The organism is Paenibacillus plantarum, from assembly GCF_013141695.1.
GTDB lineage: Bacteria > Bacillota > Bacilli > Paenibacillales > NBRC-103111 > Paenibacillus_E > Paenibacillus_E plantarum.
On the sequence record NZ_WHNY01000018.1, the window covers coordinates 1 to 57671 of the forward strand.

At 46.7% G+C, this 57671-nt stretch carries 49 protein-coding genes, 9 tRNA genes and 1 other RNA gene; 50 read left to right on the forward strand and 9 right to left on the reverse strand.

Translation table 11 applies throughout. From position 1 onward, the window contains the following. Nucleotides 1-29 precede the first annotated feature (29 nt). The 8 genes from GC096_RS05705 to GC096_RS05740 all read left to right on the forward strand — a co-directional run bounded on the left by GC096_RS05705 (nt 30) and on the right by GC096_RS05740 (nt 842). Nucleotides 30-121 (forward strand) — tRNA-Ser (locus GC096_RS05705). A 27-nt stretch (nt 122-148) separates the two neighbouring features. Next, nucleotides 149-225, forward strand: a tRNA-Met gene (locus GC096_RS05710). A 19-nt stretch (nt 226-244) separates the two neighbouring features. Continuing rightward, nucleotides 245-320: transfer RNA gene (locus tag GC096_RS05715), tRNA-Val, on the forward strand. A gap of 10 nt (nt 321-330) precedes the next feature. Then, a tRNA-Thr gene (locus tag GC096_RS05720) sits at nt 331-406 on the forward strand. Between the two features lie 27 nt (nt 407-433). Continuing rightward, a tRNA-Asp gene (locus GC096_RS05725) sits at nt 434-510 on the forward strand. A gap of 43 nt (nt 511-553) precedes the next feature. Then, a tRNA-Phe gene (locus GC096_RS05730) sits at nt 554-626 on the forward strand. A 45-nt stretch (nt 627-671) separates the two neighbouring features. Next, nucleotides 672-753 (forward strand) — tRNA-Tyr (locus tag GC096_RS05735). 16 nt (nt 754-769) lie between these two features. Next, nucleotides 770-842, forward strand: a tRNA-Lys gene (locus tag GC096_RS05740). Nucleotides 843-934: 92 nt separating this feature from the next. Here the strand turns inward: GC096_RS05740 and GC096_RS05745 are convergent. From GC096_RS05745 to GC096_RS05755, 3 genes are read right to left on the reverse strand one after another with little or no spacing between them, the layout of a single operon-like run. Next, the gene (locus GC096_RS05745; RefSeq protein WP_171629312.1) at nt 935-1234 is read right to left on the reverse strand and encodes an MTH1187 family thiamine-binding protein; all 300 of its coding nucleotides are present in this window, start codon (nt 1232-1234) and stop codon (nt 935-937) included. 49 nt (nt 1235-1283) lie between these two features. After that, nucleotides 1284-2846, reverse strand: coding sequence for a GMC family oxidoreductase (locus tag GC096_RS05750; RefSeq protein WP_171629313.1), 1563 nt, complete (start codon nt 2844-2846; stop codon nt 1284-1286). Beyond that, nucleotides 2843-3439, reverse strand: a complete 597-nt coding sequence (locus GC096_RS05755) for a gluconate 2-dehydrogenase subunit 3 family protein (RefSeq protein ID WP_171629314.1) — start codon at nt 3437-3439, stop codon at nt 2843-2845. Before GC096_RS05755 ends, GC096_RS05750 begins: the two co-directional genes overlap by 4 nt. Nucleotides 3440-3706: 267 nt before the next feature. On the opposite strand from GC096_RS05755, the gene GC096_RS05760 reads away from it, so the two are divergent. From GC096_RS05760 to GC096_RS05880, 25 genes are all read left to right on the forward strand, one after another. Beyond that, entirely contained in the window at nt 3707-4558 is an 852-nt protein-coding gene (locus GC096_RS05760) for an NlpC/P60 family protein (protein ID WP_171629315.1), read from the forward strand. 131 nt (nt 4559-4689) lie between these two features. Continuing rightward, on the forward strand, nt 4690-5805 hold the full coding sequence (locus GC096_RS05765) for a PucR family transcriptional regulator (RefSeq protein ID WP_171629316.1): 1116 nt from the start codon (nt 4690-4692) through the stop codon (nt 5803-5805). Nucleotides 5806-5920: 115 nt separating this feature from the next. After that, nucleotides 5921-7051, forward strand: coding sequence for an ABC transporter ATP-binding protein (locus GC096_RS05770; protein ID WP_056611312.1), 1131 nt, complete (start codon nt 5921-5923; stop codon nt 7049-7051). A gap of 169 nt (nt 7052-7220) precedes the next feature. Beyond that, nucleotides 7221-8162 (forward strand): HPr(Ser) kinase/phosphatase, encoded by a 942-nt coding sequence (gene hprK, locus GC096_RS05775; protein ID WP_171629317.1) that lies wholly within the window; start codon nt 7221-7223, stop codon nt 8160-8162. A 37-nt stretch (nt 8163-8199) separates the two neighbouring features. Then, nucleotides 8200-9174, forward strand: a complete 975-nt coding sequence (gene lgt, locus GC096_RS05780) for a prolipoprotein diacylglyceryl transferase (RefSeq protein WP_171629318.1) — start codon at nt 8200-8202, stop codon at nt 9172-9174. Then, on the forward strand, nt 9152-9811 hold the full coding sequence (gene ppaX, locus GC096_RS05785; protein ID WP_171629319.1) for a pyrophosphatase PpaX: 660 nt from the start codon (nt 9152-9154) through the stop codon (nt 9809-9811). Before lgt ends, ppaX begins: the two co-directional genes overlap by 23 nt. Further along, on the forward strand, nt 9808-10296 hold the full coding sequence (locus GC096_RS05790) for an acyltransferase (protein WP_171629320.1): 489 nt from the start codon (nt 9808-9810) through the stop codon (nt 10294-10296). The genes ppaX and GC096_RS05790 overlap by 4 nt, the downstream gene beginning before the upstream one ends. A 186-nt stretch (nt 10297-10482) precedes the next feature. After that, nucleotides 10483-11613, forward strand: coding sequence for a peptidoglycan-binding domain-containing protein (locus tag GC096_RS05795; RefSeq protein ID WP_312886199.1), 1131 nt, complete (start codon nt 10483-10485; stop codon nt 11611-11613). Nucleotides 11614-12356: 743 nt separating this feature from the next. Continuing rightward, nucleotides 12357-13535, forward strand: coding sequence for an ATP phosphoribosyltransferase regulatory subunit (locus GC096_RS05800; RefSeq protein WP_171629321.1), 1179 nt, complete (start codon nt 12357-12359; stop codon nt 13533-13535). A gap of 42 nt (nt 13536-13577) precedes the next feature. Continuing rightward, nucleotides 13578-14213 carry an ATP phosphoribosyltransferase gene (gene hisG, locus GC096_RS05805; RefSeq protein WP_171629322.1) on the forward strand — a complete coding sequence of 212 codons (636 nt, stop codon included), beginning with the start codon at nt 13578-13580 and terminating at the stop codon, nt 14211-14213. A gap of 32 nt (nt 14214-14245) precedes the next feature. Next, nucleotides 14246-15532 (forward strand): histidinol dehydrogenase, encoded by a 1287-nt coding sequence (gene hisD, locus GC096_RS05810; protein WP_171629365.1) that lies wholly within the window; start codon nt 14246-14248, stop codon nt 15530-15532. Further along, entirely contained in the window at nt 15533-16141 is a 609-nt protein-coding gene (gene hisB / locus GC096_RS05815) for an imidazoleglycerol-phosphate dehydratase HisB (RefSeq protein ID WP_171629323.1), read from the forward strand. It abuts the gene before it with no gap. Nucleotides 16142-16143: 2 nt separating this feature from the next. After that, nucleotides 16144-16749: an imidazole glycerol phosphate synthase subunit HisH gene (hisH, locus tag GC096_RS05820; RefSeq protein ID WP_171629324.1), complete on the forward strand. Its 606-nt coding sequence runs from the start codon at nt 16144-16146 to the stop codon at nt 16747-16749. A 30-nt stretch (nt 16750-16779) separates the two neighbouring features. Next, nucleotides 16780-17538 (forward strand): imidazole glycerol phosphate synthase subunit HisF, encoded by a 759-nt coding sequence (gene hisF, locus GC096_RS05825; protein WP_056611288.1) that lies wholly within the window; start codon nt 16780-16782, stop codon nt 17536-17538. Beyond that, a complete protein-coding gene (gene hisIE / locus GC096_RS05830; RefSeq protein WP_171629325.1) occupies nt 17535-18188 on the forward strand; it encodes a bifunctional phosphoribosyl-AMP cyclohydrolase/phosphoribosyl-ATP diphosphatase HisIE in 654 nt (217 codons plus the stop codon). Before hisF ends, hisIE begins: the two co-directional genes overlap by 4 nt. Before the next feature lie 26 nt (nt 18189-18214). Continuing rightward, nucleotides 18215-19021: a histidinol-phosphatase HisJ gene (gene hisJ / locus GC096_RS05835; RefSeq protein ID WP_171629326.1), complete on the forward strand. Its 807-nt coding sequence runs from the start codon at nt 18215-18217 to the stop codon at nt 19019-19021. Nucleotides 19022-19095: 74 nt separating this feature from the next. Beyond that, the gene (locus GC096_RS05840) at nt 19096-20046 is read left to right on the forward strand and encodes a ribose-phosphate diphosphokinase (protein WP_171629327.1); all 951 of its coding nucleotides are present in this window, start codon (nt 19096-19098) and stop codon (nt 20044-20046) included. Between the two features lie 90 nt (nt 20047-20136). Further along, a complete protein-coding gene (locus tag GC096_RS05845) occupies nt 20137-21873 on the forward strand; it encodes a tetratricopeptide repeat protein (RefSeq protein ID WP_171629328.1) in 1737 nt (578 codons plus the stop codon). 149 nt (nt 21874-22022) lie between these two features. Beyond that, nucleotides 22023-22970 (forward strand): thioredoxin-disulfide reductase, encoded by a 948-nt coding sequence (gene trxB, locus GC096_RS05850; protein ID WP_056611271.1) that lies wholly within the window; start codon nt 22023-22025, stop codon nt 22968-22970. A 160-nt stretch (nt 22971-23130) separates the two neighbouring features. Then, a complete protein-coding gene (locus GC096_RS05855; RefSeq protein ID WP_171629329.1) occupies nt 23131-24078 on the forward strand; it encodes an ROK family glucokinase in 948 nt (315 codons plus the stop codon). Between the two features lie 74 nt (nt 24079-24152). After that, entirely contained in the window at nt 24153-25040 is an 888-nt protein-coding gene (rapZ, locus tag GC096_RS05860) for an RNase adapter RapZ (RefSeq protein WP_057310218.1), read from the forward strand. 31 nt (nt 25041-25071) lie between these two features. Next, entirely contained in the window at nt 25072-26055 is a 984-nt protein-coding gene (gene mgfK / locus GC096_RS05865; protein WP_171629330.1) for a gluconeogenesis morphogenetic factor MgfK, read from the forward strand. 5 nt (nt 26056-26060) lie between these two features. After that, nucleotides 26061-26993 (forward strand): DNA-binding protein WhiA, encoded by a 933-nt coding sequence (whiA, locus tag GC096_RS05870; RefSeq protein WP_056611259.1) that lies wholly within the window; start codon nt 26061-26063, stop codon nt 26991-26993. Nucleotides 26994-27141: 148 nt separating this feature from the next. Continuing rightward, complete coding sequence (locus GC096_RS05875) at nt 27142-27411, forward strand: HPr family phosphocarrier protein (protein WP_028555561.1); 270 nt, start codon at nt 27142-27144, stop codon at nt 27409-27411. A gap of 210 nt (nt 27412-27621) precedes the next feature. Next, nucleotides 27622-29385 (forward strand): stalk domain-containing protein, encoded by a 1764-nt coding sequence (locus GC096_RS05880; RefSeq protein ID WP_171629331.1) that lies wholly within the window; start codon nt 27622-27624, stop codon nt 29383-29385. A 79-nt stretch (nt 29386-29464) separates the two neighbouring features. Here the strand turns inward: GC096_RS05880 and clpP are convergent, their stop codons facing one another. Continuing rightward, a complete protein-coding gene (gene clpP, locus GC096_RS05885; protein ID WP_028555559.1) occupies nt 29465-30046 on the reverse strand; it encodes an ATP-dependent Clp endopeptidase proteolytic subunit ClpP in 582 nt (193 codons plus the stop codon). Between the two features lie 178 nt (nt 30047-30224). Beyond that, a tRNA-Arg gene (locus GC096_RS05890) sits at nt 30225-30296 on the reverse strand. A gap of 265 nt (nt 30297-30561) precedes the next feature. Here GC096_RS05890 and GC096_RS05895 point away from each other — a divergent pair. The 14 genes from GC096_RS05895 (at nt 30562) to GC096_RS05960 (ending at nt 49582) form a co-directional block, all read left to right on the forward strand. Further along, on the forward strand, nt 30562-31584 hold the full coding sequence (locus GC096_RS05895) for a sugar-binding transcriptional regulator (RefSeq protein ID WP_171629332.1): 1023 nt from the start codon (nt 30562-30564) through the stop codon (nt 31582-31584). Between the two features lie 82 nt (nt 31585-31666). After that, the gene (gap, locus tag GC096_RS05900; RefSeq protein WP_056611251.1) at nt 31667-32674 is read left to right on the forward strand and encodes a type I glyceraldehyde-3-phosphate dehydrogenase; all 1008 of its coding nucleotides are present in this window, start codon (nt 31667-31669) and stop codon (nt 32672-32674) included. A gap of 167 nt (nt 32675-32841) precedes the next feature. Beyond that, on the forward strand, nt 32842-34023 hold the full coding sequence (locus GC096_RS05905) for a phosphoglycerate kinase (protein ID WP_171629333.1): 1182 nt from the start codon (nt 32842-32844) through the stop codon (nt 34021-34023). Between the two features lie 33 nt (nt 34024-34056). Then, nucleotides 34057-34809: a triose-phosphate isomerase gene (tpiA, locus tag GC096_RS05910; protein ID WP_056611245.1), complete on the forward strand. Its 753-nt coding sequence runs from the start codon at nt 34057-34059 to the stop codon at nt 34807-34809. A 1-nt stretch (nt 34810) separates the two neighbouring features. Continuing rightward, complete coding sequence (gene gpmI, locus GC096_RS05915) at nt 34811-36349, forward strand: 2,3-bisphosphoglycerate-independent phosphoglycerate mutase (protein WP_171629334.1); 1539 nt, start codon at nt 34811-34813, stop codon at nt 36347-36349. A gap of 30 nt (nt 36350-36379) precedes the next feature. Continuing rightward, entirely contained in the window at nt 36380-37672 is a 1293-nt protein-coding gene (gene eno / locus GC096_RS05920) for a phosphopyruvate hydratase (protein WP_056611239.1), read from the forward strand. A gap of 61 nt (nt 37673-37733) precedes the next feature. Further along, entirely contained in the window at nt 37734-38486 is a 753-nt protein-coding gene (locus GC096_RS05925) for a M50 family metallopeptidase (RefSeq protein WP_312886200.1), read from the forward strand. Nucleotides 38487-38591: 105 nt separating this feature from the next. After that, a complete protein-coding gene (gene secG, locus GC096_RS05930; protein WP_056611230.1) occupies nt 38592-38828 on the forward strand; it encodes a preprotein translocase subunit SecG in 237 nt (78 codons plus the stop codon). Nucleotides 38829-38994: 166 nt separating this feature from the next. Next, complete coding sequence (locus tag GC096_RS05935) at nt 38995-39711, forward strand: alpha/beta hydrolase (protein WP_171629367.1); 717 nt, start codon at nt 38995-38997, stop codon at nt 39709-39711. Between the two features lie 28 nt (nt 39712-39739). Continuing rightward, nucleotides 39740-42943 carry a ribonuclease R gene (gene rnr / locus GC096_RS05940; protein WP_171629335.1) on the forward strand — a complete coding sequence of 1068 codons (3204 nt, stop codon included), beginning with the start codon at nt 39740-39742 and terminating at the stop codon, nt 42941-42943. Between the two features lie 97 nt (nt 42944-43040). Next, nucleotides 43041-43523, forward strand: coding sequence for an SsrA-binding protein SmpB (gene smpB / locus GC096_RS05945; protein WP_028555549.1), 483 nt, complete (start codon nt 43041-43043; stop codon nt 43521-43523). A 165-nt stretch (nt 43524-43688) separates the two neighbouring features. Beyond that, nucleotides 43689-44053: a transfer-messenger RNA gene (gene ssrA, locus GC096_RS05950) on the forward strand. A gap of 579 nt (nt 44054-44632) precedes the next feature. Continuing rightward, nucleotides 44633-48664 (forward strand): S-layer homology domain-containing protein, encoded by a 4032-nt coding sequence (locus tag GC096_RS05955; RefSeq protein ID WP_171629336.1) that lies wholly within the window; start codon nt 44633-44635, stop codon nt 48662-48664. Nucleotides 48665-49108: 444 nt separating this feature from the next. Next, a complete protein-coding gene (locus GC096_RS05960; protein WP_171629337.1) occupies nt 49109-49582 on the forward strand; it encodes an ABC transporter substrate-binding protein in 474 nt (157 codons plus the stop codon). 123 nt (nt 49583-49705) lie between these two features. On the opposite strand, the gene GC096_RS05965 is transcribed toward GC096_RS05960, so the two are convergent. The 4 genes from GC096_RS05965 to GC096_RS05980 are packed head-to-tail and all read right to left on the reverse strand — an operon-like array spanning nt 49706 to nt 53651. Next, nucleotides 49706-50764 carry a sulfate/molybdate ABC transporter ATP-binding protein gene (locus GC096_RS05965; RefSeq protein ID WP_171629368.1) on the reverse strand — a complete coding sequence of 353 codons (1059 nt, stop codon included), beginning with the start codon at nt 50762-50764 and terminating at the stop codon, nt 49706-49708. Between the two features lie 14 nt (nt 50765-50778). Continuing rightward, the gene (gene cysW / locus GC096_RS05970) at nt 50779-51648 is read right to left on the reverse strand and encodes a sulfate ABC transporter permease subunit CysW (RefSeq protein ID WP_171629338.1); all 870 of its coding nucleotides are present in this window, start codon (nt 51646-51648) and stop codon (nt 50779-50781) included. A gap of 33 nt (nt 51649-51681) precedes the next feature. Then, on the reverse strand, nt 51682-52518 hold the full coding sequence (gene cysT, locus GC096_RS05975; RefSeq protein ID WP_171629339.1) for a sulfate ABC transporter permease subunit CysT: 837 nt from the start codon (nt 52516-52518) through the stop codon (nt 51682-51684). A 17-nt stretch (nt 52519-52535) separates the two neighbouring features. Further along, nucleotides 52536-53651, reverse strand: a complete 1116-nt coding sequence (locus tag GC096_RS05980; RefSeq protein WP_171629340.1) for a sulfate ABC transporter substrate-binding protein — start codon at nt 53649-53651, stop codon at nt 52536-52538. A gap of 276 nt (nt 53652-53927) precedes the next feature. On the opposite strand from GC096_RS05980, the gene GC096_RS05985 reads away from it, so the two are divergent. From GC096_RS05985 to GC096_RS05995, 3 genes are all read left to right on the forward strand, one after another. Further along, nucleotides 53928-54746 carry a putative bifunctional diguanylate cyclase/phosphodiesterase gene (locus tag GC096_RS05985; RefSeq protein WP_171629341.1) on the forward strand — a complete coding sequence of 273 codons (819 nt, stop codon included), beginning with the start codon at nt 53928-53930 and terminating at the stop codon, nt 54744-54746. Between the two features lie 34 nt (nt 54747-54780). Beyond that, nucleotides 54781-56922, forward strand: coding sequence for a methyl-accepting chemotaxis protein (locus GC096_RS05990; protein WP_171629342.1), 2142 nt, complete (start codon nt 54781-54783; stop codon nt 56920-56922). Nucleotides 56923-57042: 120 nt separating this feature from the next. Then, entirely contained in the window at nt 57043-57414 is a 372-nt protein-coding gene (locus tag GC096_RS05995) for a GNAT family N-acetyltransferase (RefSeq protein WP_171629343.1), read from the forward strand. Nucleotides 57415-57671: the final 257 nt, after the last annotated feature.

The following is a 57671-nucleotide window of genomic DNA, read 5'->3' on the forward strand; positions in this document are numbered from 1 at the left end:
ATACTATTCCTGAATCGTATATATATCTTGGAGAGATACCCAAGTGGCTATAAGGGGATCCTCTGCTAAGGGATTAGACTGCGTAAGCGGTGCGAGGGTTCGAATCCCTCTCTCTCCGCCAGTTCCAAATATATATACACTTTTATGTGGCGGCGTAGCTCAGCTGGCTAGAGCGTACGGTTCATACCCGTAAGGTCGGGGGTTCGAGCCCCTCTGCCGCTACCATAAAAACCAAACACCAGATGGAGGCTTAGCTCAGCTGGGAGAGCATCTGCCTTACAAGCAGAGGGTCGGCGGTTCGATCCCGTCAGCCTCCACCATTATCTTTACGCCGTTGTAGCTCAACTGGTAGAGCAACTGACTTGTAATCAGTAGGTTGGGGGTTCAAGTCCTCTCGACGGCACCATTTTTATGGTAAGACCTTTTGTAGCATGGAGCTGTGGTGTAGTGGCCTAACATGCCTGCCTGTCACGCAGGAGACCGCGGGTTCGAATCCCGTCAGCTCCGCCATTTCTTTTACAATTAATGTAGGACATGCTATAAATAATCATTTGGCTTTGTAGCTCAGTCGGTAGAGCAGAGGACTGAAAATCCTCGTGTCGGCGGTTCGATTCCGTCCAAAGCCATTGAGATGGTTGTATTGCCAAAGCAATACGGTTATCTCGCAATCCGGAGGCTTAGTGAAGTGGCTAAACACGGCAGACTGTAAATCTGCTCTCTTCGAGTTCGGTGGTTCGAATCCATCAGCCTCCATTTTCCTTTCACCTACGAGTCATTAGCTCAGTTGGTAGAGCACCTGACTTTTAATCAGGGTGTCGTAGGTTCGAATCCTACATGACTCACTTTTATAAGTAAACGTACAAGACCGTAGGGTCTTTTTTTGTTTCCATTATATATAGAAAAAGCATCCTGCTATAGGATGCTTTTTTGCTGTTCAGAGCTTGTCAGCGACGGACTGCATTTTTTGTTCCATGGAGGCGTGCTTGTCGCGGCGATCATCGATTTTGATGGACGTGGAAACACGCGCAGCTCCATGCAAGAAGGGAACCTCGTGGACGGCACGGATGACCTCGAGTAGACGATCTAATGGGCCCTCCAGGATGGTGCCCATGGGGGTCATTTGAAAGCGGACATCGGCATGTCGCTCTAATTCTTTATGGAGGTCAGCGACATAGCCGCTCAGGCTGGTTGTGGCTGTTCCGATGGGGATGATGGTGAATTCAACAATAGCCATAGGGATCACAGGCTCCTTCCTTTCGTGTACTTGCTGTTAAGGATAACAATCAGGAGCTTGCGAGGTCAATGATATAATCAGCAGTTCTTGCTGCTAAGGCCATTACGGTAAGCGTAGGATTGCCTCCACTAGATGTGACGAATAGGCTAGCATCGCAAATGAAAAGGTTCGGGATGTCATGACTTTGACCGTACGAGTTCACCACGGATGATGCGGGGTCATTGCCCATCCGGCAACCTCCCATCAGATGTTGTGTATCTGGCACGACATAGGAGATCTTTCCGCCTGCAGCGCGGAGGATCAACTTCATATTGTCAACAGCATGATCTAGGAGCTTGAGATCGTTATCGCAGTAATTAAAGGCTAAGGAAGCCATGGGCATGCCATATTCATCTTTTTCATCAGATAACGCAACGTGATTGTTCCAGTTGGGAAGGACCTCTCCGACCATTTTGAGACGACCATAGAAGTTGTAATCCTGCATAGCTTGTCTGAAGGACGAGCCCCATAAAGGCGCCTCCGTGGCCTTGCGAAAGCCTTCTGCCATCTCTATAGGCCGAGAGCCGTGAGCGTGTATGGTATACCCACGGACAAAGCCTCTACGTGGATCTGTCTCATAGAAATCTTGGGTAGATGCCAACACGGGTGTTCCTTTGTACAATCGGACTTCCTCTTCAAACTTGGCATAAACGTCGTTACTGCTATGCGTCATTATTGCCTTGCCTACCCATCCGCTGGAGTTGGCTAATCCATCAGGGAACAGTGGTGTGGCGGAGTGGAGTAGCAAACGAGGTGTTTCCACCACATGTGCACAGAGGATAACAGTTTTGGCACGTTGCCGATAGGTTATGCCTTCGTGGACGAACAGAACCCCGCAAGCATGTCCGTAGTCATTTACTTCGATTTGAGTGACTCTGCAATCTGCGAGAATTTCGGCGCCTGCCTGAACTGCTTTAGGAATGTGCACGATTAATGTGCTAAATTTCGCATTGGGCATGCAACCTTGCAGGCAGAACCCACGATTGGTGCAAGCAGAGCGGCCGTCTAACGGGTTAGAAAGGATAGCTAATGGTGTAGGTGCGGATTGAATACCAAGGGATTTGCAGCCTTTGTGAAATAAGACAGCATTAGGGCTAAGCGAATCCAGTTCTGGAAAGGGATATGGACCCTGAAAATTTCCCCAAGGGAAATGCTTAGGGCCGGAAACGGAGATTTCTTTTTCGATACGCGAGTAATAGGGTTCCAAATCTTTGTAATGAATAGGCCAATCTTCGCCAACGCCATCAATAGCCTTCGTTTTGAAATCAGACTCATGAAATCGCAGAAATACCCCCGTAAAGTTCTGGGTGCCGCCGCCAATCCCTTTTCCAGATTGATGCTTTCCTGTAACGAATGGCTCGGCTGCGTCAACAACACGCGTATCCTCCCAAGCTAGGTGTTTCATACTCAATTCATCACTTGCAAAATCCTTCTCAGGATCGCGCCACGGCCCCGCATCTAGCACAACTACACCTAGCCCGGCTTCACTGAGTTCTTTGGCTAGAACGCCTCCAGCAGCACCTGCGCCTACAATGAGAATATCCACGATTTCATTTTCATTTCGCCACTTCATGATCGTTTCGCAGCCTCCCAGGATTCGAGTTGATCAGGACTAGCAAGGGTATATCCGCGAGGATAGGCAGGTCCGCCAAACCCAATTTCCGACCAAACTAAAGGATGAGCATAGTAGGCTTCTACGCAGAGTTGAAGAAGTTTTTGAAATAAGATTTTTTGAAGAATGCCTTCCCAATTTTTCGTAGGTGGATAGTTATCGTTGCTAATTTGAATCATAATGCTCCGTTGGTTCGACTCATCTAATTGAAAGAAAGGCTGACTATTTGCGAGCCATCCTGTTTCATCAATTGCTTTGAGACCTTGACGTAAAAGAAGTCGAACGGGAGGTGTGCTCACTTTCCGATGTCCTTCACCTTTATTTTCAGATAATACCTGATCGATATGGTTAATGACGTATTGAATGATTTCTCCGCGATGATCGTCCATAAGCAGTGAACACCAAGCACGAAGCGTTTCTGCCTCAACTACGGTTACATATCCGTATGCGTGTTCACGAATAAGTCGAGCATTCACTATCGATCTCGTATGTACATCCCATTTCGTACTTTCTTCCATAACATCAAAGGTTGGATATTGATTGTGATCTTTCATGCTTGTCACCTCCATAGCTAACGAGAATAAAAACCAAAAAGTGCTACTACAATTATTTCCAAATCCATGAAGAATATGAGGATGACACCTACGAAGTTGTATTTATAAAGAAATGAAACAATTGGCATCATTGCCAATGTCATGGTTGTTAGGAAATATTTTAGGAATGAAAGTCTTTTCATTACCATGGTAATCTTGTACTAGTAAAGAGAGAAGTTTTCCATATTACCCAACTCACCCAAGAGAGCACGTACAGGAGGAAATACAATGTTAAAGAGTCTTGCACACCGCACGCTAGGAATAACTGCTGCGATCACGATCGCATTATCAGCAACAACTGCTGTTTCCGCATATGCCGCAAATGATGATATGGATGCCGTTTCTTTGGCCAAAAAAATGGTTGGCGTAGATTACTCCAAAAGTGATGAAACACCATCCGCAGGGTTTGATTCATCTGGACTGATTTATTATGTCTATGAAACGTTAAATTACACCGTACCTAGAACTTTAGCGGATCAATTCAACATGAAATCGACAAAAATCACAAAAATAGATAAAGCTGAGCCAGGTGACGTCTTGTTCTTTGGTAGTGGTACAAAGCCAACGTTTGCTGGGATCTATGTAGGCCAAGGTAAAATGGTCATGGCATCCCAGAGCAAAGACGAAGTCGTCACTCGCAATGTAAGTGAGCTTAAGGGCAGCTTCATTGGCGGAAGAAGCATTCTTTCAGCGAAGGATCGTTTGAAAGCCGAGTTGATTCTAACCGCTCAGAAATATCTTGGTACTCCCTACGTATTTGGTGCAAAATATGGTCAAACCAAAACAATGGATTGTTCCTCTTTTACAAAAACGGTGTTTGCTGCTTATGGAGTTACACTGCCACGTGTTTCTCGCGACCAAGCTAAGGAAGGCACTTTCGTTAGTAAAAGCAATTTACAAACCGGAGACTTGGTCTTCTTCACAACGGTGGATTCCGGTAAGAATATTGGACATGTTGGTATTTATGTAGGTAACGGCATGATGATTCATACGTATGGTGAGGGTGGCGTGAAATTTACATCTATCAATAAAGAATGGTGGGCTGATCACTACGTAACGGCTCGCCGCGTAATTAAATAATGCTTTTACTTAAGGACCTTCTTGCCAATTCTGGCAGGAGGGTTCCTTTCGATTCACAAGAATAGGCAGACATATGGTACAATAGCGAGATAAATATAGAAGATGCTATAGGCAATAAGGAGTGAGGGCAGATGATTTGGGAGCATGTCAAGGAGCGATTGGAAGCGGTTTTACAGTCGCCAATACAGATAAGCCTGATACCGGATTCCGAATGGCACCAGCTTGTGGAGGATCAGGGAGAGCACCAAGAAGGATTGAGTCGTAGTGTAATCCGGGGAGAGGAAGTTCTTTTCTTCATTTCACAGGATTATAAAGAAGTTCGTGTCCTAAAGATAAATGGGAGTAAGTTGTCTATTTCAGAACGCAAACTCGTCGAACTTACGATCGAATCTAAGCAAACTGTAGAGAAGAAGCAATTCGGCTCCTATCTGTCGGAAGATGAAAGGAAGTCGAACCAATTAAGAGATTGGCTGCTGCAGCAAATGGAACGCGGTACTGGCCACGCAGAGCTTCCTGATGCGCTTGCTTCACAGTCATCGTTGTATTCAACCAAAATTCCTCTCTTGTTGTATGGGGACTATCCTCAGAACCAGCGTGTATCCTATACGGAGCTTAAGAAGTTGTTGGAATCTTTTTTTGAAGCGGAGATTATTCTGATTCCTTTACTGGAAAAAGAGTGGTTAATCCTAGCACCAGAGGTCCTTATTACTAGCGGAAGTGAAGATCGCGATGGGGACGAGGAAGAAAGTGTTGAGCAAACCCTTGACGCACTTGGCTCAGGCTTATATGAGATGTTAGCAAATGAGTGGGTAGGCGAATGCCATCTTGCCATTGATTTCCCTGTGAAACCGGCGAAGTCTATGTTTGCTACCGTGCTTAAGCTGCGCGAGACTATTATGCTGGGCCGATCCTTCCATGTAGGCAGCTTTATTCATTTACGTTGGGAGCTTCGTCTTGAGAAGCTGTTGCACCTTATAGAGGAAGAGGAAAAGACAGATTTCCTAGAGCAGGTGCTCCGCGGCACGGATCATGTGCTGGATAGCGAGACGGTAACGACGCTGGAGCATTTCTTTACACTAGACTGTAATGTTAGTGAAACCGCGAAGAAGCTTTATATTCATCGTAATACCCTGCTTTATCGGTTGGACAAGTTCAAGAACGAGACAGGACTGGATGTTAGAACGTTTAATCATGCGGTTTTGGTACGTCTGGCCTTGCTATTGTACAAAGTAACGAAAAGAAAGTGATTTTTTTGTAGGGATTGTGCATAGTCAGTCCGCCGTTCGTAGGGTAAGATGTGTATATAGAAATGTTGAAGATAAATAAAGCATTTGAACGATAAATTGTAGGGGGAATGAAATCATGGCAGGCGTACGTTTAAATCATATCGTTAAAAGATATTCTGGTGCAGAAGAATCAACAGTTAAAGATTTCCATCTTGAAGTTGCTGACAAAGAGTTCGTAGTTCTTGTTGGTGCATCCGGTTGCGGAAAATCCACAACTCTTCGTATGATCGCAGGTTTAGAGGAAATCACTGAAGGTGAACTTTACATCGGAGACCGCCTTGTAAATGACGTAGCTCCAAAAGATCGCGATATCGCGATGGTATTCCAATCCTACGCTCTTTATCCGCATATGACTGTTTATCAAAACATGGCATTCGGATTGAAACTTCGTAAATTCAAAAAAGCTGATATCGATGCTCGCGTTCGCGAAGCAGCGAAAATTCTAGATATCGTTCACTTACTTGATCGTAAGCCAAAAGCTCTTTCCGGTGGTCAACGTCAACGTGTTGCCTTGGGTCGTGCGATCGTTCGTGAGCCACAAGTATTCTTAATGGATGAGCCGCTTTCCAACTTGGATGCGAAACTTCGTGTACAAATGCGTGCGGAAATCACAAAACTTACAAAACGTCTTGGTGTTACAACGATCTACGTAACGCATGACCAAATCGAAGCAATGACAATGGGCGATCGTATCGTTGTTATGGATAAAGGTATTATTCAACAAGCTGCTACACCAGAAGAAATCTACAACTTCCCAGTGAACATGTTCGTTGCTGGTTTCATTGGATCCCCATCCATGAACTTCATGTCCGGAACATTGGCATCTGAAGGCGGCGGTGTATTCTTCAAAGCAGGTACTGTCAACGTTGAAGTTCCAGCTGGTAAAGCACAAGTTCTTAAAGACAAAGGATTCGTTGGCAAAGAAGTGATTCTGGGAGTTCGTCCAGAAGATATTCACGAAGAGCCAGTATTCTTGGAAGCTTCCCCGAAAACAGTATTCAACGTTAACGTTGAATTGACTGAGAACTTGGGTCACGAAATGTACTTGTACTTGAACGGTATCGGCGCTAACACAGTAATCGCTCGTGTTGACGGTCGTTCCGGAATCAAAGAAGGTACTAACGTTAAATTGGCACTAGACATGAACAAAGTTCATTTCTTCGATAAAGAATCAACACTTTCCATCTTGGTTAACCCAAACCTATAGGATTGTACTGAAAGGCCAGCCGTTATCGGCTGGTTTTTTTGTTTATTTCTAGGTTCATGAACACAGTAGTTGATTTCAATTCGGTATTCCATTACGATGAAACTATTGGAAGCCTGCGTGCAACAAGGGACGCATATGGTACATAAGCAAATTCGGAGGAGTTAGGACAATGGCCAAAAAGGTAAAGGTTTCCGAAATGATGGAACAGCTACATATGGAAGTGTTAGCAGGAGAGGGTGGACTTAAGCGTCCGATTACGACTGGTGACTTGTATCGCCCTGGTCTTGAAATGGCGGGATATTTCAATTACCATCCCAAAGAGCGAATTCAAATGCTTGGTAAAACAGAGATTACGTTTATAGAGATGTTGACGACTGGTGTTCGGAGAAATCGGGTGGAACAGCTCTGTGCCCCTGAGGAAACGCCGTGTATTATTGTAACGCGAGGACTGGACGTTCCCATTGAATTGCTCGAGGAGGCGACTAAGCGTGATCTGCCAGTGCTGAGAACGCAACTGTCAACGACGATTTTTGCAAGCCGATTGACTGGTTTTCTTGAAAATAAGCTTGCGCCCAGCACGACGATCCATGGTGTACTTGTTGATGTCTATGGGGTAGGTATGTTAATTACCGGCAGCAGTGGGATCGGGAAGAGTGAAACAGCGCTTGAGCTTGTGAAACGAGGGCATCGACTAATTGCGGATGATGCGGTTGAAATTAGGCAAAATGGCGATAAAGTATTAACGGGTAATGCCCCAGAGTTGATTCGTCATTTACTTGAGATCCGTGGCGTAGGTATCATTAATGTCATGACACTATTCGGCGCAGGCGCGATTCGTAATGTGAAGAAGATTTCGGTTGTTGTGAAATTGGAGAATTGGCAGCAAGAGAAGCAATATGATCGTTTGGGCTTAGATGAGGAACTAACGCGGATTATCGATACGGATCTGCCGCTAGTTACGATACCTGTAAGACCGGGCCGAAACTTAGCCGTCATCGTTGAGGTTGCTGCGATGAATTATCGCTTAAAGCGTATGGGTTATAACGCGGCGCTGCAGTTTACGAATAAGCTGACGGAATCGTTGAACGAAGATTTTGAGGATTTTGATTGAGAGAGAGCGTAAGCTCACCAAATAAAGGAGTGGAACTATGTTAGAAAGTATTGCGTTCTCCTTAGGGCCGATTCATGTAAGGTGGTATGGCATTATTTTGGGAACAGCCGCATTAATCGGTTTAATGTTGGCAATCAGGGAAGGGAAACGATTCAAAATCGTACCTGACTTCTTCATGGATTTATTGTTAATTGGGGTTCCATCTGCCATTATTGGGGCTAGAATTTATTATGTAGCTTTCCAATGGGCTGATTATAAGGATAATTTATGGGAAGTATTCATGATATGGCACGGCGGGATTGCAATTTATGGCGCTCTGATCGGGGCTATTATCGGTACTTCATTCTATATTCGGGCCAAAGGATACAACTTCTTTCGAATTGCGGATATCCTTGCGCCAGGTCTAATTGTTGGACAAGCAATCGGTCGTTGGGGCAATTTCATGAATCAGGAAGCTCATGGCGGTCCGGTAGAAGAGTCGTTTTTGAGAGATACCTTGCATTTACCGAATTTTATCGTGAATCAAATGAATATCGAGGGAACATTCTACCACCCTGCATTTCTCTATGAATCATTATGGAGCTTTGTAGGTCTGCTGATCTTGTTCTGGCTTCGTCGCAGGCCGTTTTTGCGGGCAGGGGAGCTATTTCTAAGTTATTTCATCTGGTATTCGATCGGTCGTTTCTTTATTGAAGGGATTCGCACTGACAGCCTAGACATCACGGGACCGGGTTGGTTGGCTTCACTAATGAATGCGTTATGGTCACCTATGAAAATCGTGTTTGAACCAGGCGTACTGACATATGGAGGGAATATTCGATTCTCCCAACTGCTTGCCTTACTAATTGTCATTGCGGCCGTGATCATGATCATTATTAGAAGAAAAAAAGGCTATTCCAATGAACATTACTCGGATCCAATTGTATCTAAGCTAGCGATTGATAAAAACAAAGTAGTCAATGAAGAAGAGACAGATAAAGGAGTCAACTATGATTCAAACCGTACTATTTGATTTGGATGGCACGATTGTCGACACGAATGAGTTAATTGTACAATCGTTCTTGCATAGCTTGGAAGGCGAAACAGCAGAACCTATTAGTCGGGAGCTAATTATTCCCAATATGGGGCGCCCGCTAGTGGAGCAAATGGAGTTTTTTACAGGGAAGAAAGAAGTTGAAGCACTGATTACTAAGTATCGTACATTCAACCTTGCTAAACATGACGAGCTTGTGCAGGAGTTCCCGAACGTGCGTACGGTAATGGCTAAGCTTCACGAAAATGGTATCAAAATCGGTATCGTGACGAGCAAAATCAGGCTTACCACGTTGATGGGACTTAAACTCTGTGGGTTAGACGCTTACGTCAGCGCGATTGTGACAGTGGATGATGTAAAAGAACCAAAGCCGAGTCCTGAGGGTATCTTTGCAGCGCTGAAAGAGCTTGGCAGCTCGGCTGAAGAAGCGATGATGGTAGGCGATAGTCATTATGATATTGAGGCTGCTCAAAATGCTGGAGTTACTTCTGTTGGCGTATCTTGGTCCTGGAAGGGGCGCTCTTATTTAGAGCAGTACAACCCGGATCATATCGTCGATGATATGTTTGACCTGTTGCCGCTAGTTGGGATATCGTCGGAAGTGAAGGTTGATTGAGGCAGACAGAGAAGTATCCCGTAGATGGCCCAAATGCGCTATGGCAAATTTACCAAACGGTGAGTAAGTGGAAGGCCATGCGAAATTTCGTTTGGATTCAAATCACCCGTTATTCACCATCGTTGCGGTTGAAAAACTGGATCTATCGTCGTGTTCTTGGCATGACGGTTGGTGAGCACTCGGCATTTGCCTTGATGGTGATGGTGGATGTGTTTTTCCCAGAGAGGATCTACATTGGGAGTAATACAATTATTGGCTATAACACGACAATCTTGGCGCATGAGTATTTAACGAAGGAATATCGCTTAGGTGATGTTCGTATTGGATCTCATGTGATGGTTGGGGCTAATACGACAATTCTGCCAGGTGTGACGATTGGTGATTATGCGATTATTGGCGCTGGTTCTGTCGTTCATAAGGATGTAGCCCCGAATAGCTTCGTGGCAGGTAATCCGATGCAGGTAATTCGGTCGGGCAGTGCTTAGTATAAGAAATATACATAAATGGACTTAACATCGTTGTGATGTTGGGTCCATTTTTTGTTGTGGAGAAGAAAACACAGCATTCAAATTATGCGATTATAGAATCTTTCGAAAACGACTAATAAAAGTGACAGATTGGGAATAGTAAAGACGCAGTAAAATTATAGGTTAAGGGAAGGTGTCGATGAAGTGCAGCATTGGAATCGTAGTAAAGACGCAAAAGTGAAAAAAGGAAACTTTGGATGGTCGATAGGAAAGCATGTAGGAGTAGTAATACTAGCCTTTATGCTGATATTATCTTTGCCAACCACGAGCTTGGCTGTAGGCAAGGAAGCGAACGGACCCGATGTGTTCGTTATCCAAGGGATGCTGAAATCACTGGGGAGCTATTCTGGTGATATTAATGGTTACTACGATAATGCGACTGTGCAAGGTGTAAAGTATTTTCAGAAAAAACACGGGCTGCCGATAACTGGCGCCGTTGATAGCCGCACGCTCGAGTCAATTACTTATAGCTATATGAAGCTTAAGGGTGTTGGACAGGGGCAAGGCGGCGGTAAAGGCGGAGGCAAAGGCCAAGGTGGCGGTGGAGGCACTGGCGGAGGCAAAGGCCAAGGCGGCGGTGAAGGCACTGGCGGAGGCAAAGGTCAAGGCGGCGGTGAAGGCACTGGCGGAGGCAAAGGTCAAGGCGGCGGTGAAGGTACTGGCGGAGGCAAGGGTCAAGGCAGCGGTGAAGGCACCGGCGGAGGCAAAGGTCAAGGCGGCGGTGAAGGCACCGGCGGAGGCAAAGGTCAAGGCGGCGGTGGAGGCACTGGCGGAGGCAAGGGCCAAGGCAGCGGTAACGGCACTGGCGGAGGCGGAGGCCAAGGCGGCGGTGGAGGCACCGGCGGAGGCAAGGGTCAAGGCAGCGGTAACGGCACTGGCGGAGGCACCGGGGGAGGCAAGGGTCAAGGTGGCGGTAACGGAGGAGGCCAAGGTCAAGGGCCGAGTGCGACACAAGCACCAGGACCTAATGGTGGCATGAAGCAAGTACCAAATGGCGGTCAAACACCAGCACCGAACGGTGGAGCAAAACCAGCTCCATATGGCAACGGAAATGGAAATGGTAACGGGCAAAACGGACAAGCACCGAATGGCAACGGCAATGGTAACGGGCAAAACGGACAAGCGCCAAATGGCAACGGTAACGGACAATTGCAGTCCCCGAATGGAAATGGCAATGGCAATGGCTTTAATGGAAATAAAGCGCCAAATGGTGGTCAACCACAGGCACCTAATGGTGGGGGTAAAACTCCGAACGGACCTGTAGAGGAAGACTAATCTAGATGTATCTTGAAGAGGGCATGCTGCCGCGGCAGCATGCCTTTTTCTATTGCCCGGCGCCTCAATGCGCACCAAGAATTCGTATGCATTGTGTAAATAGTGAAGACTCCAACCTAAGCAGTCGTATAACTGGATTTTATACATCTAAATGGGCAGGATTTCGTCGGTAAAAGCAAATAGATGGATTTTCTGCTGTTAATTTCATCCAATTGAGCTCGATGAGCTACTTTCGACGAAAATAGATGTATAAAATCCATCTAGTCGTTGAAAAGCGTAGATTTGCCTCAAATTAACTGGAGGTTTTCCAGTTAGTTAGGGGGTCGTTATCGTCAGCATTACGCTTACGTCTTCAATGGCATTGCATCTGTGATTGTTGAGCGGCTGTGAGTCAGGTTTGACCGCCGACATGCGTCAGAGCCCCAATGCGCATCAAGAATCCGTACAGGTGGTGGAGGTAAGGGGACTACTACTTTACAATATAAAAAGCGGGAATATCCAAAATGTTATAGCAAAAAGCAGTGAATAAAGGCTTCTCCGTATACAGTTGACGGCGTGTGGGTTTATATGCCATTCTTAAAGTTCTGAACAAGGCGTAGACGATTGACGGTCCTAAAGATACGTGTTAAAATAGCCGTACATTCTTTATTTTGGTAGTATGGTAGCACGTTAACGCACTAAAGGAACTGATAAACAATAAAATGAGAATAACTGATTATACTCCTACTTATAGAGGTGAGACGGTGTCGAAGCCAAAAGTATTTGAAAAACCGTTAGGCGCGAAAGATTATTTGCCTGATGCGGTTACGAAACTCAGAAATATAGAATTCCGTGTATTGGCCTGTATGGAACGCTGGGGCTACAACCAGATTATTACACCTACACTTGAATATTACGATACAGTTGGTGTAGCAAGCTCGACAGAGGATAAGAAGCTGTTCAAGCTGCTTGACCGCAAAGGGAAAACACTCGTGCTGCGTTCGGAGTTAACAGCTCCAATCGCTCGAGTAGCTTCCTCGCTTTTAAAGGAACAGGAGTTTCCACTTCGTCTTTCTTATCATTCGAATGTTTTTCGTTCGATTGAAGAAGAAGCGGGTAGAGATTCAGAGTTCTATCAAACTGGCGTTGAGTTGATCGGTGATGCTACATCGGAAGCGGATGCCGAAGTTGTGGCGCTAGCGATTGCATCTTTGCAAGCTGCTGGCGTTGAGAAGTTTAAGATTGCGCTTGGTCACGTTGGTTTTCTGAATGGATTATTCCAAGAAACATTGGACGGACGCACCGATGCGCAGCTTTCCTTGAAAGAGCATTTACTCGGCCGTGATTACGTCGGATACCGGGAAGCGATTAAGACGCTTTCTCTGGCGCCTGATGTTGAGCGTGAGCTGAACGGAGTCCTAAGGCTTCGTGGCGGCGATGAAATCTGCGAGCAAGCTCGTATGGTTTCCCAGCATCCAATCGCACAGGACGCGATCCGACACCTATGCGAAGTATGGGATGTGCTGAAAGCTTACGGTGTTAGCGAGCACGTGGTAATTGATTTAACGATGATTGGGGATTTCTCCTACTATACAGGCATGACGTTTGAAGGCTACGCTGCTGAACTAGGTTTCCCTGTCTGCAGTGGAGGCCGCTACGATAATTTATTGAGTCAGTTTGGGCGTCCAGCTCCAGCTACTGGGTTTGCGTTGAAAACGAATCGCATCCTTGAAGTAACGGGTAAAGAGCAAGGGGAACAACCGGTTCGCGTGCTTATCGCCTACGATGCGGAGCATCGTGAGGAAGCGTTGAAGCAAGCGAAGCAAATGCGGAGCGATGAAATTAATAATGTGAGCATCGTTATCACACAGCTGGTGACGAAGGAACAAAGCAAAGATTTGGACAGAGCGGGATACCAAGTAGTGAAGTTGATAACGGAATAACCTCTCAGCAAAGATGAGGGAAGTTTGGAGGAGGTTGGAACGGTGGATGACATTCTTAAAGTAGCGATGCCGAAAGGCCGTATCTATAAACAAGCAGCGAAGCTGTTTACGAAAGCGGGATTGCCCATTCCGGAGGATCTAGAAGAAGGGCGCCGTTTGATCATTCCTGTACCAGGGGCGAAGATGGAATTTATTTTAGCTAAACCGGTCGATGTTCCTACTTATGTTGAGTATGGCGTTGCGGATATTGGTGTTGTGGGCAAGGATGTTCTGATGGAAGAAAATCGGAATGTTTACGAATTGCTTGATCTAGGGATCGCACGGTGCCGCATGTCGGTGATTGGGCTGCCAGATTGGAAACAGGTAATCAACCCGCGTGTTGCGACCAAGTATCCGAATGTGGCTTCTCAGTATTTTCGGGAAAAAGGACAGCAAGTCGAAGTCATCAAGTTGAACGGATCTATCGAGCTGGCGCCCTTAATCGGACTAGCTGACCGCATCGTAGATATGGTAGAGACCGGCCAAACATTGAAGGAAAACGGTCTTGTCGAGCAAGAGGAAATCTTTCAAATCACGAGCCGCTTAATTGCGAATCGTGTGAGTTATCGGATGAAGAATGAATCCATCCAACGGTTATGTGATATGCTGCAGGACGTACTGCCGATAGTGAAGCTATAGCATTATTTAGTAAAGATGAGAGGAAGATGAAGATGCGGATTATGCCCGCCTCCGAATTTCAATTAAACCGCGAGGTCGAATACGGCTCACCCGAGCAAAATGAGTCCGTCCGCCGCATCATCGATGAGGTGCGGCAGGACGGAGATTCCGCGCTGCGCCGCCTAGCGCAGCAGTTCGACGGCGTACAAGTCGCTGAGCTTCGCGTCAGCGACGAAGAGATCCAAGCGGCGTACGCGCAAGTCGACGCCGCGTTCCTAGCGGCGCTGCGTCAAGCCGCCGCTAACATTCGTGCGTTTCATGAGAAGCAGAAACGCAATTCGTGGATGGACCTGCAGCCAGACGGCAGTCTGCTGGGCCAAATCATCCGACCGCTGAAGCGGGTCGGATTGTACGTGCCCGGCGGGAAGGCGGCGTACCCGTCTTCCGTGCTCATGAACGCCATCCCTGCGATCGTCGCAGGGGTGCCGGAGATCGCGATGGTGACGCCACCGTCCACCGCGGGAGAAGAAGGCATTAACCCGCATATCCTTGTGGCTGCAGCCGAAGCGGGTGTGAAAGAAATCTACCGCGTAGGCGGGGCGCAGGCGATTGCCGCGCTGGCCTACGGGACAGAATCGATCGCGCCGGTCGACAAAATCGTCGGCCCAGGCAACATCTACGTCGCACTGGCGAAGCGCTTCGTGTTCGGCGTCGTCGATATCGACATGATCGCCGGACCAACGGACATTGTCGTGCTCGCCGACGAGCACGCCGATCCTGAATACGTTGCGGCCGATTTGCTAGCGCAGGCCGAGCATGATGAGATGTCACCGTCGATACTGGTGACACCTTCCCCCGAGCTAGCCGAAGAGGTTCGGCTAGAGCTATGGCGGCAGCTGGATGTGCTGCCGAAGAAAGCCATTGCTGCCGTCTCGACAGCGACGAAAGGGGCGATCCTGCTTGTCGACTCACTCGACGAAGGCGTGGACGTCATCAACCGCTTGGCGCCGGAGCACTGTGAGCTGCTGGTGCAGGATCCTTTCACTTGGCTGCCACGTATTGAAAATGCCGGTGCCATTTTCCTAGGCGCGTATAGCACAGAGCCTGTCGGCGATTATTTCGCCGGCCCGAACCACGTGCTGCCGACGAATGGCACAGCCAGATTCTCATCGCCACTGAATGTGGACGATTTCCTCAAAAAATCAAGCGTCATTCACTATAGCAAGGAAGCGTTACTCGCGAACGGCGACATGATCATGACTTTGGCCCGGAATGAAGGCTTGGAAGGTCATGCGCGCGCGGTAGAGATCAGACTTAAAAAGGAAGGGAAGTTGACCTAGATGGCGGAACAGGATCAAGTAAGAGCTCGCTCAGCGAGTGTAGCCCGTAGGACGAATGAAACGGACATTAAACTTTCTTTTGAAGTAGACGGTACAGGAATTTCGGAACTCCAAACAGATGTTCCATTTCTGAATCATATGCTTGATTTGTTCACGAAACACGGTATCTTCAATCTGAAAGTGGACGCCAAAGGTGATATCGAAATCGATGATCATCACACAGTTGAAGATATCGGGATTTGTCTAGGTCAAACACTGCGCGAAGCGCTTGGTGACAAACGTGGAATCAAACGCTATGCGAGCGTATTCGTGCCGATGGACGAAGCTTTGGCTCAAGTTGTGATTGATATCAGCAATCGGCCGCATTTTGAGTACCGTGCCGAATACCCTACGGCAAATGTGGGTAGCTTTGAAACACAACTGGTAAAAGAGTTCCTTTGGAAATTTGCGCTAGAAGCTCGTATCACTTTGCATGTTATTGTACATTACGGTGAAAACACGCATCACATGATCGAAGGTGTGTTTAAAGCGTTGGGACGTGCGCTGGATGAAGCAACATCGATTGATCCTCGTGTGCAGGGGGTTCCTTCGACGAAGGGAGTGCTGTAGGCATGATCGCTATTATTGATTATGGAATGGGTAATTTACATAGTGTGAGCAAAGCTGTTGAGCGGCTCGGCTATGAAGCGGTTGTGACGGGAGATCCGGAACAAATTCTAGCAGCAGAAGGCGCGATCCTTCCTGGTGTAGGTGCGTTCGGGGATGCGATGGAGCATCTGCGTGAATCGGGCTTGGACGAGGTTGTGAAGCAGTATGCAGCGTCTGGCAAGCCATTGATCGGCATCTGCTTAGGCATGCAGTTGTTGTTCACTAGCAGTGAAGAACATGGTCAGCATGAGGGACTAGGGCTTCTGCCAGGGTCAGTCGTGCGTTTCCGCGGGGACTACAAAGTGCCGCACATGGGATGGAATCGACTCAGCTATAAGCAGAGTGAGAGTCCTATTTTCAAAGGCATAGAGGAAGGGTATGTGTATTTCGTACACTCCTACCATGTAAAGCCGGAGCGGGAAAGCGATCTGTTGGCAGTGACCGACTACTATCAACCTGTAACGGCGATTGTAGGTCGTGATAATGTCTACGGCATGCAGTTCCACCCCGAGAAAAGCGGAGATAACGGTATGCAGCTGTTGGGCAATTTTTTAACCCTATGTAAATAAGGTGGGTATAGTCTCAAGGAGGTGCTGAGCATGTTAGCCAAAAGAATTATCCCTTGCCTCGACGTCAAGGATGGCCGAGTGGTGAAAGGCGTAAATTTCGTGAATTTACGTGATGCCGGTGATCCCGTAGAGCTTGCGGCGATTTATGATAAAGAAGGTGCGGATGAGCTCGTGTTTCTCGACATTTCCGCTTCCGTTGAAGGGCGCGCGACGATGGTCGAGGTGGTCCGTCAAACGGCTGGCGAGATTACGATCCCGTTCACGGTTGGCGGAGGCATTTCTAGTGTCGATGATATGAAACGTCTCTTACGTGCAGGTGCGGACAAGATCGGAATCAACACAGCAGCGGTGCTTAATCCGCAGCTCGTATCCGATGGTGCACGGAAGTTCGGTTCCCAGTGTATTGTGGTAGCCATTGATGCGAAGTTCAATCCCGAGTGGGGCGAGTGGGAAGTGTATACCCATGGTGGACGCAAACCGACAGGCATTAAGACACTGGAATGGGCGAAGCGGGTAGAAGAGCTAGGTGCAGGCGAAATTTTGCTGACGAGCATGGATGCAGACGGGACGAAGGACGGCTTCGATTTGAAACTGACACGTGCGGTATCCGAGCTGCTGACGATTCCTGTGATTGCTTCTGGCGGAGCGGGAAAAGCGGAGCATTTCTACGATGTATTCACCGAAGGTAAGGCTGATGCAGGGTTGGCGGCAACGATTTTTCACTATAAAGAATTAACGATAGACGGGGTCAAGGCTGACCTGAAAGGTAAAGGGGTTGAAATTCGATGACATTTTCAGTAGATCAAATTAAATATGACGCGCAGGGGCTTGTACCTGCCATCGTGCAAGATGCGGTAAGTAAAGAAGTTCTTATGCTGGCTTACATGAACAGTGAGTCCTTGCAGCGCACGATTCAAACGGGTGACACTTGGTTCTGGAGCCGTTCACGTGAAGAGCTTTGGAATAAAGGGGCAACTTCCGGTCATACGCAAAAGGTCAAAGCACTTCGCTACGACTGTGATGCGGATACGCTATTGGTTCTAGTTGAACAAGTAGGACCTGCTTGTCACAATGGTTCGTACACATGCTTCACTTCGAACATCGCAGTGGAAGGTTCTATTGAGGAAGCTGCACCTGCTACTGGCGGCGACCGTTTCGCTATTTTAGCTGAACTAGAAGCAGTTATTGCTTCCCGTGACGCGGAGCGTCCGGAGGGCGCGTACACGACTTACCTTTTCGAAAAAGGGGTCGATAAAATCCTCAAAAAAGTGGGCGAAGAAACGGCAGAAGTAATTATTGCAGCTAAAAATAAAGACAATGAAGAGCTTCGCTATGAAGCGAGCGATCTTATTTTTCACTTAATGGTCCTTTTACGTAATAATAAATTGCCATTGGATGATATTATGAAAGAGCTGGCGAATCGTCACGTCAAAAAATAAAGTAAATGACCTGGAGTGAATTCACGATGTTGATTGATTATCATACACATCATGTGCGCTGCGGTCATGCCTCTGGGGAACTGGAGGAATACGTCAAACGCGGCATCGAGATCGGGCTTACCCAATTGGGGCTTTCTGATCATATGCCGCTTTTGCATGTCGACCCGCAAACGTATTGGCCAGAAATGGCGATGCCGATGGAGGAGCTTCCTCGTTATGTGGAAGAATGCCTGCATCTCAAGGAGAAGTATAAGGATCAGATCGATATTCGCGTGGGCCTAGAAGGCGATTATGTGGAAGGCTTTGAAAGTGAAATTGCTGCCATCATTAACGCCTACCCATGGGATTATGTGATCGGTTCGGTTCATTTTCTAGGCGAGTGGGATATTTCTGATTTTAGGCAGCTGGCAGGTTGGGAAGGAAAGGATATTTTTGAAGTTTATACCCAATACTACGAGGCAGTGAAGAAAGCAGTCCGAACCGGACTGTATGACTATATCGGTCATATCGATATGATCAAACGGTTTGGTTATGTGCCAGATCGCGATACATGGGAATTGGAGAAGGCCGCTTTGGATACCGTGAAGGAATGTGGCATGGCTATTGAATTAAATGCTTCCGGCCTGCGGCACCCTTGTAAAGAGATGTTCCCAAGCCGTCGTATGCTGGAATATTGCCATAAGGTGGGAATTCCAGTGACGCTCGGATCAGATGCGCATCAGCCGGAACGGTTGTCTCAGTATTTGGATGAGGCTAGAGAGCTGTTAAAAGCGATTGGATTTAACGAAATAGCCACATTTTCTGCTCGAAAACGACAACTTGTGACTTTTTAATTTCGACACGTATCATGTATAATGAGTAGGACTATATAATCTATTTAATGAACCTTCGGAGGTAACCATTAACCATGCATAGCGACAATGTTAAAATTTTTTCCGGATCTTCGAATCCGAAGCTTGCGGAAAGTATTTGTAAAGAGCTCGGCCAGCCGCTAGGACAAATTAAATTATCACGTTTCAAAAGCGGAGAAATTTATTGCCTTTACGAAGAAACGATTCGTAACTGCGACGTGTTTCTGGTACAAACCTTCTCCCATCCGATTAATGAGCATATGATGGAGCTTTTGGTCATGATGGATGCGGCGAAAAGAGCATCTGCAAAAACGATCAACCTTGTCATCCCTTACTATGGTTACTCTCGTCAAGAACGTAAAGCAGCTCCGCGTGAACCGATCTCAGCTAAATTAGTCGCTGACTTGTTTGCTTCAGCAGGCGCAACGCGTGTTGTTACGATTGATCTCCATGCGCCAGCGATCCAAGGTTTCTTCAATATCCCTGTGGATCACCTGACAGCGCTTGATCTAATTAGTGATTGCATTAAACGAAAAAATTTACCGAACCCTATTATCGTTTCTCCAGATGCGGGTCGTGCGACAACAGCTGAGAAAATGGCTAACATTCTCGATGCGCCTTTCGCTATGATGATTAAGAAGCGCCCAGAGCACAATGAATCTGTGATTACACACGTCATTGGGGATGTTGCGGGACGCACGCCAATCATTATCGAGGATCTTATTGATACAGGTACAACGATCGTTAATGTTGTGGAAAGCCTGAAAGAACGCGGTGCGCTTGATGTCTACATCTGTGCGACACACCCTGTGTTCTCTGGCCCAGCACTGCAACGGTTGGATCACCCAAGCATTAAAGAAGTTATTATTACGGATTCGATCGCGATTCCAGAGGGGCACTCTGAGAAGTTTAATGTGCTTTCTGTAGCGCCTTTATTGTCCGACGCGGTTCGTATTATTACAGATGGTGGATCCCTATCCTCCCTATTCAAATACGGCGGCGTATAGGTCCATATCTTACCTTCGGATAATGTTTTTGGCTTCTAGGAGATCTATGGTATAATTTGATGGTAATCAAATTGCCGGAGGTGTCTTGCTATGGAAAAGAAAAAGCGCAAATCCGAAGCGCCAAAACCAAAAGTTATCTCAATAAACATGGATGCCGCATTCTTTTTCGAGAGAGCGGTTCAATCTTTGGATCGGTTTCATTATGATAAGGCATTGAAATATTTCCGGCGGGCTGCAGAGTATGAACAGGATAATCCTGTGAATCACTGCAACCTCGCAGGAGTTCTCTCCGAAGTGGGCAATTATGACGAGTCGAACCAAATTTTGCAGCATATCCTTGAAACCATTGATCCCGAGATGACAGAATGTCACTTTTATATGGCGAACAACTATGCCAACATGGAAAACTTCGAGCAGGCGGAACAGGCATTGGTTCGGTATTTGGAGAATGACCCGACAGGGCAATTCATGGACGAATCCGAAGAAATGATGGAAATGCTGAGCTACGAGCTTGATCGTCCCGCCCCTCTCACTAGCATCAAGAGTCGAGAAGGGCTGTTCGAGCATGATAAAGCTCGTGCGTTGCTCGAAGAAGGTAAGTTCGCAGAGGCCGTAAGGCAGTTGGAGAAGTTGGTGAAGAAGCAGCCTGACTTCACAGCGGCTCGCAACAATCTGGCACTGGCTTATTATTATATGGGCCAATTCGAGAAGGCGATGGAAACCATCCGCGAAGTGCTGGTTATTGATCCTGGTAATTTGCATGCACTTTGCAATATGGCGATTTTCCATCAGCATTTTGGCAACAAGAAGGAACTGGCTGAGCTAACTGCGCTGTTAGGCAAGACCTTTCCGTTCCAGCAAGAACATGTGTTCAAGCTGGCTACGACGATGGGTATTCTTGCTCAGCATGAGAAAGCCTACCATCTGTTTAAACGTCTATTGAAGGCGGGGGACGGGGGAACAGATCCTTGTTTGTACCATTATGCGGCTGTTGCTGCCTGCCATATCGGTCGTTTCGCCGAAGCGTACCGCTTGTGGAAGCAGGTTCAGAAGCTAGATCCGGGTGCTGAAATTTCGAAGTTCTACTTAGAGCAATTGCGGGTCAGAGAGAAGTCGGCGCTTCCGCTTACTTGGAGCTACCACTATCATCTTCCGTTCGAGGAACAGTTCCGAGCGCTCGAGAAGTCGACGCAAGGAATTCCTGATCAATTGAAGAAAGACCCGCTTGTGCGGTCATCCTTCTTCTGGGCATTGCGACATGGCGACGTAGAAACGAAGCTTCAAGTCATTCAAGCCTTTGGCTTGATTGCGGACAACGAAGTGAGAGACGCACTTCAGGATTTCATTCTGGATCACAAAGAGGATGACTATTTGAAGAAGGTTGCCATATTCGTTCTGCGAAGTATGGGCATCCGCGAGTCAATTCCAGCTTATCTCGAAAATAAAGACATCATGGTAGAGGCTTCACCGTACTCGCCTCATCTTCCCGTGTGGGATGCAACATGGCAGCGAGTGATGGAAACGGCGCTATCGCATATGCACAAGCGTTACGATATGGTTCAACAGTATGACTTAGAAATTCTGTGGGTTGAGTTTCTGACGAAGGTGTACCCGAACGTGCCGAAGATTCACAAATCAGCAGGCTGGGCAGCGGCGTTAGAATATTTGATTGCCAAAATGCATCGCCGTACGATTTCCTATCAGGAAGTAGCTACACGCTATGGCGTCACGGTTTCCACGGTCAGTCGGCATGTGAAGCATATCGACGATACCTGTGGCTTGCGTGAGAAAATGGATGCGATTTTCAATAAGTTTACGAGTCTTTGATAGCCGAGCTTGATGCATCATGAAAGCCTCGGCTTTCATACATATAGATGAACTGATTGTTCTTGCCCTAAACGGCGGTGAGCAATCGCTGAACAACCATGCTAATTAAAGAGAGCTTTCCTTAGGAAAGCACCTAGGAGGGAAATCATATGTATAAATCAGTCGTAGTAGGAACAGGACCATCCGGTCTAACAGCAGCCATTTACTTGGCGCGTGCAAACCTAAGCCCGCTTGTTATTGAAGGACCAGAACCAGGCGGTCAGTTGACGACAACTACCGAAGTAGAGAACTTCCCAGGATTTCCCGAAGGGATTATGGGACCAGAATTAATGGAAAACATGCGCAAGCAGGCTGAACGCTTTGGGGCTGAATTCAAAACAGGTTGGGTTAATTCCGTTGAATTGACGAACCGTCCGTTTAAGCTTCAAGTAGAGGGGCTTGGCGAGATCGAAACAGAAACCCTGATCATCTCAACAGGTGCGTCTGCAAGATTGCTTGGGATCACGAACGAGAAAGAAAACATCGGGCGCGGCGTAAGTACATGTGCAACGTGTGATGGATTCTTCTTTCGCGGCAAAAAGATTATCGTCGTTGGTGGCGGTGACTCTGCTATGGAAGAGGCAAACTTCTTGACTCGTTTTGCTTCCGAAGTGCGTTTGGTTCATCGCCGCGATGAGCTTCGTGCATCCAAAATTATGCAAGACCGCGCTCGTGGAAACGAGAAGGTGAAGTGGTCACTGAATAACACGCCGTTAGAAGTTGTAGCGGGTGATAAAGGTGTTACTGGCCTTAAAGTGAAAAACAACCAAACAGGTGAAGATGAAATCCTTGAAACAGACGGTATCTTCGTAGCGATCGGTCATACACCGAATACGAAGTTCCTCGGTGGACAAATCGACACAGATGAGCATGGCTACATCGTCGTGAAGCCAGGAACAACAGAAACGAACATCCCAGGCGTATTCGCTTGTGGTGACGTGCAAGATACGAAGTATCGTCAGGCTATCACAGCAGCTGGAAGTGGATGTGCCGCAGCGTTGGAAGCTGAGAAGTTTCTTGAAGGCAACAGCGTACACGACTGGAGTATTTCCTTGTAAGTCATTATGGCAATTCAGTTAACGTGGAGGGCTACGCTTTCCACGTTTTCTCATTTAGATAGGGTGTGGATGAATCTTGACCTCCCGGCAGTGTTGTCTTATAGTGGGAACAGGAGCACATGCCCGAAAATTTTATGATTATTCATGAGGTGACCTTGTAATGTCCAATCAAATTTATATCGGTGTAGATCTAGGCGGCACGAATATTAAAGTGGGTATTTGTGATGAGCAAGGCAAGCTTCTTAAAACGTTAGAAGGCCCTACTTCACCTGAACTAGGTGCAGATTCGGTCCTTGAGCGTATTGCGCAATATGTACGTCAAGTTGTCGAAGAATCCGACTATTCGTGGGAGCAAGTAGCTGGAATTGGCGCGGGGTTGGCTGGATTTATGGATATTCCAGAAGGCTTCGTGAAATTCTCACCGAACTTGCAATGGCATAACGTACCAGCGAAGAAGACGCTTGAAGCACTTCTGGGTAAACAAGTTAAGATTGATAACGATGCGAACGTAGCTGCGCTTGGCGAAGCTTGGGCTGGAGCTGGAGCGGGTATCCCGAACGTTGTGTGCTACACACTTGGAACGGGTGTTGGCGGCGGTATCATTATTAACAGTAAAATTTATCAAGGTTCTGCCGGTATGGCTGGCGAACTTGGACATATGTCCATCGTACCTGACATTGAAGCGATTCAGTGCGGCTGTGGTCAAATGGGATGTCTTGAAACCGTTTCTTCCGCAACAGGTATCGTTCGCATGGCGAAGGAAGCGGTGGAACGCGGCGAGCGTACATCACTAGCTCTTCACGAGAAAATTGAAGCTAAGCATGTGTTTGATGATGCAAAAAGCGGAGATGAAGTAGCTTTGCGCATCGTGAATCGCGCTGCTTATTATATCGGACGTTCGATGGCAGCTCTGGCTGTTGTCATTAATCCTAAGCGCTTTATTATCGGCGGTGGTGTTTCGAAGGCAGGGGAAATTCTATTCCAACCAATTCGTGAAACGTTCATCAAATTTACACCAGAAGTTGCAGCTGAAGGTGTTGAGATTGTTGCTGCTACACTTGGTAATGATGCTGGTGTTGTTGGAGCTGCAGGATTGAATTTACGATAGAAGGCTAGACCGGGTTCGCAGATGTAGTTAGGAAAAGCTGATCTGTGAAAGCACCCCAAAGGAAGGTGTCATGCATGGAAGAAAACCACCCTTTAGCGAAACTGGTCATTATTACAGGGATGTCGGGTGCAGGCAAGACAATAGCTGTTCAAAGCATGGAGGATCTTGGATTCTTCTGCGTTGATAACTTGCCTCCCGTCTTGATTCCGAAGTTTGCTGAATTGATTGTGCAATCGATGGGTAAAATCGGCAAAGTCGCCTTGGTTATTGATTTGCGCGGACGTGAATTTTTCACTGCGCTCCAAGAGTCTTTACGCTATATCCAAGAAAATTACACACTTAGCTATGAAATTTTATTCCTAGACGCAACGGATGGGACGCTCGTTCAGCGTTACAAAGAGAGCCGTCGCCGCCATCCATTGGCACCAGACGGGGCGCCGCTTGAGGGAATAGGTCTTGAGCGTAAGTTGCTTGAAGAGCTCAAGGGTCTGGCGACGCAGGTGATTGATACTAGCAGCCTGAAACCGGTGCAGTTGAAAGAAAGAATCATTTCCCGGTTCACCAATTTAGAAGCTAATCGCATATCTATAAATGTAATCTCTTTCGGGTTCAAGTATGGTGTCCCTATTGACGCTGATCTAATCTTTGATGTGCGCTTCTTGCCTAATCCTCACTATGTGGAACAACTGCGTCCGCAGACGGGTCAGGATCCAGATGTTTATGACTATGTGATGAAGTGGTCAGAGACGCAAGAATTCCTGACAAAGCTGCTCGATATGCTGAACTTCTTAATGCCTCAGTATAAGAAGGAAGGCAAGAGCCAGGTTGTTGTTGGTATTGGCTGCACAGGAGGTAAACATAGATCGGTTGCCATTACGGAGTATCTAGGTAAAGTTATGGGGAACAGTGAGACTGAGACCGTGCGTCTGAGTCATCGAGATTCCGAGCGGGACCGTTTATAGACGGCTATGTGAGTAAGAGGGTGAAAGAAGTATGGAGCTTGGTCAATTACAACGTAAGCCCAGAATAGTCGTTATTGGCGGTGGAACAGGGCTCTCGGTTATGCTGAGAGGGTTGAAAGAAAAGCCGGTTGATATTACAGCTATCGTGACGGTTGCAGACGATGGAGGAAGCTCTGGTATCTTGCGAAGTGAATTGCAGATGCCGCCTCCAGGGGATATTCGAAATGTGTTAACATCGTTAGCTGACGTTGAGCCATTGTTGTCATTGATGCTTCAATATCGATTTCAGAACGGTACAGGTTTAGCCGGACATAGTCTGGGAAATCTAATACTAGCGGCATTGACAGATATTACAGGTGATTTTGTTACTGCCGTGCAAGAAATGAATCGCGTATTTGCTGTTCGCGGGAGGGTTCTCCCGGCTTCGAATCAAGCCATTGTGTTGAAAGCCATTATGGAGGACGGGACTTTAGTTGTTGGGGAGTCCAAAATTCCGAAGGCCGATGGACGGATCAAGAGGGTATTCATTGAACCGGCGGGGGTAACACCACTCACAGAAGCCGTTCAAGCGATACGCGAAGCAGATGCCATCTTGTGCGGTCCTGGCAGTTTATATACAAGCTTGCTGCCGAATTTGCTTGTTCCAGGGATTGCTGAGGAGATCGTGGCATCGAACGCAGTGAAATTGTTCATTTGTAATGTCATGACACAGCCAGGCGAAACCGATGATTATTCTGTGAGCGATCATCTGGATGCGATTTATGATCACTTAGGTCAGCATTTGTTTGATTATGTGATCGTGAATAATGGTGAAATTCCACCGCAGGTGCAAGCCAAGTATGCGGAAAAAGGTTCAAAAGCGGTTCATTTAGATTTGGATGAAGTGACGAAAAGAGGATACCGGGTAATTGCAGATCGACTTGTGTTATTCCGTACTTATCTTCGTCATGATGCAGAGAAATTGAGTGACCATATCTATCAGCTCGTCGAAAGCTGGCTGTTAAGGAAGAAGTGAGTCCCTTGTCCTTTGCGGCAACAACCAAAAAAGAATTAACATTAATCAATGATTCGGAGTCATGCTGTGAAAAAGCGGAGCTGTCCGCGCTCATTCGAATGAATGGCGCTGTTCAGTTAACAAGCCAGCGTGTCGTGTTGGATGTATCCACGGAGAACGCAGCGATTGCACGGCGAATTTACTCGCTGATCAAGAAGACGTATAATACACACACGGAGTTGCTCGTGCGTAAGAAGATGCGTCTAAAGAAGAATAATGTGTACATTGTTAGGGTGCCTGGCCAAGTACAGGAACTGCTCAGTGATTTGAAGATCGTCTCGGAAGGTTTTATTTTTACGACGGGGATTAACAAGGACATTATTCGCGGCAATTGCTGCAAGCGTGCTTATCTTCGAGGAGCCTTCATGGCTGGCGGTTCTGTCAATAACCCGGAGGGATCTTCCTATCATTTGGAAATTGCTTCGATTTATGAAGAGCACTGCAAAGCTTTAACACAGCTTGCGAATAAGTTTGACTTAAACGCCCGATTCATTGAACGTAAGAAAGGGTTCGTGCTGTACATCAAGGAAGGCGAGAAAATTATCGAGTTTCTTAATATCATTGGGGCCCACCAGGCGCTGCTGCGCTTCGAGGATGTCCGGATTATGAAGGATATGAGGAATTCCGTTAATCGCATCGTAAACTGTGAAACGGCGAACTTGAACAAAACGATCGGGGCAGCCGTCAGACAAATCGAGAATATTCGATTGTTGCAGCGGGAGATCGGTCTAGACAGCTTACCTGAGAAGTTAAGAGAGGTTGCGGAGATTAGACTTGCGCATCCTGACTTGAATTTGAAGGAAGTTGGCGACATGCTTTCGGGCAGTGTCAGCAAGTCAGGTGTGAATCATCGCCTGCGGAAAATAGACGAATTAGCCGAAAAACACCGAAATTCGTAGGAAAGTCGGGGCTGTACAACGCTTGTATAAGTTTTTCGCATTTTTTCTAGTGTACTTGAAGGAAAAATGCTATAATATTAAAACATAAGGTTAAACGCTGTTATTAATAGTAATCCATATAAGCTCCACACTAGGGGGAATTAGTTCCATGTCCAGACGTCCAGTCGTTGTGAAGTTGAGAACAGGACTTCATGCCAGACCTGCGGCATTGTTTGTTCAAGAGGCGAATAAGTTTTCATCGGAGATCTTTGTTGAGAAAGATGAGAAGAAAGTGAATGCGAAGAGCATCATGGGAATTATGAGTCTTGCGATCAGCACAGGGACCGAAGTCTTCATAAGTGCAGAAGGTTCGGATGCAGAGCAGGCTGTAAACGCTTTAGTCACATTAGTCAGTAAGGAAGAGTTGGAAAACCAATAATCCTTTAAAAGCCTACCTTTCGAGGGGGCTTTTTTGCATTGTAGAAGCAAATCGCTAACTTTCTAAAAGTGTCAAAATTGTTAACAAATAGTGGTAGGGGGCAACCTTTTTCATTTGGCTACGTCTAATAAACGTGGTCGTGATGGATAAGGCTATTTGTATTTCCAAATAGCGCCCCTATCCCAAGCTTGAAGAAGGAGCCGAAGTGAAATGAATGTAGTAAAGAAAGAAATGATTGCCTTACTGGCTGTACTCGTATTTCTAGTTAGTACGATTACTGCACCAGCCGCGAATGCGGTATCAACAAGTTCGTCCTTTATTTTACTTTATATCGACAAGTCAGAAGCTTTCGTAAATCAAGAGCAAATCCATCTAGACTCCCCTTCTACCATCATTGATGGAAGCACCTTCGTTCCAGCCAAATTCTTAGGTGATACATTAGGATTTCAAGTAGAGTGGAATGATTTATCCCGTACGATTCAAATGACGCCTCCAGGTTACAACATCGTGCTTGATTCCGATCATAAGACGGTGACAACGAATGGGGTGGATGTACCCTTTAAATCCGTAGCCGCTATCGTGAATGGCAAGTTGCTTGTGAAGCTGACGTGGTTGGCTGATTACATGGGTGCAAAGTATACCTACAATAGCGAGCTAAGACGTGTAGAGATCGTGCATTTTAAAGCGCCTGAGGGCATCTACATCGATCAAGATAGTAATTCTCGTCCAGTTGCCAAATTCGCTACTGCGAAGCCTACCTACAGGCTTGGAGAGCCTGTTAAGTACTTGGATTTAAGTTATGATCCAGATGCAGAGGGTATCGTATCCTTCGATTGGACAGGGAAACAAGAAGCATTCTTCAAAGCTGGTCAATATCCAGTAACTTTAACGGTTAAGGATGGCCATGGTCATGTGAGTAAGTTGTTCAAAAGCTTTGTGACTGTTGTAAATGAACCGTATTTGTCAGAGGTCGAATACCCGATATATATGAAGCCAGTTGGCGGGTTCATCAAAACGAACTGGACGACGATTTGGTCCCATTTTAACGAGTTAGCGATGCTTCCGAAAGACGTGAAAGAAGTACAAGGACGTACGCTGCTTGTTAGTGATAGTCCAGAAGAATTCACGAGCAGCGGTATTTTGTATCAAGACAATATTAATGGTAAAGCGCGTTTGTACGCGGATCATATCAATGGCACGCAACAGAAAATGACATTTGCCATCTTTGCAACAAATAACACAGATAAGCCGATTACGATTAAAACAACAAATAAAGGCGAAGTCTACCCTTCGGTTTATGCGAATTTGATCGGCAGCGAAGCGTCGGTTGATTTCCTTCTAAACAACGTATACACGGATACAATGACGGTTCCGCCTAAAGCAAGCTATGTATACGCCAAATTACCAGATTTCTATCCAGGTCAAGGCGTGAATTTGTTCTATGATGTCGAAACAGACGGCGAGCTTCAAATGTCCTTTATCGCAACGGAAAAGATGCTGACACCAACGATCGTGAAGGAGTTGCCTCTACTCGCCTTTAACGGTCATGTTCGCGGTACTTTCCCCGTTTCCGAGATTGAATGGAAAATTGATGCCACGAGCTTTACGAAAGCTTCCCGATTAACGATCGGAGATAATAAGACGGATCCATTCGTCAAAGGCTACGACGTGATGCGTAAGCAAGTTGTAGAGAATGGTGGTAATTACGGCGTCGTTTACAAAATTCATGCGGATAAGCCGCGCAAAATGGCTGTGATGATTATGGCTAGAGGCGGCGTGTTCAAAGGGCCGTTTAAAATCAACGGTGAAATCATTCCTGTACCTTATTCCGGTGTTATTACGGCCTTCGATGGCTTGGTAGTACTGGCACGCACGACAGGTACGGAAGATGCGTTAGATATTGAGTTTACGCCTCCCGCGGGCTCGGCGTTCCCTATTGATTTAATTTTCTACCCATTGGATGAGAAGAAGTGATGAATTAAAAAAACCAGCCTGAACATCAAAGCTCATGTGAGCAATGAAGTTCAGGCTGGTTTTTTTCTGTATAAAATGATTAGACGCGCTCGATGACTTTATCGATGAGTCCGTATTCGGCTGCTTCTTTAGCACTCATGAAGTTATCACGGTCCGTATCCTTCTCGATGCGCTCGAACGTTTGTCCCGTGCGCTCTGCTAGGATCGTGTTCAGGTTGTCTCTCATTTTCAAAATACGCTTAGCGCGAATCTCGATATCAGAGGCTTGGCCTTCTGCGCCGCCAAGTGGTTGGTGAATCATGACTTCGCTGTTCGGAAGCGCGTAACGCTTGCCTTTGGCACCAGCAGTGAGCAAGAATGCACCCATGGAAGCGGCCATACCTACACAGATCGTGGATACGTCTGGTTTGATGAACTGCATCGTGTCGAAGATCGCCATACCGGCTGTGATGGAGCCGCCGGGGCTGTTAATGTAAAGCGAGATATCTTTATCAGGATCTTGAGCGGCCAAGAAGAGCAACTGAGCAATGATGGAATTCGCCACAACATCGTTGACACCCGTGCCTAAGAATATAATGCGGTCTTTCAGCAAGCGAGAGTAGATGTCATATCCTCTTTCACCGCGCGCGTCCTGTTCGACGACCATAGGAATAAAACTCATGAGAATGACCTCCTTGGGGTTGGGTTACCTACTATTGGGTACATACTATTTACAGTATCTACAAGTATGATAACGAAAAAACGTCTGAAGGTCAAGAAAGGTCAAACTAAACGCAAAAAAATCAGCCTCAGAGCTGATTTGGCGATTAAACCGTAACTCTTGTAGCTGATTTGTTGGACGCGCCCGAAAGGAATCGAACCTTTATCTCAGGCTTCGGAGGCCTACGTCATATCCATTGGACCACGGGCGCATAGTAGCAGAAAAAGTGAAGCAAGGGTTATTATAAGTCAGCTTTCCATAAAAAGCAAGATGGTAAGCCCTTACAGGCCTATTTGAAGAAAAATGTTTGAACAAATGTTGAATGTTGCGAAGGAAATGGTTATAATAAGAACTGTAAACGAGAAACGAAATACGGAATTGTGCAAGGAACTTTTTTTTCACCCGGGTGGGACATAAAATGTATACCTGGGACAAAAAACGTCCTACATTGGATCGGGAGCGTTGGAAGTCGTCCTATGAGAGAGATTCTAGACATTCAGAAACAGCTCATGCCTGATCTTATGGACATCATGAAGAAACGCTACTCGATTCTGCAACACATCTTGGTCTCCGGTGTTGTCGGACGAAGGACGTTAGCGTCCTCACTCGACATGACGGAGCGCGTACTGCGCGGTGAAGTCGATTTCCTGAAGGAGCTAGGGCTTCTGGAATCAGACGCAAGCGGCATGAAGATCAGCGAGTCTGGTCGTCAACTGCTGGAAGATATGCAGCCGATCATTAAGATGGCGTTTGGCTTAACAGATCTAGAAGATAGCATTGCCAAAGCTTTTCACATCTCCAATGTGATTATCGTACCTGGGGATTCCGACACTTCCGTATTTACGAAGAAAGAGCTTGGACGCGCTGGCGCGGCCGCCCTACGTAAATATGTTGCCAAAGATGATATTATCGCGGTAACAGGCGGGTCGACCATGGCTCAGATCGCTAATAACCTAGCTATCTCGTCTTCGATGAAAGGTAGTTGGTTCGTTCCTGCACGTGGAGGACTTGGTGAAAGTGTGGATATGCAAGCGAACACGATTGCTTCCATTATGGCTAAGAAAACAGGTGGGAAGTATAGGTTGCTGCATGTGCCGGATCATCTTGGGGAAGAAGCGTATCAATCGCTGATTCAAGATCCACAGATTCAGGAAGTTGTAAACGCGGTGCGCAGTTGTCGCATTGTTGTACATGGTATCGGAGATGCTATGGTCATGGCACGCAGACGTAAAGTAGATAATGATACTACGAGCAGTCTGAGAGCTGATGGTGCACTTGCTGAGGCGCTTGGTTATTATTTTGACCGCCAAGGAAATGTGGTTCATAAGATGCCGACAGTCGGACTTCGACTGGAAGATCTGCAGCGTGTTGAGGTTGTGATTGGTGTTGCTGGCGGGAAGAGCAAGGGGGAAGCGATTGCGTCTGTCTTACGACATGGGCAAGAAGATGTCCTAGTTACAGATGAAGCAGCTGCCTTAGAAATCATGAAGCATGTATAGCTGAAAGTTGCCATCATAACGTAAGCCATTCATGGCTGCGTTTTGAAATATAATATTTATGTAATCTTAGGAGGAAATGACTATGACAACAAAAGTAGGTATTAACGGTTTCGGACGTATTGGTCGTAACGTATTCCGCGCAGCATTGAACAACCCAGATGTGCAAATCGTAGCAGTTAACGATTTGACAGACGTTAAAACATTGGCTCACTTGCTTAAATATGACACTACTCACGGTAAACTAGACGCTACAGTTGAAGCTGGCGAAGGCGAATTGATCGTTAACGGTCGTTCCATCAAGGTTTTTGCTGAGCGTAACCCTGGGGATCTGCCATGGGCATCTGTAGGCGCTGAAATCGTAATCGAATCCACTGGTATTTTCACAGCGAAAGAAAAAGCAGAACTTCACTTGAAAGGTGGAGCTAAGAAAGTTATCATTTCCGCTCCAGCTTCTGACGAAGATATCACAATCGTACTTGGTGTTAACGAAGACAAATACGATCCAGCTGCACACACAATCATCTCCAACGCTTCTTGTACAACAAACTGTCTAGCTCCTTTCGCGAAAGTTATCAACGATAGCTTCGGAATCGTAAAAGGTATGATGACAACTGTTCACTCTTACACAAATGACCAATCCGTACTTGACGTTCCACATAAAGACCTTCGTCGTGCTCGTGCAGCAGCTGAGAACATCATTCCTTCCAGCACTGGCGCAGCAAAAGCAATCGGTCTAGTACTTCCTGAGCTTAAAGGCAAATTGAACGGTATGGCTATGCGTGTTCCTACACCTAACGTTTCCGTAACTGATTTGGTTGTTGAGCTTAAAGTTAACGTAACTGTTGACGAAGTAAACGCAGCTTTGAAACAAGCTTCCGAAGGCCCTCTTAAAGGCATTCTTAACTACACAGAAGATGCACTTGTATCCAGCGACTTCAATGGTGACCCAGCTTCTTCCACAATTGACGCTTTGTCCACAATGGTAGTTGGCGACAACATGTTGAAAGTTGTTTCCTGGTACGATAACGAGTGGGGTTACTCCAACCGCGTTGTTGACTTGGTAGCTTTCATCGCGAAAAAAGGTCTGTAATTTCATAATTCATCAATTGGAAAACCACATGAAGGGGAGAAGCGATTCTCCTCTTTATGTGCGATTTACACATAGAAAAAGATAGAATCGGAAGAGAACCATACACGCCAGAGCTTATGCTTACGAAGATAGTTTTACTAAAGCAAAACTTTTAGGAGGCTTTTACGATGAATAAGAAAAGTGTTCGCGATGTTGAAGTAGCTGGTAAAAGAGTATTTGTTCGCGTTGATTTCAACGTGCCTGTAGAAAACGGACAAATCACTGACGATACACGAATCAGAGAAACGCTTCCTACGATTAAATTCTTAGTTGAGCAAGGCGCTAAAGTTATTCTTGCTGCGCATTTTGGTCGTCCAAACGGTCAAGTGGTCGAAGAGCTTCGTCTAACACCAGTTGCTGCGAAATTAGCTGAGCTTCTTGGTCAAAACGTGATCAAAGCGGATCAATCCGTTGGTGAAATCGTGAAGGCCCAAGTCGATGCGCTTGAAAATGGCGACGTGCTTTTACTTGAAAACGTTCGTTTCAACGAAGGTGAAGAGAAGAACGATCCTGAATTGGCAAAAGCTTTCGCTGATCTAGCTGATCTGTTCGTGAATGATGCTTTCGGTGCTGCTCACCGTGCACATGCTTCGACTTCAGGCATTGCTGCTTATATCCCAGCTGTTTCCGGTCTTTTGATGGAGAAAGAGCTTGATGTTCTTGGTAAAGCATTGAACAACCCAGAGCGTCCTTTCACAGCTATCGTTGGTGGATCCAAAGTAAAAGACAAAATTGCAGTCATTGAGAACCTCCTGAACATTGCAGACAACGTCTTGATTGGCGGCGGTCTTTCCTATACATTCTTAAAAGCACAAGGCTACGAAATCGGTAAATCACTTCTGGACAATTCGAAGCTTGATTTAGCGCTTAGCTTTATTGCGAAAGCAAAAGAAAAAGGCGTTAACTTCTTACTTCCAGTGGATATCGTTGTTGCTGATAAATTCGGCGCAGATGCGAACACGCAAATCGTTGGCACTGACAGCATTCCTGCAGATTGGGAAGGCATTGACATCGGACCGAAAACACGTGAAATGTATGCAGACGTTATCGCAAAATCCAAACTCGTTGTTTGGAACGGACCGATGGGCGTATTCGAAATCGAGCCTTTCTCCCACGGTACACGTGCAGTAGCACAAGCATGTGCGGACACGGAAGGTTACACAGTTATCGGTGGTGGCGATTCCGCTGCTGCAACTGAGAAATTCCACTTGGCTGAGCAAATGAACCACATGTCCACAGGCGGCGGCGCTTCCTTGGAGTTCATGGAAGGTAAAGCATTGCCAGGCGTAGTAGCACTTAACGACAAATAAGAAATTATTTTTTTCATAAAAAGGAGTCTAACCATGAGCAGAACACCGATTATCGCGGGTAACTGGAAAATGTTCAAAACTGTTTCCGAAGCAATCAGCTTCGTGAACGAAGTAAAAGGCAGCACAGTAGAAGGCGTGGAGAGCGTTATTTGCTCCCCTTTCACAAACCTTCCTGCGCTTGTTGAAGCTACAAAAGGTACGGATGTTCACGTTGGCGCACAAAACCTTCACTTTGAAGATAACGGCGCATTCACAGGTGAAATCAGCGGCGTAATGCTGAAAGATCTTGGCGTTGAGTATGTCATCATCGGTCACTCCGAGCGTAGAGCTTACTTCGCTGAGTCCGACGAAATCGTGAACAAGAAAGTCGTTGCGGCTTTCAAACACGGCTTGAAACCAATTCTTTGTGTAGGCGAGAAGTTGGAAGAGCGTGAAGCAGGTCAAACGAAAGATGTTTGTAAAGTACAAACAGAAGCAGCTTTTGCTGGTCTGAGTGCAGAGCAAGCAGCACAAGTTGTTATCGCTTATGAGCCAATTTGGGCGATCGGTACAGGTAAATCTTCCACAGCGGAAGATGCACAAGACGTGATCGGTTACATCCGTACTTTGGTTAGCGGTCTTTATGGCGCAGCAGTTGCTGATGTCGTTCGTATCCAATACGGCGGCAGCGTGAAGCCTAACAACATCGCTGAGTATATGGCACAGCCTGACATCGACGGCGCGCTTGTAGGTGGAGCGAGCCTTGAGTCCGCTTCCTACATCCAACTCGTCCAGGGGGCGAAGTAACATGTCCAGACCGAAACCGGTAGCACTCATCATTCTCGATGGCTTCGGACTCCGCTCGGAAGAGCAGGGGAATGCGGTTGCTCATGCCAAAAAGCCTAACTATGACCGGTACTGGTCTACGTTTCCTCATACAACCCTCACGGCTTGCGGTGAGGCTGTAGGTTTGCCAGAAGGCCAGATGGGGAATTCTGAAGTAGGACACCTGAACATCGGCGCAGGCCGTACGGTATATCAGGATCTGACGCGGATTTCGAAATCGATTCGTGATGGTGAATTCTACGACAATGAAACGATTCTAGGTGCTGTTCGTCATGCTAAAAACAATGCCAAGAAGCTGCACCTTTATGGTTTGCTTTCGGACGGCGGCGTGCACAGTCACATTCAGCATTTATTTGCGCTGTTGGACTTAGCGAAGAAAGAACAGTTCGGCGAAGTATACATCCACGCTTTCTTGGACGGCCGCGACGTGGCTCCAGATTCTGCGAAGGGGTATATGGCGAGTCTTTTGAGCAAAATCGAAGAAGTCGGCGTAGGCAAAATTGCGACTGTACAAGGCCGCTATTATGCAATGGACCGCGACAAACGCTGGGAGCGTACGGAGAAATCCTACCGCGCGATGGTGTACGGCGAGGGCCCAACCTACACGGATCCTATGCAAGCGATCGTTGAATCCTATGAGAAATCCGTCTATGACGAATTCGTTATGCCAACAGTTATTGTTGGTGACGATGGTCAACCGGTTGGACTTGTAGAATCAGGCGATGCCGTAATCTTCTTCAACTTCCGTCCGGACCGTGCGATTCAGCTTTCACAAGTCTTCACGAATGAAGACTTCCGTGGGTTTGATCGTGGTCCTAAAGTAGCGAAGAACCTCTACTACGTGTGTCTGACGCTGTTCAGCGAGTCCGTAGACGGTTTCGTAGCTTACAAACCGAAGGATCTCGACAACACGCTGGGCGAGGTGCTGGCACAGAACGGTCTGAAGCAGCTTCGTGCTGCTGAGACAGAGAAGTATCCGCATGTAACGTTCTTCTTCAGCGGTGGTCGAGATGCGGAGTTGCCAGGCGAAACTCGCCTTCTGATTCCTTCACCGAAGGTTGCCACGTATGACTTGCAACCGGAAATGAGCGCTTACGAATTAGCGGAAGCGGTCGTGAAAGAAGTAGAAGCTGAGCGTCATGACGTGATCATCTTGAACTTCGCGAACCCTGACATGGTAGGTCACTCTGGATTGCTTGAGCCAACGGTCAAAGCGATCGAAGCGACAGACGATTGTCTAGGTAAAGTTGTCGAGGCGATCCTAGCCAAAGGTGGCGTAGTCTGCATCACAGCGGATCACGGCAACGCGGATGTGGTTACGAATGCAGACGGTTCACGCAACACAGCACATACAACGAATCCGGTGCCTTTTATTGTGACGGACAAATCTGTTACACTAAGAGATGGCGGTATTCTGGCAGATATTGCACCAACAATGCTAGATTTCTTAGAACTGAATCAACCTCAGCAAATGACTGGGGCAACAATTCTAAACAAATAATTTATTTTATTGAAGGAGTGTTTTATCACAATGACAATTATTTCTGATGTTTACGCACGCGAAGTATTGGATTCCCGCGGTAACCCAACGGTTGAAGTAGAAGTATACCTAGAGTCCGGCGCTTTCGGCCGTGCTATCGTCCCTTCAGGCGCTTCCACAGGCGCATACGAGGCTGTTGAGCTTCGTGATGGTGACAAAGGTCGTTACCTTGGTAAAGGCGTTCTGAAAGCTGTTGAGAACGTAAATGAAATCATCGCTCCTGAAATCATCGGTCTAGACGCTCTTGATCAAGTTGGCATCGACAACAAAATGATCGAGCTTGATGGTACTCCTAACAAAGCTAAATTGGGAGCTAACGCAATTCTAGCTGTTTCCATGGCTGTTGCTCGCGCAGCTGCTGACGCTTTGGACGTGCCATTGTACGTTTACCTTGGTGGATTCAATGCCAAAACACTTCCAGTTCCAATGATGAACATCATCAACGGTGGGGCACATGCCGACAACAACGTTGACGTTCAAGAGTTCATGGTTCTGCCAGTTGGCGCACCGACTTTCAAAGAAGCTCTTCGCATCGGCGCTGAGATTTTCCATAGCTTGAAATCCGTATTGAAAGAAAAAGGCCTTAACACAGCAGTTGGCGACGAAGGCGGATTCGCTCCTAACTTCAAATCCAACGAAGAAGCAATCACTACAATCCTTACAGCTATCGAAAACGCTGGTTACAAACCAGGTGTTGACGTATTCTTGGGTATGGACGTTGCTTCCACAGAGTTCTTCAAAGATGGTAAATACCACCTTGAAGGCGAAGGCAAATCCTTCACATCCGCTGAGTGGGTTGACTTCTTGGCTGCATGGGTTGATAAATACCCAATCATCACGGTTGAAGATGGTTGCTCCGAAGACGATTGGGAAGGTTGGAAATTGCTTACTGAGAAATTGGGTAACAAAATCCAACTCGTTGGTGACGACTTGTTCGTTACGAACACTGAGCGTCTTTCCAGAGGGATCGAAGAAAACATCGGTAACTCCATCTTGGTTAAAGTTAACCAAATCGGTACGCTTACTGAGACTTTTGATGCGATCGAAATGGCAAAACGCGCTGGTTACACAGCTGTTATCTCCCACCGTTCCGGTGAGAGCGAAGACAGCACAATCGCTGACATCGCGGTTGCTACGAACGCTGGTCAAATCAAAACAGGTGCTCCGTCCCGTACGGACCGTGTAGCGAAATACAACCAACTTCTTCGTATCGAAGACGAGTTGTTCACTGTAGCTCAATACGCTGGTAAAAAAGCATTCTACAACTTGAGAAACTTCAAGTAATAACATCCGTATGTAATTATATGGCGGGCAGGTGGCTTACACCTGCCCGTTTTGGCGTATAATGGGGGTAAAGTCGTCCAATGCTAGGGAGGTTATGCTTTTGAGCAACTGGGTAAAAACGATCCTGTTCCTAATAGGCTCCGCGGTGCTCACGCACTGGATTCCTTCCTCATTTTTTCGGAACCTGGACACGATGGTACATGAGTTCGGGCATGCAGTAGCAACACTTGCGCTGTCCGGCAAGGTCATGTACATCGAGCTGTACAGGGACCACAGCGGTGTCACTTACTCGTCCATGACCAAGTCATGGGCCATCATCCCGGTCTCGCTGGCGGGGTATATGACCGCTTCGCTGTTTGCTTGGTTCTTGTTCTCGGCGTACGCCAGAGGCAAGCAGAAGCTGGGGCTGCAGGTGATGATCGCGCTATCAGCGTTATCACTTGTGCTATTTGTACGGAACAGCTTCGGCGTTTCGTTTCTGCTCGGTTTTATTCTTATGACCGTGCTGGCTCTGGCGCTCGCGCCGAAGTGGCTGCGCGATTTCTACTACCTGCTGCTGGCGTTCTTATGCTTGGAGGAGTCGGTCTTCGGTCCGGGCTCGCTGATCGTATATGCCTTGCAAAACAGCCGGAGTGCTGGTGATGCGAGTAATTTGGCCAACCACACGGGGATACCCGCCATTGTGTGGGCGATCGGGTTTACGTTGTTCGCACTATGGTGTGCGAAACAAGCGGTGGGTGCCTTCTTAGGGCGGAGCAAGAGAGCTAGAAGTGCAAGTAGTAGGCCTACTGCGATGGGGTCATATCGCGACTAGGTGCTGATGCTTCGTTTAGGCCGTTTTGTTGTGTTCCTGGACGAACTATGTTAAAATACTTATGCTAGTTGTATAAGGCAAAGAATCGGCAATTGGGGTGCTAATATGTTAATCTTTATGAAAATTTTGTTAATCATAGCTTCGGTTGGATTAATTGCGATTGTCCTTTTACAAAAAGGGAAAAGCGCAGGCTTGTCCGGTGCCATTTCCGGTGGCGCTGAGCACTTATTTGGTAAACAAAAAGCTCGTGGTTTGGAACTATTTTTGTCCCGTGCAACAATGGGTCTTGCTGCTGCATTCTTTATTCTTTCTATTGTCGTAGCATACGTAGTGAAAAGCTAACACACATAAAACGATAACAGCAGGGGAATTATACTCCTGCTGTTTTTTCATTTTTGTATAAGTGTTGGTGAAAGGATGAGTCATCATTACGGAAGAACGGATTTATAAGTCGACAGAGCCCTTCTATTGGATAGGTCATGGCGAGAAGCAGGAAACAGGCATTTTGATGATTCATGGCTTCACAGGATCACCTTCGGAATTCAGAAGAATTGGCTATATCTTGCGAGACGAAGGGTACACGATTCAAGCGCTCAGATTGCCAGGCCATGGCACTTCGCCTGAGGATATGAGGCGCACCGGATGGACGGATTGGTATGGGCATGTGCTGGAGAGTTACGATGAGCTAGCCGCTCGCTGCAAGCGAGTTGTGATCATGGGACATTCGATGGGCGGACTCCTCGCTTTGAAATTGGGGGGAGAACGCGCTGCTGCGGGCATTATCTCACTAGCTACACCGTTTTTCTTTACGACAAGGAAATTGGCGCTAGCTGGAGTTATGCAGTATGTATTGCCTTACATAGAGAAAAAACCCAAGAAGATCTCCACATTGTTAGACGAGTCATGTGCATATACCAAAACGCCGATTCGCTGTGTCGTCAGTTTAAGAAAGTTAGTCAAGGAAGTGAAGAAATTGCTACCTCGGGTAGATGCTCCGATTTGGATCGGGCAAGGAAATAAGGATGGAATCGTCCATCCTAGCAGCGCAGTATATCTACGGAATAGCGTCGGATCACAGGTGACGAAGCTGCATTTTTATAAAGAATCGTCCCATGGTTTATTGCTAGATCAAGAGCGGGAGCAGATTTATGCGGATATTTCTGCGTTTATCCTTTCGCAGCAAGTGGCATACTATGGAGTAAGGGACTTAAGAACGGCGGACTAGAACAACAACAAGAAGGTGAAGAGTGTACATGATAAAAGAGAATGAAATCATAAGTTTGATGCAAGAAGAGGCTTATAAGCCTATGTCCTATAAAGAGCTTGAGAAGCATTTCGGAATTGGCAGCGCGAATGAGTTTAAGGATTTTATTAAAATGCTCAATCAATTAGAAGAAAGCGGCCATATCGTAAGGAGCCCCAATGATCGTTATGGCGTTCCTGAACGGATGAATTTGGTGCGAGGCAAGCTGCAAGCCCATGCGAAGGGTTTTGCCTTCTTAATTCCTGAGGATCGTGAGCACCCGGACGTCTACATTAATGCACACGACCTGAATACCGCGATGAACGGTGATATTGTATTCGTGAAAGTTACAGCGCGCAGCCAAGGCGGCGGCCGTCTAGAAGGCGAAGTTGTACGTGTGATTACGCGGGCGAACTCGCAAATCGTTGGTGTTTTTCAAAGCCAAGATACGTATGCCTTCGTCATTGCAGATGATAAACGGGTGACAAGAGATATTTTCATCCCGCAGCATGCTTTTATGGGAGCAGTCTCTGGACAGAAGGTCGTCGTGAAAATTGTGAACTATCCAGAAGGCCGTTCCGCGGCTGAAGGTGAAGTCATTGAGATTCTGGGTCATAAGGATGATCCAGGTGTCGATATTTTGGCGATCATACGCAAACATCAATTGCCTGAGGCGTTCCAACCAGAAGTTCTGGCGGAAGCAGAAGCGGCACCAGATTCGATTACAGAAGAAGAAATCATCGGGCAAGGCCGTCGTGATCTTCGCGCGAAAACCATTGTAACCATTGACGGTGAAGATGCCAAGGATTTGGATGATGCTGTGAATGTGGAGCTTTTGGACAATGGGAACGTTCGGCTTGGCGTGCATATTGCGGATGTGAGTTACTATGTGCGGGAAGGTACGGCACTTGATATTGAGGCTTACAATCGCGGATGCTCCGTGTATTTGACCGATCGTGTGATTCCGATGCTGCCGCACCGTTTATCGAATGGGATTTGTTCGTTGAACCCGCAAGTAGACCGGTTGACCATGTCGTGTGAAATGGAATTTGACGCGGATTTGAAGGTCGTTAATCATGAGATTTTCACCAGTGTCATCAAAACAAAAGAACGAATGACCTATACGAATGTACGCAAGCTGCTGACAGGTGAGGCAGAGCCAGAAATCGTGGAGAAATATGCGTATTTAATGGAAGACTTCAAACGGATGGAAGAACTAGCAGCTAGATTGCGTTCCAGACGGATGAAGCGCGGCGCGATTGATTTCGATTTTGAAGAGTCTAAGATCCTCGTAGATGCTGATGGTAAGCCAACTGATATTGTCAAAAGAGAGCGCTCTGTCGCTGAAATGATGATCGAGGAGTTCATGCTAGCCGCGAATGAGACGGTTGCTGAGCATTTCTCATGGTTGAAAGTGCCGTTCTTATATCGCGTGCATGAGGATCCGGATTCCGAGAAATTGATGAACTTCATGGAGTTCGTGACGACCTTCGGCTATGCGATGCGTGGCGGTAAGGGCGGGGCGATTCATGCTCGTTCCTTGCAGGCATTATTAGAAGATATCAAAGGATCACCGGAAGAGACTGTGATTAGTAAAGTGATGCTGCGCTCGATGAAGCAGGCTAAGTATGATGCACAAAGTTTGGGGCATTTTGGCCTAGCGGCGGAGTTTTACTCCCATTTCACATCACCGATTCGTCGTTACCCGGATTTAGTAATCCATCGTGTTATTCGTGAAGTGTTGGAGAACGGTGGCACCCTTCCAGATAAACGCCATGATTATTTAGCTTCGCGTATGAACGATATTGCCCAGCAGTCCTCCGAGCGTGAGCGCGTTGCTGTGGATGCAGAACGTGATACAGAAGCCTTGAAGAAAGCACAGTACATGATGGATAAAGTCGGTGAAGAGTTCGAGGGTATTATCTCGAGCGTGACGGGCTTCGGTATGTTCATCGAGTTAGACAACACAGTTGAAGGATTAATTCGTCTGAGTGATTTGACTGACGATTACTACAATCATCATGAGAAGCAACATGCTCTAATTGGTGAGCGTACCTCCAAAATCTATCGACTTGGCGACAGCATTAAGGTGCGCGTTGCGCGAGTGAGTATGGAAGATCATACGATTGATTTTGAATTGTTGGATATGAAACCTCGCAAAGAGGGTGCATTTAACCGCGGCGGCGGTGGTGGAGGCAAGTTCAAAGGTGCAGGCGGATTTAAAGGTTTCCGTGGTAAGTCGGATAACGGCAGATCTGGTCGGCCAGAAAAGGGCAAGAGTGGATCGAACGGAAGACCTGAGAAGGGCAAAGGCGGATACAAAGGCAAAGGTGGCTTTGCCAAGGCGCAACCTGTGGTTGGGCAAGGTGGGACTGCGAATCAGGGTGATGCTTCTGGGAACCAAACAACCGGGAATTCAGGGACACGCGGAGATGCTGGGACAGGTCAAGGGAAGAAGCGTGGGCGTGCCGATAATGGTGCTGCTCGTCGGATCGAGATGGCTGCTCGCGGGGCTGCCGAAGGCACTGTTGGTACAGAGGGCGCGGCAGGAACTGATAAAGGTCGTAGAAGATCTAGGGGTAAAGGCGGTCAAGGTCAGGGCCAATGGCAAGGAAATGGTCAAGGACAAGAGCAAGGTGCAGGTCAAGGTCAAGGCCGCGGTAGACGAGGTCAAGGACAAGGCGAAGGACAACAAGGCGAAGGTCAAGGACAGGGACAAGGCGAAGGTCAAGGTCAAGATCAAGGTCAAGGTCAAGGGAGAAGAGGACAAAGACAAGGACAAGGTCAAAGAAGAGCTGAGGGCTTTGCTGGAAGTGGAGATGGCAAAGCAGAACACATTGCTGGTATTGGCGTGGGAGAAGGCGGAGGTGGAGCCTTCCAAGGCAATGCAGCAGGCCAAGGGAAATCGCGCCGCGGCAAGGGCGGTAGTAAGCCTTGGAGCGACAAGCGCGAAAAAGGCGGTAAGATTGGCGAAGGTGGCAGCTTGCGCCAGCGGTTGCAGTCAGTCGGCGCCGGGCGGACTGACAGCGGGGTTGGCCAAGGCGGCGAGCGTGGCCGTGGGGTTTCGCTTGGGGGCGAAGCCCAAGCGGGCGGTGGCGGCGGCGCTGCTGCGGAGCGCAGCGGCATGGATTGGGCGAGCGGCGTGAACGCGCTCGCCAAGGGCGGTCGTCGCCGGAGCGACGACGGCGATGGTAGCAAGAAGCGGCGGAGATAGTCGCCGGTTCTTGCTTTTCGGGCTTGATCTTGCTACAATAGGTTGCACATTGTAGCAAGATTTACCTGCATTTTAGCGTGCGGGAGGAGGATCTCACGTGGCAACTAAAAAGGCTGATGGCAAACTACTCGCTCAGAATAAAAAGGCTTCACACGATTATTTCATTGAAGATACGTATGAATGCGGTCTTGTCCTGACCGGCACGGAGATCAAATCCTTACGGGCAGGTAAAGCCAACATTGGCGACAGCTTTTCGACGATTCGGAATGGCGAAGCTTTTGTACATAATATGCATATTAGTCCTTTCGAACAAGGCAATCGCAGCAATCCGGAAGATCCTACACGGACGCGGAAACTATTGTTGAAGAAAGTACAAATAGCCAAAATACTAGGCCAGGCTAAGCAAGAAGGCTACACAGTCGTTCCATTGAAAGTGTACATCCGGAATGGCTACGCGAAGCTTCTTATTGGCATTGGTAAAGGGAAGAAACAATACGACAAGCGTGAGTCTGCTGCCAAGAAAGATGCACAGCGCGATATTCAACGCGCATTGCGTGAGAAGCAGAAGATTGCCAGATAGCTTGGGTGTATTGGAAGGTAACACCTTGTCTTCCATGAACCTAGTGTTCATATTTCATCTGCTTATGGTATACTAGTAATTGTAACGAAGAGATTTCAAGTGTAACTTGGCTCTACAGCTTGTCCTTTTAACCTTCACCGTCTTTGACGGTTTCGAAGGCAATCCGGGGGTGTTCTTGGATTCGACGGGGATAGTTTGAGCGCGGGTTGCGGGTAGTGGGGCCGCGTCCACTATAAAACGCTAAAGCCTATTAAATGGCAAAACACAAAACAACTACGCTTTAGCAGCTTAATAACCTGTTAGCGTGCTTCTACTCAGCATCGCCCATGTGACTGGGATAGGGGCTCAACTATAGTGGGATACGACGTTTGGTCTCCGCCTGGGGTCGGACGTAGGAAGACAATCAGGCTGACCCAACGCATAGCCGGTTACGGGGCGATGCTCGGGTGACATCAAAACTGTGACTACACCCGTAGATGCCTGTGTGGCAATATTTTCGGACAGGGGTTCGACTCCCCTCACCTCCATACTAGTACAGAAAAAGCACCCTTTGAGGGTGCTTTTTTCTTGTGCTTGTATGGGTGAGTAGGGAGTTGAACCCCTTCTAGTGTAAATGATTGCACGAGCTGTTTATGATTTCATTAAAAGAGAGAAAAACGAACATTAAGGTGCTTAGTTATGTTGAGTATAGAACGTTAATTGGAATGAAACTTAAGGGATTCAAGCAAAATATGTAGGAACATATTTCCATTCATGGTAGAATAATTGATGAAATGAGAGGCATATCTACTAGGGGGATGTTCTATTTTACAAATAATAGGTGACAAAGACATTGAGTAATTTCGATACGTTTTTTCAAGGTTTAAAGGTTCATCAGCCGTAAGCTTGGGAGAAATCATCCCCCTTAATTTACAACGAAATACTATAGTAGATATATTAAATGATTTTAGTGGGCAAGAAATATAGTTCCCGCTAAAAAAAGATAAGAGAGGTGTATGTTTCTTGGTCTAAAGGATTAAAACAGAGATTAGTGTATGCCAAATACAACGAAAATTAAAAAATATACAAAATGTAAGTATTTTGCTAATCCAAACTTCTGAGGTGACGAGATGGTAAAGAAATATAAACTGGCGAATCGAATCATGGCAATAATTTGCGGATTTGCTCTAATTACACCTGGTTTACCTGCATATCTGGAACATACTGCACAAGCAGAGATACCTTCTAGTACCTTGAACTTGTCCAATAAAATCACAGATTGGGTGATTGATAACGATAGAGGAAACATATATGCAATATCCAAAGAAAGCAATAAACTTTTCGTCATCGATAAAGACCAAATGACCCTGGAAACTACACTTTCCACAGGAAGTCAACCTAATGATATAGAACTTGCTGGGAATGAACTGTACATAGCGTTATCCGGGGAATACGCAATTCAGAAGATGCAACTTAACGATCTGACGAAAGAAGAGAAGATAACAACTCTTAAGCAGCCATATCTACTTACAAGTGACCGCGAACGGATTGTGTATACCCCCTACGTGACCCAAGGGGTGAAAGAAATCTACTCGATAAACAGAGATACCAATATAGAGACGGTTTTACAGAGTCCAGAAAACCTTCAATTGTTCTGGGCTAAAAATATAGCTCTTCATACCGAAAAGGGGATACTGTACGGCCCAAACTTCGCTCTGGATATTAATACGCTTCAATTGAAGGCAAACAATATCATTGTCGGGGAACGGATTGTTGCTGATGGAGAAGATGTGTTTGTAGGAAACCGGAAGCTAAGTGCAGATCGTCCCGACGTAATTATTGGGACATATGAAGTAAATATGTATACCGATCCCGATCAAGATATTATAACAGTCAATAATCGTTATGTTGCGACGAATCATTCCGTGTATGACAGGAATACATATAGCCGAGTCGATGTGTTTTCGTCCTTAACTGATCTTGTTTTACTAGATAATGTTGGTCATGTTTACTATATTCCTAGATATACAAATCAGTTAGTAAAGCAAACTATTGCTACAAATGATCCAGTGCAGCCAGTTAAGGAAGGTAACTCTATTATATTAAATAGCAAGGTGCTGGATTGGGTTGCTACAGATGCTTTTATCTACGCGATTACCGCAGACAATAATCTATATACAATACGTAAGGAGGATATGTCGGTAGTCGATCAAAAATTTGTTGGATCAAGCCCAACGGACATCGAACTTTATGAGGATAAATTATATGTCGCATTAAGTGGAAGTAGCACTATCGGGGTAGTGGATATCGTCTATGGAAATTTAATTTCACATATAGCAATTCCAACTACGGCTAGAAAAGTGTTAGTGAAAGGCGATCAATTAGTCTATGCTTCACCTCTTACTGTTGTAGATATGGTTTACGGAAATAGTTATCAACCTAAAGCTACTAGCCAACCCAATGAGGTGGAAAGTCCTATTACAGGTGATGCTATGTTACTTGACCCAGTGAATAATCGATTATATGTTACCGAATATGATGGGAATCATCTTTATGTACTTGATGCCGCAACGTATGAGAAAGTGGATTTTGTTTTGCAATTAGGAAACTTACCTTTTAGTAGTACTGCCATGGTCTTGGACGGTACAGAACTGTATTACGCTGGTGTGAAGCGAGATGTTAGCAATCTTCAAGCTGTACAAGCAACCTTCTCAGAGGACATTATTTATGTCGATTCTCCGTATGCATTCGCGCGATATAGTGTTTATGATAGCAATACGGGCAAGGTACTGTTTAATTTGCCATTTGCCATTAATGAAGTAAATGTGGAGGAAGATGGTACACTATATGTATCAGAATTTAACCCTTACGAAATGGTAGATCATTTACAAAGAAACATTATTCATAAGTTTACATCTATTGATGAGTTTAAAAAATATGCGGAACATTCAACCAGGGCGTTAGATGCCATGTTTGTGGACACATCGGTGGTCTCGGGAAAAATTTCAGGGAAGTTGTACATTCTTCCTCCTCCCGTAGTAGCTACTGCCTTACAAGAATATCGGGTATTTTTCAACAATGAAGCTGGGATGCCAGTAGGAGATAATATTGCTGGCTACTGTGGAAATCGAGATAGTGCTGGAGTTATATCATGTGATATTCAAGGGGAAGTTCCTGAACAGGCAGTATATTTGGGTATCTATGCAGTGAATCGGGGGACTAACAAACCATATAATCCAATTCAAATTATACTATGGGATACGCCTAAATACTTGCCACGGGAGCTCAAGTTTATTGATGAAGATCCGCAAAGCGATAAAGTAGCGGGTAAGATCACGTTCCTTCCTCCAGAAAAAGAATTGAGCGCCTATGAATACCATTTTCACTTCGTCAGCGAGGACGATAAATTAGGAGATTCCTTGGGAAGCGTTAAAGCGGGTTCAAGCAGTTATGCCTTCACAGTTCCTAAGAATACAACGATACCTGCAGGTGCGATTGGGATAACTATTACAGTAAGCTTAAATGGAGAAGAAGCACCATATGTAGCCTTTACCCCGTTACAAGACCGTACTTCCGTTAAATTGAACGCGAACAATATAAGCGTTAACAATCGTCCTGCGGGGCAACAGGATACAGTGGTAGTGAATGGGTTGCAATTGGGAGACCGTATTTTCGTTTATAATGCTTACGGACAACCGATCGGAGAAGGTCTAGTGGAAGCCGGCTCATCAATAACTATTAACGTTCATGAGCTCGGAAACTCAGAAGGGTATGTCTATGTAACCGTCCAACGTCGAGATATGATGGACAGTGATCCAACTAAGGTGAATCATTCCGCTCCGTCCTCAGGCAATTCTGGAGGATTCATTGGCGGAGGAGGCGGCGGCATGTTTTTAATGCCACTTGTAGCGCCAGAGCCTGAACTTGTGGAGGATACCGTCAAGATTACATTAAATTCATCCCAAATTATCAAGGAGAAGGGGGATGACGGGAAAGAAGTCACGAAAGCGATAATTAATGAAGAAATGATTGAGAAGTCACTGAAGTTAATTGAAAAGGAAAAGTTTACGAATGAATCGAAACTACTCATTAATATTCCTGAGAATGTCGAAAATCTGCAAGTCGAAATCGCAGCTTCTTCAATAATTAAGGCCAGGCAGAACAATGAAGATATGGTCATTATTGTGCAACTGTCAAACTCAAGTTACTCGTTGCCGTTAAAAATTATTGACCCAAAACATCTTGAAGAGAATCTACAGTCCCGAATCGAAGATATCGGGCTACAGATCAGAATGAGAAAAGTAGATGAGAATTCAATTATAACGAATGCCGAAACCACGGGTATGAAATTAATTTCCGATCTGATTGATTTTAATGTAGTTGCAAAGGCTGGTGACAAAGAAGTAATTATCAACGACTTTGGAAACACCTATGTTAAAAGAAGCATTACGGTTAATCGAGTACTCAACTCCAACGAAACGGCAGCCGTTTATTATGACTTGGCTTCAAGAACCTTTTCTTTTGTACCGGCGATTTTAAGTGCGAAGGACGGGAAAACGGAAGTGACTATGAAACGAAACGGCAATAGTATATATGCTATAGTGGAGTCTAAGAAGAATTTCGTAGATGTTAGAGATCACTGGGCCCAGAGAGAAATTGAATTATTAGCATCGAAGTTTATTATTACTGGGACGACTCCAACGACATTCGCTCCTGAAGATGCAGTAACTCGTGCTCAATTTGCTGCTCTCATCGTTAGAGCGTTAGGACTGGTGACGGCACAAGCACTAACCAATTTTTCAGACGTTCATGATACTGATTGGTATGCAAACGTAATAGCAACTGCTGCGAAATTCAATTTGATTGAAGGTTTTGAAGATGGAACGTTCCGACCAAATGAATCTGTAACGGGAGAACAATCAACAGTCATACTACATAGGGCACTTGCAATAATAGATAATGAGAGATCTTCAGCAGAGAATGTTTTGTCGGAACTAGAGAATGTGAGCGATTGGGCGAAAGCCTCTGTGGAGGCATTGATGAACGCAAAGATAATTATGGGCCAGGAGGACGCTGCGTACTCTGGAAGGAAATCCTTGAATCGTGCCCAAACAGCAGTAATCCTTGAACGAATGTTAAGGTACGCAAAATTTATTAATTAACAAACTGGTGACTAGATTCACAGATGATGAGAAGATTAAGACAGGTTCAAGTGGAGATACTATTCTATATAAGTACTAATTACATGTATCAGTACATTCTTCCAATATTCGAACAAGTTTCATAGATTCAACTTCAGGAGACACCCGTCGGGTGTCTTTTTCTTATATAGGTACAAGAAACCACCCGCCCTCATCCCGCCACAAAACCAACATTGAGCAACCCCCCACTTCTAGTTTACAATAAGGAAAACGCTCGACTAGAGGGGGACTGTATGGAGAATCAATACGATGCGTTAGCCGCCTTTTTCCTGCAGGTGCCTATAGATATACATGGTGTGTATCAATCCCTTCTTCAGGAAGGTATACATCAAGGACATAAGGCGCAGCTCACGACGAAAAGCGGGATTCTTATCGCGCTAAGGGGTGAAGCTGATTTTATCATCGATGACGAAGTTCGGCGAAATGCTTGGCCAAGAGGATGCTGCGAAGAAAGCGATCGACAAGTTCACGGCCACGTTCACGCAAGCGAAGGACCAGCTGAAAGGCGTGGAAGGAACGGTTGCCTACGCTCAGGTTAGAGAGAAAACGATGTGGCTGCAAGGCACCAAATATGCTGGTCATTATTATGAGCCGCTGGGTCTAAAGCCTCCGGAACAGGCGAATGGGGATGGCGCAGAACTTAGCCTTGAAGGCATAACCAAGATCAATCCAGATTATATTTTCCTAGGATACTTTAATTACACGGATAAATCCCTGCCTGCTCTTGCAGATGAATGGGAGAAAACGGACGTGTGGAAATCACTTAAAGCGGTGAAGGCAAATCATGTGTACAAGATCAATGGTGCGGTCGCTTTCGGATACGGTCCGATCAGTAGAACGTATGGCGTTAATGCCATTGTGAGTGCGCTGAAAAAGTAGTCTGGGCACATAGCGTAGCTTTGCTCATAAATACTTAATGTGCTAGGCGTAACGATCAGGAATTTAATACTTCCTCACTTCCATAACAAAAACCACAACCGTAAAGGCTGTGGTTTTTGCTTCTCAAATATGTACTGGAATCGGATCTTGCTTAAGCCCATTCTCGATGATTGACGTCTTAATGCCATCGAATACGTAAACGCGATGGATGAGCAAGTGAACGCTAGCACCTGGATGCAGCGCTGGCTTCTCTAACGATCGGTAAGCGATCAGCTTGAACGCCCCGACTTCCACTTCCACCTGCCAGCTCGTTCCGCGAAAGAAAAGATTCCGCACGATGCCTTCTTGGGATGCGGAGGGGTGACTCAGCTCACTCTTATCTCCGACCTCGACGAATTCTGGGCGGATCACGGCCTTGCTGCCGCTAGTCAACTGCTCAAAGCCCCATAGTTGATGGGCATCCGAGATCTCGCTGGATTCACCAATAAAGCCCGCCACGAAAGGTGTTTGTGGGTTCTTATAAATATCGATAGGCGTGCCCTTTTGCTCTAGACGGCCTTGTGAGATGATCATGATTTCGTCAGCCACCTCGACGGCTTCCTCCTGATCGTGCGTGACGAATATCGTCGTGATGCCGACTTTATTAATGGTTTCACGCAACCAGGTGCGCAGTTCCTTGCGCACCTTTGCGTCAATGGCAGCGAAAGGCTCATCGAGCAGCAGCAACCCTGGGTTGGGTGCCAATGCCCGAGCGAATGCTACACGCTGTCGCTGGCCGCCGGAAAGCTGATGGGGGAGCCTTTTTTCCAGCCCCGTCAGTCCAGTCAATGTAATGAGCTCGTGAACGCGGGCCTGAATGTCCACTTTCTTTTTCTTTTGCACGTTCAGCCCGAAGGCGATGTTATCGAACACGCTCATGTGTCGAAATAGCGCATAGTTCTGAAAAACAAAGCCCAGGTTCCGCGCTTGCGGCGCCAGGTCGTTAACCAGCTGCCCGTCGAACAAAATATGTCCGCTAGTCGGCTCTTCCAGACCGGCAAGCATGCGAAGAATGGTCGTTTTGCCGCCCCCGCTCGGCCCCAAGAAGCCAATCAATTGCCCCTGCTGCACGCTAAACGAAACATCATCGGCAGCTAGGAAGCCGCCGAATTGTTTAGAAAGCTGTCTAACCTCGATCTGCATAATGCCTTCCTCCGTTATGTCTCCGATTGTTCCTGCTTCCACTCAAGGAAACGTTTAACCAGCAGTGTGACCAACGCAAGTCCGACCAACAAGGTTGAAAAAGCGAACGCCGACGCATATTTGTATTCCTGATACAAAATCTGAATGTGCAATGGAATCGTATTGGTTTCCCCGCGAATATGCCCGGAAACGACCGATACCGCACCAAATTCACCCATGGCCCGTGCATTGCACAGGATGATTCCATACAGCAATCCCCATTTGATATTGGGCAGCGTAACTTTCAGGAAGATGTACCAGCCCTTTGCGCCCAGCGTCGTCGCTGCTTCTTCCTCCTGCACCCCCTGTGCTTGCATGACGGGGATCAACTCCCTCGCAACGAACGGGAAGGTGACAAAGGTAGTAGCCAAAACGATGCCCGGCAGCGCAAAAATAACCTGGATATCATGCGCGTTTAACCACGGCCCGAGCCAGCCTTTGGCTCCGAATAGCAGCACAAAAACAAGGCCCGCAATAACGGGTGAAATCGCGAAGGGCAAATCGATCAGTGTGATCAGCACGTTCTTGCCCTTGAATTTGAATTTAGCGATGGCCCATGCGGCGCTCACACCAAAAATAATGTTCATCGGCACGGCAAACGCTGCCGTTTTGAGTGTTAGGATAATGGCATGTCTCGCTGCTTCATCATCGAAGGCGGAGAGGTAGACCTCGAGTCCTTTTTTAAATGCCTGCACAAAAACAGTAATTAACGGAAGCACCAGCAGCAGAGTCAAGTACAGAAGTGCTATGCCAATTAGCGTCCACTTCACCCAAGGTGCTTCGGTTACATGCTTCGGACGGGCGGTACGACTTTCTGCATGGATATTCGTTGCAATTCCCGCCATGTTGCGGTTTCCCCCTTTCACTTAGGGCCCCAATCAGTTCGAGATGACTTTGCGGTTTGCGAACCACTGCACGAAGTTAATGAGCAGCAGCAACACGAACGAAACGACCAGCATAACAACGGCAATGGCCGTAGCGCCAGTGTAATCGTATTGTTCGAGCTTCGTCATGATGAGCAGCGGCGTAATCTCGGTGAACATCGGGATGTTACCGGCGATGAAAACGACGGAGCCGTATTCACCGACAGCTCGGGCAAACGCCAGAGCGAAACCGGTCAAGAGGGCCGGCAGCAGTTCCGGCAAGATTACCTTCCGGAACGTGCGAAGCCGTCCAGCTCCGAGAGTTGCCGCTGCCTCCTCCGTTTCGGCTGAGAGTTCTTCAATGACAGGCTGAACCGTCCGTACGACGAACGGTAGCCCGATAAACGTTAGTGCGATGATGATACCCAGCGGTGTGAATGCGATTTTGATGCCATACGGCTCCAAGAGTGAGCCGATCCAGCCTTTGGAGGAATACAGGCTGGTTAAAGCGATGCCCGCCACGGCTGTCGGAAGTGCGAAGGGCATATCGACTAGCGCATCCAGAATTCTTTTGCCCGGAAAACGGTATCTCACGAGTACCCAGGCTACGATGAAGCCGAAGACGGCGTTGATCAGCGCTCCTATGAGCGAGGCGCCGAATGTCAGTTTATATGAAGCAACCACCTGCGGGTCGGTGATGACTGCCCAGAAGCGATCCCACGGCATCGTCGCCGTCTTCAAGATGAGCGCGGATAATGGTATCAGCACGATGAGGCTCAAGTACAGCAGGGTAAACCCCATGGTGACGCCAAATCCGGGGAGTATGCTTTTAACTTTCCAACCTGTTTGCATAACGAGGTTAACCCCTTTTATTTAGCTGCTGGTTTGTAAATCTGATCGAAGATGCCTCCATCATTGAAATGAGCGGTTTGTACTTTTGCCCAACCGCCGTATGGGGCGTCATTAATCGTCACGAGTTTAAGTTTGGGAAATTTGGACTCGTATTTCTTCGCAATCGCCTCAGAGGTCGGACGGTAGAAGTTTTCCGCGGCAATTGTTTGTCCTTCATCGCTGTACAAGTAGTCGAGATAGGCTTTGGCAACTTCCTGCGTGCCTCTGCTATCCGCAACTTTATCTACGATCGCGACTGGTGGTTCAGCAAGGATAGAGATGGACGGATAGATGATTTCATATTTGTTTGGTTCGGATTTGACGGATAACAAAGCTTCGTTTTCCCAAGCAATCAGCACATCGCCAATACCTTGCTCAACAAAAGTTATCGTTGAATCGCGTGCACCGGTGCCAAGCACCTTGACGTTCTTGTAAATATTACCGACAAACGCTTTCGTTTGCGCTTCATCATTGCCTTTGCCCAGCGAGTATGCCCAGGCTGCCACATAGTTCCAGCGCGCTCCGCCCGAAGTTTTCGGATTTGGCGTAATGACCTCAGTGCCCGGTTTCACCAAATCATCCCAGTCCTTAATGCCCTTCGGATTGCCCTTGCGAACGAGGAGAACGATCGTTGAAGTGTACGGTGCGCTGTTGAGTTTGAACTCCTGCTGCCAGCCTGGCTGGATCAGGCCTTCCTTCTCTAATGGATCGATATCTGCGGACAGGGCCAGTGTCACCACGTCGGCCTTGATACCGTCGATGACGGATCGCGCCTGCTTGCCAGAACCGCCATGAGATTGTTTGATAGTCACTTTGTTGCCGGTCTTCTCCTCATAATACTTAGTGAACGATTTGTTGTAAGCTTCATATAACTCCCGTGTCGGGTCATACGATACATTGAGCAGCTCGTAAGATTTGCCCCCTGCTGGTTTGGTGCTGGCTGCTGCAGTTGCTGCTGTGGTCGCTGCCGTGGCAGCTGGCTGTGTCGAAGTTTCCTTACCCCCGCACGCGACCGTACCTGCAACGAGAGCAGACAGTACAAATAATGATGATGTTCGTTTAATAAGTGGTTTCCAAGCGAATGCATTCCCCATGAATAATACCCCTCTCTTACTGCTTAAATTTTCTGGTCAAACCAATAATAATATAATTCCGATGTGTTTACTTGGTGTAATGTTGAAATCAATCTAGCATTTAAAGGAAACTTTTGTCAATAAAAAATTTCATAGGGCTGTATTTGGAGGGATAAGGGCTTATTTAGGCTGGATTACAGCAATTCCAATCATTGACATGGTAAAATATTGATGCTAAAATCCAAACCTAAGTAAACTTATCGGAAATAAATGATTTAATTTCGGTTAGAAGAGAAGGTGATTCCTATTGTCCACGTACCCATTTCAGTTTCTTCTTTAAAAAAGGATTTGGCGAGAGCCATTGTAACCGACCAATTGAGTCTCTACTATCAGCCGCAAATCGAGATGAAGCATCGGCATATTGTAGGCATTGAAGGACTTGTCCGCTGGAATCATCCGAATTATGGAATAGTACCGCCATCAACCTTTATTCCTATAGCCGAAGAGAACGGACTTATTGTACAAATTGGTTTATGGGTTATGCGAGAAGGGTGTATGGCACACCAACGCTTTGCCGCACTTGGGCTTCCGCCTCTTTCTTTTTCTATTAATATATCGCCTACGCAATTGAACTGTCCTTCTTTTCTGGAAGATTTGTACCGTATTATCCGAGAGACTGGCGTCGATCCCCGATTTCTTGAACTTGAAATCACCGAATCTATGGAGCTTGATCAAGTTGATCAAATAAGCAGGAAGCTTCGTAAGGTCCGTGAGATGGGAATTAGAACGGCCATTGACGATTTTGGCGTTGGATTAAGCAATTATCATCGACTTCGCCAATTACCTATCGATCGGTTAAAGCTGGACAGGTCGTTAATACGGAATATTCACACGGAATATAATCAGCGCTTCATCGTTTCGGCCATTATTCTCCTTGCGAATCGACTAGGCATTGATGTCATCGCCGAAGGTGTCGAACATGGCGAACAGGAAAAGGTGCTGCTGGAAGTGGGGTGCAGCCTTGCACAAGGGTTTCATTACGCGCAACCGATGACATGCTCACAATGGGAAGAATATTATGCCCAGCATCTAGGATTAAACTTGTATGCCATTTAAATTTTTGAGTATGTGAAGGAGATGGTTGAGTGCTATGGAACGATTTATTACTTTCATTCGGTGGTGGAGATCTATCGGATCACGCGGTTTGAACCCGGGGATCTTATTGTTAAATCGGTTTTCGTTCTTGGGTAAGTTTGCGTTGATCGGGATTGTGGTGCTCGTGCCATTGCTCGTGTTGATGGGGCGATCTGTTATTGATTCGCGCGCCTCGCTGTCTGCTGTTCACAAGCAGATTGGTGGTTTGGAGGCTGTCCGTACAGTAGGCAATCTATTACGTGCGCTGGAGATGCATCGGACATTGCAGGAGAGTGCTCGTACGAATCCGTCGGACGTCGAGCGTTGGAAAGCCGCAGAAGCCAAAGCCGACATTGCAATTGAAACGCTTGGATTCTACGTGGCGAAGGAAGGTGAGGATCAATCCCTGCAAGAGACGTGGGGCGACTTCGTCAGCCGCTGGGGCCAATTGAAAGTGAAAGGACTTGAGCTTAAACGTATTGAAAGCTTTGACGCACACTCGGTATTAACCAATCGGTTATCAAGACTAATCGATCGGTTGGGAATGTCGTCGGGCCTTCTATTGGACTCTCAACCAGAATTATTTCAAATCAAGGAGGAGACCATTCGGCAATTTCCCAAACTCTTACTTCACTTCGATAGCTTCCAGCTCGATACGCTGATGGCAGTTACGCTATCAACATTTGGCGTGAATGATAAGAATAAAATTGCTGCGGGAGCGGAAGCGGTTCAAACGGAATGGGCGGCGATTTATCAAGCTTCTTCGGACACTTCTCAAGCAGCCGCCGATCACGGTGTGAAAGCTGGAGACGAGAAAACGCAGGAAGCTGTTACACGGATGTTAGATGACGTTCAGTCCAAAGTTATTATGCCGCTCAAAGTTTCATTGCAGGTACAAGAGGTGCAAAAGTTGTCGAGTGAGGTAGCAGATCGCTTCAATGAGCAATGGAGCGGGCGAATCGATTGGATCGATCAAAGTCTGCATAAGCGCGCTGTCAGCGAGAACAAGATGACTATTTTGATTCAACTGATTTGTATATTTGCGGTAGTGGCATCGATTTATCTGTTTGTCGCGCTTTATCGTTCGATTACTCGTGTAGTTTTCGACATGGAGAAAGCTGCATTGCAACTTGCTGATGGCGATTTGACAGTACGTTTTCAAATCCAAACAAAGGACGAGTTTCGGGTCGTTGCGAACAGCTTTAACCATATTTGCGAATCTTTCCAAACCGTGTTGCTTGAAGTGAGTCAATCATCTAATCAGCTGGCTGCATCTTCGCAGCAGCTATTGGCAAGCGCAGAGCAGAGCTCCAAGGCCACCGAGCATATTGCGGGTATTACCGAACAGATGGCGAATGGGGCTAATCAGCAGGTGTACAAGGTAGAGGAAAGCGTTCAGACGATCCATAAAGTATCGGCAAACATTCAGCAAATTGCAGTGAGCGCACAATCTGCCCAGGTGACTACAATAACGGCCTCTGAGAAATCATCGGAAGGCGGACGAGCGATACAGACCGCAATAGGCCAGATGAGCTCCATTAGCAGCTCCGTGGACGGACTTGCGCAAGTGATTGCCCAATTTGCTGTTACTTCCAAAGAGATTAGCCAAATCACGGAAGCTATCACAGAAATATCTCAACAAACGAACCTGCTCTCTCTTAATGCAGCAATCGAAGCGGCAAGGGCAGGTGAACACGGACGCGGTTTTGCTGTCGTAGCCGATGAAGTGAAGAAACTTGCGGGACAATCCTCCAAGTCGACGGACAAAATTGCGGGTCTAATCCGTACCATTCTGGTTGAGATTGATAAGGTTCAGGCGTCTATGCAATCGGCCATTAATGAAGTTGTTCTGGGCATTGAAGTCGTTCATACGGCAGGAAGCTTATTTTCTGAGATTGAACAATCTGTCGATGAGGTAAATAGCCATGTCCGGCAGGTTACGGCAGCTACTCAGCAAATTTCCGCAGGGACCACGCAAGTTGTTCAAGATATTGAAGGCATCGCCAGTGTCGCTCAGGCAACAGCATCCGGAACCCAGAATGTATCTACCGCCGCAGAAGAACAGCTGGCTTCTATGCAAGAAATTTCATCATCATCTTCGGGACTTACACACTTGGCAGACGAGTTGCTCGTTTTAGTAGACAAATTCAAGATGTAATCACGCGATGGCGGAATTGACGCGTAGCGCAGTTGCTTCCATGCCAATCTTTGTTTCACCGCCTCTCCTAAAGGGTAATAAGGACAAACAAGCATCATATCCTTCAGGAGGTGTTCCACTATGGAAGCAGACAACACGTTCCACGAGGCTGAGGAGGAGATTGTTCTACAAAAGCAAGGCAACGCCTTCATCCTCAGCACGCTGTCAGGTACGGTCGGTGAGATTACTTACAAGTTGGTCGATACCGATACTTGGGTAATTGATCATACCTACGTGGACCCGCGCTACCGTGGTCGTCAACTGGGCAAACAGTTGCTAGACGTGGTCGTCCACGAAGCCCGTGACAAAGGGCGCAAGATTATCCCTTCCTGCTCCTTCGCATTGGAGGAATTCAAGAAAAACTCTGCGTATGCCGATGTTTGGGATAATGATAAATCGGCGAGCGAGTTCTCCGATACGTATAGCTCAGGCAGCGCCACAATGAAGCGATAGGGATCGACACAAGCAGGCTAGCGTCCGATAGGATGCGGGCCTGCTTGTGTTTTATGGCTGCCAATTCGTGTTTAGATGTATAAACTACAGCTAATTTGCTCGAACTAGACGTACTTTCGTGATTAAATGGAAGAAGTACATTTAATTTGGGTGAAATTTGAAGAATCGAGCAAATCGAAGGAATTTAACGACAGGAAATACAGTTAATCTTTCGAATTCGAGAAATCTGCTTCAAATAGATGGAGAAAATCCAGTTA

Coding starts and splice junctions, on each gene's coding strand:
- GC096_RS05745 (WP_171629312.1), bottom strand. CDS start 1,234: ATGGCTATTGTTGAATTCACCATCATCCCCATCGGAACAGCCACAACC.
- GC096_RS05750 (WP_171629313.1), bottom strand. CDS start 2,846: ATGAAGTGGCGAAATGAAAATGAAATCGTGGATATTCTCATTGTAGGC.
- GC096_RS05755 (WP_171629314.1), bottom strand. CDS start 3,439: ATGAAAGATCACAATCAATATCCAACCTTTGATGTTATGGAAGAAAGT.
- GC096_RS05760 (WP_171629315.1), top strand. CDS start 3,707: ATGTTAAAGAGTCTTGCACACCGCACGCTAGGAATAACTGCTGCGATC.
- GC096_RS05765 (WP_171629316.1), top strand. CDS start 4,690: ATGATTTGGGAGCATGTCAAGGAGCGATTGGAAGCGGTTTTACAGTCG.
- GC096_RS05770 (WP_056611312.1), top strand. CDS start 5,921: ATGGCAGGCGTACGTTTAAATCATATCGTTAAAAGATATTCTGGTGCA.
- hprK (WP_171629317.1), top strand. CDS start 7,221: ATGGCCAAAAAGGTAAAGGTTTCCGAAATGATGGAACAGCTACATATG.
- lgt (WP_171629318.1), top strand. CDS start 8,200: ATGTTAGAAAGTATTGCGTTCTCCTTAGGGCCGATTCATGTAAGGTGG.
- ppaX (WP_171629319.1), top strand. CDS start 9,152: ATGATTCAAACCGTACTATTTGATTTGGATGGCACGATTGTCGACACG.
- hisD (WP_171629365.1), top strand. CDS start 14,246: ATGCGGATTATGCCCGCCTCCGAATTTCAATTAAACCGCGAGGTCGAA.
- hisB (WP_171629323.1), top strand. CDS start 15,533: ATGGCGGAACAGGATCAAGTAAGAGCTCGCTCAGCGAGTGTAGCCCGT.
- hisH (WP_171629324.1), top strand. CDS start 16,144: ATGATCGCTATTATTGATTATGGAATGGGTAATTTACATAGTGTGAGC.
- hisF (WP_056611288.1), top strand. CDS start 16,780: ATGTTAGCCAAAAGAATTATCCCTTGCCTCGACGTCAAGGATGGCCGA.
- hisIE (WP_171629325.1), top strand. CDS start 17,535: ATGACATTTTCAGTAGATCAAATTAAATATGACGCGCAGGGGCTTGTA.
- hisJ (WP_171629326.1), top strand. CDS start 18,215: ATGTTGATTGATTATCATACACATCATGTGCGCTGCGGTCATGCCTCT.
- GC096_RS05840 (WP_171629327.1), top strand. CDS start 19,096: ATGCATAGCGACAATGTTAAAATTTTTTCCGGATCTTCGAATCCGAAG.
- GC096_RS05845 (WP_171629328.1), top strand. CDS start 20,137: ATGGAAAAGAAAAAGCGCAAATCCGAAGCGCCAAAACCAAAAGTTATC.
- trxB (WP_056611271.1), top strand. CDS start 22,023: ATGTATAAATCAGTCGTAGTAGGAACAGGACCATCCGGTCTAACAGCA.
- GC096_RS05855 (WP_171629329.1), top strand. CDS start 23,131: ATGTCCAATCAAATTTATATCGGTGTAGATCTAGGCGGCACGAATATT.
- rapZ (WP_057310218.1), top strand. CDS start 24,153: ATGGAAGAAAACCACCCTTTAGCGAAACTGGTCATTATTACAGGGATG.
- mgfK (WP_171629330.1), top strand. CDS start 25,072: ATGGAGCTTGGTCAATTACAACGTAAGCCCAGAATAGTCGTTATTGGC.
- GC096_RS05875 (WP_028555561.1), top strand. CDS start 27,142: ATGTCCAGACGTCCAGTCGTTGTGAAGTTGAGAACAGGACTTCATGCC.
- GC096_RS05880 (WP_171629331.1), top strand. CDS start 27,622: ATGAATGTAGTAAAGAAAGAAATGATTGCCTTACTGGCTGTACTCGTA.
- clpP (WP_028555559.1), bottom strand. CDS start 30,046: ATGAGTTTTATTCCTATGGTCGTCGAACAGGACGCGCGCGGTGAAAGA.
- GC096_RS05895 (WP_171629332.1), top strand. CDS start 30,562: ATGAGAGAGATTCTAGACATTCAGAAACAGCTCATGCCTGATCTTATG.
- gap (WP_056611251.1), top strand. CDS start 31,667: ATGACAACAAAAGTAGGTATTAACGGTTTCGGACGTATTGGTCGTAAC.
- GC096_RS05905 (WP_171629333.1), top strand. CDS start 32,842: ATGAATAAGAAAAGTGTTCGCGATGTTGAAGTAGCTGGTAAAAGAGTA.
- tpiA (WP_056611245.1), top strand. CDS start 34,057: ATGAGCAGAACACCGATTATCGCGGGTAACTGGAAAATGTTCAAAACT.
- gpmI (WP_171629334.1), top strand. CDS start 34,811: ATGTCCAGACCGAAACCGGTAGCACTCATCATTCTCGATGGCTTCGGA.
- eno (WP_056611239.1), top strand. CDS start 36,380: ATGACAATTATTTCTGATGTTTACGCACGCGAAGTATTGGATTCCCGC.
- GC096_RS05925 (WP_312886200.1), top strand. CDS start 37,734: ATGGGGGTAAAGTCGTCCAATGCTAGGGAGGTTATGCTTTTGAGCAAC.
- secG (WP_056611230.1), top strand. CDS start 38,592: ATGTTAATCTTTATGAAAATTTTGTTAATCATAGCTTCGGTTGGATTA.
- GC096_RS05935 (WP_171629367.1), top strand. CDS start 38,995: ATGATTCATGGCTTCACAGGATCACCTTCGGAATTCAGAAGAATTGGC.
- rnr (WP_171629335.1), top strand. CDS start 39,740: ATGATAAAAGAGAATGAAATCATAAGTTTGATGCAAGAAGAGGCTTAT.
- GC096_RS05955 (WP_171629336.1), top strand. CDS start 44,633: ATGGTAAAGAAATATAAACTGGCGAATCGAATCATGGCAATAATTTGC.
- GC096_RS05960 (WP_171629337.1), top strand. CDS start 49,109: ATGACGAAGTTCGGCGAAATGCTTGGCCAAGAGGATGCTGCGAAGAAA.
- GC096_RS05965 (WP_171629368.1), bottom strand. CDS start 50,764: ATGCAGATCGAGGTTAGACAGCTTTCTAAACAATTCGGCGGCTTCCTA.
- cysW (WP_171629338.1), bottom strand. CDS start 51,648: ATGGCGGGAATTGCAACGAATATCCATGCAGAAAGTCGTACCGCCCGT.
- cysT (WP_171629339.1), bottom strand. CDS start 52,518: ATGCAAACAGGTTGGAAAGTTAAAAGCATACTCCCCGGATTTGGCGTC.
- GC096_RS05980 (WP_171629340.1), bottom strand. CDS start 53,651: ATGGGGAATGCATTCGCTTGGAAACCACTTATTAAACGAACATCATCA.
- GC096_RS05990 (WP_171629342.1), top strand. CDS start 54,781: ATGGAACGATTTATTACTTTCATTCGGTGGTGGAGATCTATCGGATCA.
- GC096_RS05995 (WP_171629343.1), top strand. CDS start 57,043: ATGGAAGCAGACAACACGTTCCACGAGGCTGAGGAGGAGATTGTTCTA.